At 65.2% G+C, this 57,344-nt stretch carries 51 protein-coding genes and 1 pseudogene (1 of these 52 only partly in view); 30 read left to right on the top strand and 22 right to left on the bottom strand.

Annotated features, from left to right (window positions below; genetic code table 11):
* Positions 1-91: 91 nt before the first annotated feature.
* A complete protein-coding gene (locus JN280_RS39980; protein ID WP_274609075.1) occupies positions 92-2,389 on the bottom strand; it encodes a methyl-accepting chemotaxis protein in 2,298 nt (765 codons plus the stop codon).
* 362 nt (positions 2,390-2,751) lie between these two features.
* Here JN280_RS39980 and JN280_RS10615 point away from each other — a divergent pair, with 362 nt between their 5' ends.
* The 3 genes from JN280_RS10615 (at position 2,752) to JN280_RS10605 (ending at position 8,371) form a co-directional block, all read left to right on the top strand.
* Positions 2,752-4,866 carry a mechanosensitive ion channel family protein gene (locus JN280_RS10615; RefSeq protein WP_202312005.1) on the top strand — a complete coding sequence of 705 codons (2,115 nt, stop codon included), beginning with the start codon at positions 2,752-2,754 and terminating at the stop codon, positions 4,864-4,866.
* A gap of 110 nt (positions 4,867-4,976) precedes the next feature.
* Positions 4,977-6,095 carry a 2Fe-2S iron-sulfur cluster-binding protein gene (locus tag JN280_RS10610; protein WP_202312004.1) on the top strand — a complete coding sequence of 373 codons (1,119 nt, stop codon included), beginning with the start codon at positions 4,977-4,979 and terminating at the stop codon, positions 6,093-6,095.
* Complete coding sequence (locus tag JN280_RS10605; protein ID WP_202312003.1) at positions 6,092-8,371, top strand: mechanosensitive ion channel family protein; 2,280 nt, start codon at positions 6,092-6,094, stop codon at positions 8,369-8,371. Before JN280_RS10610 ends, JN280_RS10605 begins: the two co-directional genes overlap by 4 nt.
* A gap of 24 nt (positions 8,372-8,395) precedes the next feature.
* Here JN280_RS10605 and JN280_RS10600 read toward each other — a convergent pair whose 3' ends face one another.
* Positions 8,396-8,665, bottom strand: coding sequence for a hypothetical protein (locus JN280_RS10600; RefSeq protein ID WP_244743188.1), 270 nt, complete (start codon positions 8,663-8,665; stop codon positions 8,396-8,398).
* A gap of 103 nt (positions 8,666-8,768) precedes the next feature.
* Positions 8,769-12,554: a methionine synthase gene (metH, locus tag JN280_RS10595; RefSeq protein WP_202312002.1), complete on the bottom strand. Its 3,786-nt coding sequence runs from the start codon at positions 12,552-12,554 to the stop codon at positions 8,769-8,771.
* Positions 12,555-12,686: 132 nt separating this feature from the next.
* Here metH and JN280_RS10590 point away from each other — a divergent pair, with 132 nt between their 5' ends.
* The 5 genes from JN280_RS10590 to JN280_RS10570 all read left to right on the top strand — a co-directional run bounded on the left by JN280_RS10590 (position 12,687) and on the right by JN280_RS10570 (position 18,881).
* Positions 12,687-12,914 (top strand): hypothetical protein, encoded by a 228-nt coding sequence (locus JN280_RS10590; RefSeq protein WP_202312001.1) that lies wholly within the window; start codon positions 12,687-12,689, stop codon positions 12,912-12,914.
* A gap of 149 nt (positions 12,915-13,063) precedes the next feature.
* Positions 13,064-14,320 carry a DUF763 domain-containing protein gene (locus JN280_RS10585; RefSeq protein WP_202311999.1) on the top strand — a complete coding sequence of 419 codons (1,257 nt, stop codon included), beginning with the start codon at positions 13,064-13,066 and terminating at the stop codon, positions 14,318-14,320.
* An 82-nt stretch (positions 14,321-14,402) separates the two neighbouring features.
* Complete coding sequence (ligD, locus tag JN280_RS10580) at positions 14,403-16,913, top strand: DNA ligase D (protein ID WP_202311997.1); 2,511 nt, start codon at positions 14,403-14,405, stop codon at positions 16,911-16,913.
* Between the two features lie 22 nt (positions 16,914-16,935).
* Entirely contained in the window at positions 16,936-17,796 is an 861-nt protein-coding gene (ku, locus tag JN280_RS10575; protein ID WP_202311996.1) for a non-homologous end joining protein Ku, read from the top strand.
* Entirely contained in the window at positions 17,796-18,881 is a 1,086-nt protein-coding gene (locus JN280_RS10570) for a tetratricopeptide repeat protein (protein WP_202311995.1), read from the top strand. The genes ku and JN280_RS10570 overlap by 1 nt, the downstream gene beginning before the upstream one ends.
* A gap of 18 nt (positions 18,882-18,899) precedes the next feature.
* On the opposite strand, the gene JN280_RS10565 is transcribed toward JN280_RS10570, so the two are convergent.
* Both JN280_RS10565 and JN280_RS10560 read right to left on the bottom strand, forming a co-directional pair.
* A complete protein-coding gene (locus JN280_RS10565; RefSeq protein WP_202311994.1) occupies positions 18,900-19,322 on the bottom strand; it encodes a hypothetical protein in 423 nt (140 codons plus the stop codon).
* Entirely contained in the window at positions 19,315-19,581 is a 267-nt protein-coding gene (locus JN280_RS10560; protein WP_202311993.1) for a type II toxin-antitoxin system Phd/YefM family antitoxin, read from the bottom strand. Before JN280_RS10560 ends, JN280_RS10565 begins: the two co-directional genes overlap by 8 nt.
* Positions 19,582-19,690: 109 nt before the next feature.
* On the opposite strand from JN280_RS10560, the gene JN280_RS10555 reads away from it, so the two are divergent.
* Positions 19,691-20,329 (top strand): alpha/beta hydrolase family protein, encoded by a 639-nt coding sequence (locus tag JN280_RS10555; protein ID WP_202311992.1) that lies wholly within the window; start codon positions 19,691-19,693, stop codon positions 20,327-20,329.
* A 10-nt stretch (positions 20,330-20,339) separates the two neighbouring features.
* Entirely contained in the window at positions 20,340-21,110 is a 771-nt protein-coding gene (xth, locus tag JN280_RS10550) for an exodeoxyribonuclease III (RefSeq protein WP_202311991.1), read from the top strand.
* A gap of 527 nt (positions 21,111-21,637) precedes the next feature.
* Here the strand turns inward: xth and pepT are convergent.
* Entirely contained in the window at positions 21,638-22,870 is a 1,233-nt protein-coding gene (gene pepT, locus JN280_RS10545; RefSeq protein WP_202311990.1) for a peptidase T, read from the bottom strand.
* 102 nt (positions 22,871-22,972) lie between these two features.
* Entirely contained in the window at positions 22,973-24,040 is a 1,068-nt protein-coding gene (locus JN280_RS10540; protein ID WP_446720821.1) for a LacI family DNA-binding transcriptional regulator, read from the bottom strand.
* Positions 24,041-24,158: 118 nt separating this feature from the next.
* Between JN280_RS10540 and bglB the strand changes: the two genes are divergently transcribed.
* From bglB to JN280_RS10495, 9 genes are all read left to right on the top strand, one after another.
* Entirely contained in the window at positions 24,159-25,259 is a 1,101-nt protein-coding gene (gene bglB / locus JN280_RS10535) for a beta-galactosidase BglB (protein ID WP_202311987.1), read from the top strand.
* Positions 25,256-26,092 (top strand): 5-dehydro-4-deoxy-D-glucuronate isomerase, encoded by an 837-nt coding sequence (gene kduI / locus JN280_RS10530; protein WP_202311986.1) that lies wholly within the window; start codon positions 25,256-25,258, stop codon positions 26,090-26,092. Before bglB ends, kduI begins: the two co-directional genes overlap by 4 nt.
* Positions 26,089-28,572 carry a hypothetical protein gene (locus JN280_RS10525; protein WP_202311985.1) on the top strand — a complete coding sequence of 828 codons (2,484 nt, stop codon included), beginning with the start codon at positions 26,089-26,091 and terminating at the stop codon, positions 28,570-28,572. Before kduI ends, JN280_RS10525 begins: the two co-directional genes overlap by 4 nt.
* A gap of 80 nt (positions 28,573-28,652) precedes the next feature.
* Positions 28,653-29,921 carry an ABC transporter substrate-binding protein gene (locus JN280_RS10520; RefSeq protein WP_202311984.1) on the top strand — a complete coding sequence of 423 codons (1,269 nt, stop codon included), beginning with the start codon at positions 28,653-28,655 and terminating at the stop codon, positions 29,919-29,921.
* Between the two features lie 204 nt (positions 29,922-30,125).
* Complete coding sequence (locus JN280_RS10515; protein ID WP_244743185.1) at positions 30,126-31,142, top strand: carbohydrate ABC transporter permease; 1,017 nt, start codon at positions 30,126-30,128, stop codon at positions 31,140-31,142.
* The gene (locus JN280_RS10510; protein ID WP_202311983.1) at positions 31,139-32,191 is read left to right on the top strand and encodes a carbohydrate ABC transporter permease; all 1,053 of its coding nucleotides are present in this window, start codon (positions 31,139-31,141) and stop codon (positions 32,189-32,191) included. Before JN280_RS10515 ends, JN280_RS10510 begins: the two co-directional genes overlap by 4 nt.
* A 10-nt stretch (positions 32,192-32,201) precedes the next feature.
* Positions 32,202-33,287 carry an ABC transporter ATP-binding protein gene (locus JN280_RS10505; protein ID WP_202311982.1) on the top strand — a complete coding sequence of 362 codons (1,086 nt, stop codon included), beginning with the start codon at positions 32,202-32,204 and terminating at the stop codon, positions 33,285-33,287.
* Complete coding sequence (kduD, locus tag JN280_RS10500) at positions 33,271-34,029, top strand: 2-dehydro-3-deoxy-D-gluconate 5-dehydrogenase KduD (protein WP_202311981.1); 759 nt, start codon at positions 33,271-33,273, stop codon at positions 34,027-34,029. Before JN280_RS10505 ends, kduD begins: the two co-directional genes overlap by 17 nt.
* A gap of 3 nt (positions 34,030-34,032) precedes the next feature.
* A complete protein-coding gene (locus tag JN280_RS10495; protein WP_202311979.1) occupies positions 34,033-34,923 on the top strand; it encodes an alpha/beta hydrolase family protein in 891 nt (296 codons plus the stop codon).
* A gap of 395 nt (positions 34,924-35,318) precedes the next feature.
* Here the strand turns inward: JN280_RS10495 and JN280_RS10490 are convergent, their stop codons facing one another.
* Positions 35,319-35,555, bottom strand: coding sequence for a hypothetical protein (locus tag JN280_RS10490; RefSeq protein WP_202311977.1), 237 nt, complete (start codon positions 35,553-35,555; stop codon positions 35,319-35,321).
* Between the two features lie 293 nt (positions 35,556-35,848).
* Between JN280_RS10490 and JN280_RS10485 the strand changes: the two genes are divergently transcribed.
* From JN280_RS10485 to JN280_RS10455, 7 genes are all read left to right on the top strand, one after another.
* A complete protein-coding gene (locus JN280_RS10485) occupies positions 35,849-36,262 on the top strand; it encodes a hypothetical protein (RefSeq protein ID WP_202311976.1) in 414 nt (137 codons plus the stop codon).
* A gap of 84 nt (positions 36,263-36,346) precedes the next feature.
* A complete protein-coding gene (locus tag JN280_RS10480) occupies positions 36,347-36,580 on the top strand; it encodes a hypothetical protein (protein WP_202311975.1) in 234 nt (77 codons plus the stop codon).
* The gene (locus JN280_RS10475) at positions 36,577-38,040 is read left to right on the top strand and encodes a TolC family protein (RefSeq protein ID WP_202311974.1); all 1,464 of its coding nucleotides are present in this window, start codon (positions 36,577-36,579) and stop codon (positions 38,038-38,040) included. The genes JN280_RS10480 and JN280_RS10475 overlap by 4 nt, the downstream gene beginning before the upstream one ends.
* A 33-nt stretch (positions 38,041-38,073) precedes the next feature.
* Positions 38,074-39,420: a multicopper oxidase family protein gene (locus JN280_RS10470; protein WP_202311973.1), complete on the top strand. Its 1,347-nt coding sequence runs from the start codon at positions 38,074-38,076 to the stop codon at positions 39,418-39,420.
* A gap of 46 nt (positions 39,421-39,466) precedes the next feature.
* On the top strand, positions 39,467-39,946 hold the full coding sequence (locus tag JN280_RS10465) for a cupredoxin domain-containing protein (protein WP_202311972.1): 480 nt from the start codon (positions 39,467-39,469) through the stop codon (positions 39,944-39,946).
* Positions 39,947-40,110: 164 nt separating this feature from the next.
* Positions 40,111-40,392: a copper-binding protein gene (locus JN280_RS10460; protein ID WP_202311971.1), complete on the top strand. Its 282-nt coding sequence runs from the start codon at positions 40,111-40,113 to the stop codon at positions 40,390-40,392.
* A gap of 60 nt (positions 40,393-40,452) precedes the next feature.
* Positions 40,453-40,893, top strand: a complete 441-nt coding sequence (locus JN280_RS10455; protein WP_202311970.1) for a DUF411 domain-containing protein — start codon at positions 40,453-40,455, stop codon at positions 40,891-40,893.
* A gap of 37 nt (positions 40,894-40,930) precedes the next feature.
* Here the strand turns inward: JN280_RS10455 and JN280_RS10450 are convergent, their stop codons facing one another.
* Together JN280_RS10450 and JN280_RS39975 are read right to left on the bottom strand one after the other, a co-directional pair.
* Positions 40,931-41,572, bottom strand: a complete 642-nt coding sequence (locus JN280_RS10450) for a YceH family protein (RefSeq protein ID WP_202314676.1) — start codon at positions 41,570-41,572, stop codon at positions 40,931-40,933.
* 58 nt (positions 41,573-41,630) lie between these two features.
* Complete coding sequence (locus JN280_RS39975) at positions 41,631-41,753, bottom strand: hypothetical protein (protein ID WP_274609073.1); 123 nt, start codon at positions 41,751-41,753, stop codon at positions 41,631-41,633.
* A gap of 229 nt (positions 41,754-41,982) precedes the next feature.
* Between JN280_RS39975 and JN280_RS10445 the strand changes: the two genes are divergently transcribed.
* Entirely contained in the window at positions 41,983-42,936 is a 954-nt protein-coding gene (locus JN280_RS10445) for a nucleoside hydrolase (protein ID WP_202311968.1), read from the top strand.
* 37 nt (positions 42,937-42,973) lie between these two features.
* Here the strand turns inward: JN280_RS10445 and JN280_RS10440 are convergent, their stop codons facing one another.
* The 9 genes from JN280_RS10440 to JN280_RS10400 form a co-directional block, all read right to left on the bottom strand.
* Positions 42,974-43,399, bottom strand: coding sequence for an acyl-CoA thioesterase (locus JN280_RS10440; RefSeq protein ID WP_202311966.1), 426 nt, complete (start codon positions 43,397-43,399; stop codon positions 42,974-42,976).
* A 149-nt stretch (positions 43,400-43,548) separates the two neighbouring features.
* Positions 43,549-44,295 carry an ATP-binding cassette domain-containing protein gene (locus tag JN280_RS10435; RefSeq protein ID WP_244743182.1) on the bottom strand — a complete coding sequence of 249 codons (747 nt, stop codon included), beginning with the start codon at positions 44,293-44,295 and terminating at the stop codon, positions 43,549-43,551.
* Positions 44,296-44,300: 5 nt separating this feature from the next.
* Positions 44,301-45,500: an alanine racemase gene (locus JN280_RS10430; RefSeq protein ID WP_202311962.1), complete on the bottom strand. Its 1,200-nt coding sequence runs from the start codon at positions 45,498-45,500 to the stop codon at positions 44,301-44,303.
* Between the two features lie 16 nt (positions 45,501-45,516).
* Positions 45,517-46,485, bottom strand: coding sequence for an ABC transporter permease (locus tag JN280_RS10425; protein WP_202311960.1), 969 nt, complete (start codon positions 46,483-46,485; stop codon positions 45,517-45,519).
* The gene (locus JN280_RS10420) at positions 46,485-47,534 is read right to left on the bottom strand and encodes a substrate-binding domain-containing protein (RefSeq protein ID WP_202311958.1); all 1,050 of its coding nucleotides are present in this window, start codon (positions 47,532-47,534) and stop codon (positions 46,485-46,487) included. Before JN280_RS10420 ends, JN280_RS10425 begins: the two co-directional genes overlap by 1 nt.
* 49 nt (positions 47,535-47,583) lie before the next feature.
* Positions 47,584-48,651 (bottom strand): substrate-binding domain-containing protein, encoded by a 1,068-nt coding sequence (locus JN280_RS10415; protein ID WP_202311956.1) that lies wholly within the window; start codon positions 48,649-48,651, stop codon positions 47,584-47,586.
* Between the two features lie 32 nt (positions 48,652-48,683).
* Positions 48,684-49,946 (bottom strand): M20 family metallopeptidase, encoded by a 1,263-nt coding sequence (locus tag JN280_RS10410; protein WP_202311955.1) that lies wholly within the window; start codon positions 49,944-49,946, stop codon positions 48,684-48,686.
* Positions 49,943-51,148, bottom strand: a complete 1,206-nt coding sequence (locus JN280_RS10405; protein ID WP_244743179.1) for an ROK family transcriptional regulator — start codon at positions 51,146-51,148, stop codon at positions 49,943-49,945. Before JN280_RS10405 ends, JN280_RS10410 begins: the two co-directional genes overlap by 4 nt.
* 138 nt (positions 51,149-51,286) lie before the next feature.
* Complete coding sequence (locus JN280_RS10400; protein WP_202311954.1) at positions 51,287-52,174, bottom strand: sigma-70 family RNA polymerase sigma factor; 888 nt, start codon at positions 52,172-52,174, stop codon at positions 51,287-51,289.
* Positions 52,175-52,323: 149 nt separating this feature from the next.
* Here JN280_RS10400 and JN280_RS10395 point away from each other — a divergent pair, with 149 nt between their 5' ends.
* Positions 52,324-52,782, top strand: coding sequence for a carboxymuconolactone decarboxylase family protein (locus JN280_RS10395; RefSeq protein WP_202311953.1), 459 nt, complete (start codon positions 52,324-52,326; stop codon positions 52,780-52,782).
* 75 nt (positions 52,783-52,857) lie between these two features.
* Positions 52,858-54,084, top strand: a pseudogene (locus JN280_RS10390) (MFS transporter).
* Positions 54,085-54,143: 59 nt separating this feature from the next.
* Here the strand turns inward: JN280_RS10390 and JN280_RS10385 are convergent.
* A complete protein-coding gene (locus JN280_RS10385; protein WP_202311952.1) occupies positions 54,144-54,854 on the bottom strand; it encodes a glutamine amidotransferase in 711 nt (236 codons plus the stop codon).
* 249 nt (positions 54,855-55,103) lie between these two features.
* Positions 55,104-56,003, bottom strand: a complete 900-nt coding sequence (locus JN280_RS10380; protein WP_202311951.1) for a LysR family transcriptional regulator — start codon at positions 56,001-56,003, stop codon at positions 55,104-55,106.
* A 101-nt stretch (positions 56,004-56,104) separates the two neighbouring features.
* On the opposite strand from JN280_RS10380, the gene JN280_RS10375 reads away from it, so the two are divergent.
* Complete coding sequence (locus tag JN280_RS10375; protein ID WP_202311950.1) at positions 56,105-57,094, top strand: zinc-dependent alcohol dehydrogenase family protein; 990 nt, start codon at positions 56,105-56,107, stop codon at positions 57,092-57,094.
* Between the two features lie 33 nt (positions 57,095-57,127).
* On the opposite strand, the gene JN280_RS10370 is transcribed toward JN280_RS10375, so the two are convergent.
* Positions 57,128-57,344, bottom strand: partial view of a tellurite resistance TerB family protein gene (locus tag JN280_RS10370; RefSeq protein WP_202311949.1) — the final stretch only. Its footprint extends 251 nt past the window's final position; 217 of the gene's 468 nt are visible here — the last part of the coding sequence; its start codon lies beyond the right edge, outside the window; the stop codon is at positions 57,128-57,130.

The following is a 57,344-nucleotide window of genomic DNA, read 5'->3' as shown; positions in this document are numbered from 1 at the left end:
CCGGATTGGGATGGCATCCACGCCGATCGGCCGCAGCACAGGATGGAGGAGCCGGCGCCTCAGACGATCAGCCTGGCAAGGTCCACCTGCCTCAAAACTCCTCCCAGCCGTCGGCCTCGGCGACGGGCTTCAGCGCCAGATTGCCGCGAACCGCGGCAGGGCGCGGCGCGGGCTGCCGCGGTGCCGGTGCATGCGATGCGGCGGCCGCCTCGGAACCGACCTTGAACTGCCCGACCAGCCGGACCAGTGCCGCCGCTTCGCCCGAAAGCGTGTGGCTGGCGGCCGTGGTTTCCTCGACCATCGCGGCGTTCTGCTGCGTGACCTGGTCCATCTGGTTGACCGCGACATTGACCTCGCGCAGGCTCGTCGCCTGCTCGGCGGTCTTGGCGGCGATGTCGACGACCGCGTCGTTGATCTCGTTCACCTGCGTCATGATTTTTTTCAGCGCATCACCGGTGCTAACGACCAGCCTGACGCCGGCATCGACCTGCGACGATGAGTTGGCGATCAGCGACTTGATCTCCTTGGCCGCCTCCGCCGAGCGCTGGGCGAGCGAACGCACCTCCGATGCGACCACGGCGAAGCCACGCCCTGCCTCGCCGGCGCGCGCCGCCTCGACGCCCGCATTGAGGGCGAGCAGATTCGTCTGGAACGCGATCTCGTCGATCACGCCGATGATGCTGCCGATCTCATGCGACGACTTCTCGATCTGGCCCATGGCTTCGATCGCCTGGCGCACCACCTCGGCGCTCGTCACCGCATCGGAGCGCGTGCTGGCGACGACCCGGCGGGCATGATTCGCTCCATCGGCCGTCTGCCGCACGGTTTCAGTGATCTGGTTGAGCGAAGCCGCGGTTTCTTCAAGGCTCGCGGCCTGCTGGCTGCTGCGATGCGAAAGGTCGTCCGCGGCGGCCGAGATCTCGCTGAGCCCGGTGCGGATGGCGCCGGCGACCCTGTGGATGCCGAGCATGGTCTGCTGCAGCTTCTCGACGGAGAGGTTGAAGTCGACGCGCAGCTCGTCCGCCCCCTTGCCGAGTTGGGTCTGGATGCGCTGGACAAGGTCGCCGTCGGCGAGACGGTGCAGGCCATCGCCCAGTACATCGACGGCATGTTTGGCCGCACGCTGGCTTTCCGCCGTCTCGGCCTCGCGCACCGAACGTTCGCCGTCGATCGTCCGGCGCGCCTCGTCTGCCTCCATCTCCAGACGCTGCTTCTCGATACCGGCCGAGCGGAAGATGCCGAGGGCCTTTGCCATGTCGCCGATCTCGTCGCGCCGGTCTCCATAGGGCACCTCGGCCGCATAGTCGTTCTCGGCGATGCGGCGCATCGCCGTCGTCATGCGGCTGACCGGCTTGGCGATCGAGGCTCCGAGCCAGGTGAAAGCGACCAGTCCCAGGGCAAGGACGAGAGCGCCGCCGAGCAGCAGGATGTTGCGCTGTCCGACGGCATCGGCCAGCAGCGTTTCCTCCGGCACCCCGACCAGAACGGTCCAGGCCGCGCCGAACTCCGGCAAGTCGAGCTCGGTCGACGTGACGCGCCAGTCGACGTCGTTGACCGGAATGGTTTCATGGAAGCTGCCCGTGCGGGCACCCGCGACCGCGGCCCTTGCCGTCGCGTCCTCCGCGGGCTTGCCGATCAATGCAGCCTCCGGCGGCACAACCCAGTTTTTGTCCTGGTTGATGATGCCGACCCAGCCGGTGCCGAGCGGCCGGTGCGTGCCGATCAGGGAAGCGAACACGCCGCCGTTGAAGTCGACGCCGGCCAGCCCGACCGGCTTGCCTGCCCGGTCACGCACGATCGCTATCGTCGAGGTGTAGAGCAGGTCGTTGTAGAGATAGGGGCCCATCAGCGTGGGCTTGCCCTTGGCCAGCGGATCGAGAAACCAGTCCTTGAAGCCGTTCTCCATCGACAGGTCGAGATCCGAGAACCGGATCTCGCCGGTCTGAACGTCGCGCACGATGTTCGGTCCGAAATAGCCGTCGCCTCGGGCAAAGCTGGACGCCATAAGGTCGGGGTTCGCCGCCGAAGGCGCATCCTTGTTCAGCAGCACCCAGATGCCGACAGCGTCGGGCACGATGGTCATCTGTCGCGCGAGCAACTCGCGATAGGCGTCGGGGCCGATCATCGGATCCGAAACCAGCGTTGTCACCGTCTGCGAGATCGATTCCGCGACAGCCCAATGCCGTTTCAGCAGCATGTCGACATTATTCGCTTCCGCGCGCGCAATGCTTCCCAGCAACTGGTCGGCGGCGGCGAGGTCGGATTTCGCGGTCGACCGGACCACATAGAACAGCATGTTGGCGAGAGCGATGGTGAAGACCGCCGCTGCGGCAAGCACGATCGTGCCCCGCAACTTCAGTTGCGGCAGTTTGACGGATTTGGCGTGCATGTCCGGAAGCCCCCTTCGAAGTCGCGCGACGCCCATCGGCGCGACTGCGACCAAGAAAACACGAAGAAGGTTAAGGGCTGGTCAAATGCAGCAATCGGGCACTGGACCTTGTTCAGGCCGGGGCGGGTCTGTCGCCCCTCACAGCCGGTCCATTCCGAGTGTTCCCTTGTTCCCTTTCAATCTGACGCTTTACGACTTCCTTTCATTGCGTATTGTTCGGCAAACGGTCGGCGCTTGAGGGGGAAGCCATGTCGTTTCGTTGTGCCGCTTTTTTGGTTCTTGCCGTGCTCGCTTTCATCGGGGCGGGTCCGTCAGCGGCACAGCCGGCGCAAGACACCGCGAAAACGCAAGTCACGAACACGATGACGTCGGAAGACGTCCGCGCCCTCGCCAACCGCATGAGCGAGACCGAGTTTCGCCAGTTCGTCCTCGAACGGCTGGGTGTCGCTCAGGCCAGCCCGACGACGCCCCCGCCAGCCGAAACGGATGACCTTGCGTCGGAAGGGCAACGGCTCATCGCCGGTCTGGGCGATCGGCTCCTGACGGCAGTGGTCGGCCTGCCGGTGATGTGGGATAGAACGAGTCTGGCTGTCTCGACCTTCGTCGGCAAGCTCGGGTGGAACGGGCTGGGCCGGTTCCTTCTGGGCGTCGCTGGAGCGTTCGGCGCCGGCATCGCCGCCGAACTTCTGGTCGACCGCCTGGCATCACGGCTGCGCCGTCACGCGTCGCGCTCGACGAGCACGGGCACGCTCGGTGAGACCCTGTCGATCCTGGGGGCACGGCTGGCGCTCGACATGTTCGGCCTGATTGCCTTTCTGGTGGTTACGCGAGCGGTGGGACGTGCGCTGATTGCGGAAGATCTGCGGCCGATCGCAGCGCAATTTCTGTTCTACGGCGTGATCACGCCCCGCTTCACCGCCGCCTTCTTGCGCTTCCTGTTCGCTCCGACCAGGCCAGCGCTGAGACTGGTCAGCATCGACGACCGCAATGCCAAATTCCTCTACCGCAACCTCGTCGGCATCATCGTGTTCCTCGGCGCGGCCATCTTCCTCATCAATTTCATCATCGCCAACGGTATCTCCATCGAAGGCACGGCGCTTGGTTTCTGGCCAAACCTTCTGGTCTTTGCCTGGCTGGGCTGGACGATCTTCCATGCCCGTTCAGGCGTCGCCATGATGTCCAGGGGCTGGGAAGCCAACGTCACGCCCATGGAGGACCGTGTCGCACGGGCATATCCGTGGTTTGACCTGGCCTTGATCGCCGCGAGCTGGCTGATTTTCGAGCTCATGATAGTGGGAGGCAACAGCGCCATGCTGGAGAGCGGCAAGCAATATCTCACGCTCGGTATCCTGCTGCTCGCGCCCACAATGGATACGATGATCCGCGGGCTGGTGCGTCACCTGATTCCCCCGATGCAGGGTCAGGGAGCGGTTGCGGAGAAGGCCTATCTATCGACCAGGCGAAGCTATATCCGCATCGGCCGGGTGATGGTGTTCGGGCTCATCGTCCTGGTCATCGCCGTGATGTGGGACCTCAGCATCTCCAGCTTCACCTCCAACCAGGTCGGCCTGCGGCTCGCCGCGCGGCTGTTCACCTTCCTGATGATCCTTGCAGCGGGTTACCTCGTCTGGGAGATATCGACGCTGCTCTTCAATCGTCGGATCGCGGGCGAGACGGCTCCTCAGGGCATCGACCTGCAGAACGAAGACGTCGGCGAGATCACCGGGACGGCGGGTTCTCGAATGACGACGGTGTTGCCGTTGCTGCGCATGGGAACCCAGGCGGCAATCATCGTGCTCACCATACTGGTGGCGCTGAGCAATCTCGGCATCGACATCACCCCGCTCGTCGCGGGCGCCGGCATTGTCGGTCTCGCCGTCGGCTTCGGTGCCCAGACGCTGGTCAAGGATATCGTGTCGGGCGTTTTCTTCCTGATCGACGATGCGTTCCGCGTCGGCGAATACATCGTTGTCGGCTCCACGGCCGGCACCGTGGAGAAGATCTCCGTGCGTTCGCTGCAATTGCGACATCCCCAGGGCGCGGTGCACACGATTCCCTATGGCGAGATCGGTCAGGTGACCAACAACTCGCGCGACTGGGTCGTCGTGAAGATGAAGTTCACCGTTCCGTTCGATACCGACGTGAACAAGATCCGCAAGATCTTCAAGCAGATCGGCAACGAGATCATGGACGCTCCATATGCCGACGACATCATCCAGACCTTCAAGTCGCAAGGGGTAAGCAGCGTCGACGACGTCGGCCTCCTGGTGCGCGGCAAATTCATGTCGAAGCCGGGCAAGCAATGGTCGATCCGCAAGGACATCTATTCGCGTGTCCAGACGGCCTTTGCCGCCGCCGGCATCGAATTCGCGCGCCGTGAAGTCCGCGTCAGCATGCCCAGATATCAGGATCTCACCGACAGCGAGCGGCAGGCGATCGCAACCTCTGCGGCCCAGGCGGCGCTCGCCAAGGGATAGACCTATGTTGAACACAGCTTTGCGCAAAGCCGGTGCGCGCGCTGTCGTCTCTTGCTATTGTCCGGCTGCGATCGGCGACGGTTGTCCGTCCCGGCAGGCAAGGAAACGCGATGGCCAAGCGTATTAGGATCGTCTCGGGTCTGGTCCTCTTCGCCTTCGTCACCATGCATCTTCTGAATGTTGCGTTCGGCCTCCATTCGATCGCGTCGATGGACCGCGCGCGACCATTCCTGATGGGCATGTGGACCAACCCGGTCGGCAGCATCGTGCTGGGCCTTTGCCTTGCCGCGCATTTCGTGCTTGGCCTCGGCGCGATCTACCACCGCAACACGCTGCGGCTTTCGCCCACAGACGCAGTTCAGCTCACGGCCGCCCTCGCCATCGTTCCGCTGCTCACCCCACATGTGGTCGGCACCGTCATCGCGGCCCGGTTCGGCATCGTGAACAACTTCTCGACCCTGATCCCCTATTTCTGGATCGACAAGCCGGCGGAGGGCCTGCGTCAGGTCCTGCTCCTCGCCATATTGTGGATCCATGGCTGCGTGGGAGTTTTCACCTGGATGCGCATCCAGCGCTGGTGGCCGCGCCTCGGAACCTTGCTCCATCCGCTCGCGGTCGCCGTTCCGGTGCTCGGCCTGCTCGGTTTCGTGCAGGCGGGCAACGAGGCCATCGCGCGCTTCGAGGACCCGACCTCGGTCGCCCCGCCCGCCGCGATCCCGCCAATGGTTCTGACACGCCCCTTCGACGAGATCCTGGCGATCCTGGGCAGGATCAACTGGACGGTGTTCATCCTCTATCTTGCTGCGCTCGCGGTCGTTCTGGCAGCCCGCTGGTGGCGACTGCGCGGCGAGCGGCGGCATGTTCAGGTCTCCTTCGTCGGCGGGCCGCTGATCGACACAGGCACAGGCCTCAACATCCTGGAGATCGCCCGTCTCCACCATGTCCCCGTCGCCCATCTCTGCCGCGGGCGGGGGCGTTGCGGGACCTGCCGCATCCGCATCCTGGAAGCGTCCGGCAAGCTCGATCCGCCAAGCACGGCCGAAGCCGCGACCCTGGCGCGGCTCGGCGCAGGGCCCGATGTGCGGCTCGCCTGCCAGATGGAGCCGCCACCCGGCATGATCCGCGTCGAGCGCCTGCTCTCGCCCTTCATGCGTCCGCGGGAACTGCACGAGGAAGCGGTCCAGCCTGATGACGCGATGCCGGCTTCCGTGACGGCGGATGCGGCATGAGCCGGATCCGCCCCTTCCTCCTGGCGATCGTCTGCCTGCTCGCTCTCACCGGCGCGGGCGCCGCTCAGATACCGCCCGCTCCGGCGCAACCGTCCGCTGCCGCCGCCCCGTCGCAGGCCGACAGGCAGGAACTGCTGCGGTTGCTCGGCGACCCCGGGATGGTGGATTGGCTGCGGCGCAGCGCCGAGGCGGGGATGCCCGATTCCGCCGGCCCCGCGAGCCATTCCCTGCGCGCCGAGATCACCGCCCGCATAGCCGCCGCCCGCGCGCGCATTGCCGAACTGATGAGCGCCTGGTCCAACTTCCCGCTGATCCCCGATGTTATCGCCAATGCCTGGCAAGCCGAACTGAGCGCCGGCGAGGCCCTGCGCAGCCTGACCTATGTCATCGTCTTCCTGTTTGTCGGCGGGGGCCTGGAATGGCTGTTCTGGCAGTACTTCCACCCGCTCATGATGCGGATCGTGTACAGCAACCCCACCTCGCTCGGGCGACGTCTGGCCGCGGCCGGCGGCAGGCTTCTCCTGCAGACCATGGGACTGGCGATCTTTGCAATCGGCAGTGTCGGTACATTCGTCGCCTTTGTCTGGCCGCCCTTCCTGGAGCGGATCGTGGTCGACCTCCTGCTGGGCGTGATCGCGGTGCGCGCTTTGGCGCTGGTGTCGCGCTTCGTGCTCGCGCCGCGCCATCCGGATCTCCGACTGGTGCCACTGCAGGATTCACTGGCGCTCAGCGTGCATCGCTGGCACATCGTCGTCGGATCGGTGATCGTCGGCGCGCTGGTCGTCTCGGACGCGCTTTCGGCGCTCGCCCGGTCGGATTCGGGTTCCTTGGACGCCGCCAATGCCGCACTGGCCGTATCGGTGACGCTTGGCGCCGTTGCCGTGGCCACCATCATCGCAATGATCTGGTCGCACTGGCGGGCTTTCGCCCGGCTGCGGCCGGGGTCGAACGGGGCGCGCGGCCGCTTCGATCCTGTTGTCTTCAAGGTCCTGCCGATTTCGCAGACCGTCGTCCTCGTCACTGCATATCTGCTCTGGGTGTTCGATGCCGTCGAACTGATGTGGACCGTGCTGGTCGTCGGCACCTTCCTGCCCGCCTCCAGGCTCGTGCGCATCATCGTCGACCACGCATTCGACCAGGTACCGCTCACTGTTCCCGGCCCCTCGGAAACGGCAACGGACGAGATATCATCGCCTTCGGATGAGGCGCGGACCGCGGCGGAACAGGCTGAGCGTCTCGCCATCTACCGTCCGGTCGCCCGGCGGCTCGCCCGTTTCGCCCTGGCGGCGATCGCCCTGGTGATCCTCGCCACCACCTGGGGCACCAGCATCGCCGCCATGTCGACGTCCTCCAGCCTCGCCGGCCGCGCCGTCAAGGTCGCCATCGATATCGTTGCAGTCCTGCTGATCGCCGATCTGGTCTGGACCTGGGCCAAGACCGCCATCGACCTTCGCCTGGCCCGCTACGTGGCGCCGCCGCCGGGCGAACCACCCGGCCCGGAGGCGCGCATCGCGACGCTGTTGCCGCTGTTGCGCAACATGCTGCTGGTCGCCGTGCTGATGCTCGTCGCGCTGACGGTGCTGTCCTCCCTGGGCGTCAACATCGCCCCGCTGATCGCCGGTGCGGGCGTCGTCGGCGTCGCCATCGGCTTCGGTGCCCAGTCGCTGGTCCGCGATATCGTGTCGGGCATCTTCTATCTCATCGACGATGCCTTCCGCGTCGGCGAATATATCGAGATCGGGGATCTGCGCGGCACTGTGGAATCGATGTCGCTGCGCTCGATGCGCGTGCGTCACCATCGCGGCGCCGTCCACACCATCCCCTTCGGCGAGTTGAAGTCGCTCACCAACTACAGCCGCGACTGGGCGATCCTGAAGCTCGAGTTCCGCGTGCCCTTCGATACCGATCTCAAGCTGGTGAAGAAGATCGTCAAGCAGATCGGCGCCGAGCTCCAGGCGGATCCCAATTACGGCAGCCAGATCCTCGAACCGTTGAAATCCCAAGGCGTCCGCCGCATGGAGGAGTTCAACATGGTGATCGGCATGAAGTTCATGGCGCGGCCGGGCGCGCAATGGGTGATCCGCCGCGACGCATACCAGAAGCTGCGCGACGCCTTCGAGCGTCACGGCATCAGCCTCGCCCAGCGCAGCGTCAAGGTCGAGGTGCTGAGCGACAAGCCGCTGCCTGAGGACGTGATGAGGGCCGTCACCGGCGCCGCGCAGGAGGCGGTCGAAGAGCAGCGCAGGGCGCCACAGCCGGCAACCGGGAACCCTTGAGCCCCTGGCGGCTGTCTGCCCGGCCTACATCTTCTTGATCGACCTGACCTTGTTGTCGCCGCCCACGACCAGTTCATACTGGGCGAAATGCCTGATGTCGTAACAGGTCACGAGCACGACGCGCCGCTCCGGCGTCGATTTGCGCTTGTCGAGCTGGAGATCGCTCACCCGGTCGCACCAGTGGCCGGCATTGCGGATGATCCTGGCGGTCCGCCTTTCCATCATGTCCGCATAGGCGGTCGCGGGAAACAGCGCCAGGGCAACCACGGTCGCGACAACCCTCATCCTGTCCATTTTTTTCTGCCGTCTTGCGCCGCCTCGCGGGTGGCGCCCCGGCGCCATGATCGGGATGATGGTACAGGTGATCGCGACAAAGATGTAGTCCCCGAGACCGGTGCTACTCGGCCGCCTCCGCGTAGGATGCAGGAACATAGTTCAGGATCGGACCGAGCCAGCGCTCGACCTCGCCGACCGGCATGCGCTTGCGCGCCGCATAATCCTCGACCTGGTCGCGTTCGACCTTGGCCACGCCGAAATAGTAGCTCTCGGGATGGGCCAGGTAGAGCCCGGATACGGACGAGCCCGGCCACATGGCGAAGCTCTCGGTCAGGCTTACGCCGGCGTTCTCTTCAGCATCCAGGAGGCGGAACAAGGTCGCCTTCTCCGTATGGTCCGGCTGCGCCGGATAGCCGGGCGCCGGACGGATGCCGCGATAGGGCTCCCCGATGAGGTCGTCAGGGGCAAAAGCCTCATCGCCGGCATAACCCCAGAACTCCTTGCGGACCTTCTCATGCATGCGCTCGGCGAAAGCTTCGGCGAAACGGTCGGCCAGCGCCTTGACGAGAATCGAGGAATAGTCGTCGTTCGCGCGCTCGAAACGCTCGGCGATCGCCACCTCCTCTATACCTGCGGTCACAACGAAGCCGCCGAGATAGTCGGGCAGGCCGCTCTCCTGCGGCGCGACGAAATCGGACAATGCGACGTTCGCCTTGCCATCCCGTTTGGTCAGCTGCTGACGCAGCGTAAAGAAGGTGGCGAGATCGCGCGAGCGGGCCTCGTCGGTGAAGAGGCGGATGTCGTCACCGACCGCATTGGCCGGCCAGAAACCAATCACCCCCTTTGGAGCGAACCACTTCTCCGCAATTATCTTCGAGAGCATCGCCTGTGCGTCGTCGAAGAGCTGGCGTGCCGCCGGCCCCTGCTTCTCGTCGTCGAGGATCTTCGGGTAGCGACCCTTCAGTTCCCAGGTCTGGAAGAAGGGCGTCCAGTCGATGTAGCGGGCGAGTTCGGCCAGGTCCCAGTCGGCGAAGACCTTCGTGCCCAGGAAGGACGGCCTCGGCGGGACATAGGACGACCAGTCCACCCGATGCGCGTTGGTGCGGGCCCTTGCCAGCGGCAGGCGCTGCTTTTCCGCCTCCGAGCGGGCATGGGCCTCGGCGACCTTGCGATACTCCGCCTGCAGTCCCTCGACATAACCGGGTTTCTGCTCGGACGAGAGCAGGCTCGACACCACGCCCACGGCACGGCTGGCGTCGGTGACGTAGACCGCCTGGCCGCGTTCGTAGCGAGGATGGATCTTCACCGCCGTATGGACGCGGCTGGTGGTCGCGCCGCCGATCAACAGCGGGATGTCGAAACCCTCGCGCTCCATCTCGGCCGCCACATGCGCCATTTCGTCGAGCGACGGCGTGATGAGGCCGGACAGGCCGACGATGTCGACCTTTTCGTCGCGCGCCGTCTGCAGGATCTTCGTCGCGGGCACCATGACCCCGAGGTCGATGATCTCGTAATTGTTGCAAGCCAGCACGACGCCGACGATGTTCTTGCCGATGTCGTGGACGTCCCCTTTGACCGTCGCCATCAGGATCTTTCCGGCGCTTTCGCGGGCGCCCCCGCCGTTGGCGAGCTTCTCGGCCTCCATATGGGGCAGCAGCACGGCCACCGCCTGCTTCATGACGCGGGCCGACTTGACCACCTGCGGCAGGAACATCTTGCCCGCGCCGAACAGATCGCCCACCACGTTCATGCCGGCCATCAGCGGCCCTTCGATGACGTGCAGCGGTCGCTCGGCGCCACGCCTCGCCTCCTCGGTGTCGGCCTCGATGAATTCGGTGATGCCGTTGACCAGCGCATGTTCCAGCCGCTTCTCGACCGGCCAGTCGCGCCAGGCGAGGTCCTTCTCCTTCGCTTCCTTCGCGCCGGCGCCCCTGAAGCGCTCGGCGATGACAAGCATCCGCTCCGTCGCCGTGCCGCCCGCCTTCGGCGCCCGGTTGAGCACGACGTCCTCGCAGGCCTCACGCAGGTCGGGATCGATCGATTCATAGACCGCCAGCTGGCCGGCATTGACGATGCCCATGTCCATTCCGGCCTGGATGGCGTGATAGAGGAAGACGGCGTGCATGGCTTCCCGCACCGGCTCGTTGCCGCGGAACGAGAAGGAAAGGTTCGAAACGCCGCCCGACACATGCACATGCGGTAGGGTGCGCGTGATCTCGCGCGTCGCGTCGATGAAGTCGACGCCGTAATTATCGTGCTCCTCGATGCCGGTCGCCACCGCGAAGATGTTCGGATCGAAGATGATGTCCTCCGGCGCGAAGCCGGCCTGCTCCGTCAAGAGCCGATAGGCCCTGGTGCAGATCTCAACCTTGCGCGCCCTGGTGTCGGCCTGACCGACCTCGTCGAAGGCCATGACCACGACCGCCGCACCATAGGCCCGACAGAGCCTGGCCTGGTTGAGGAAAGCCTCCTCGCCCTCCTTCATCGAGATCGAGTTGACGATCGCCTTGCCCTGGACGCATTTCAGGCCGGCCTCGATCACTTCCCATTTGGAGCTGTCGATCATGACCGGCACCCGGGCGATGTCGGGCTCGGCGGCAATCAGGTTGAGATACTCGACCATCGCCCTTTTCGAATCGATCAGGCCCTCGTCCATGTTGACGTCGATGACCTGGGCGCCGTTCGCGACCTGGTCCCGGGCGACGTCGAGCGCGGCCGCATAGTCGCCCGCCGTGATCAGCTTGCGGAACTTGGCCGAGCCGGTGACGTTGGTGCGCTCGCCGACATTGACGAACGGGATGTTCTCGGCGAGCGTGAAGGGCTCGAGGCCGGAAAGCCGCATCTGCGGCACCGATGTCGGCCGCTCGCGCGGCTGGTGTTTCCGCACCGCCTCGGCAATGGCGGCAATATGCTCCGGTGTCGATCCGCAGCAGCCGCCGACGACGTTGACCAGCCCCTCGCGCGCGAACTCCTCGACCTGCGCGGCCATGAACTCCGGGCTCTCGTCATATTGGCCGAAGGCGTTCGGCAGACCGGCATTGGGATAGGCGCAGACGAAGGTCTCGGCGGCATCGGAGAGTTCGGCCAGATGCGGACGCATCGCGGCCGCGCCGAGGGCGCAGTTGAGGCCGATGGTGAAGGGCCTCGAATGGCGCACCGAATGCCAGAAGGCAGTCGGAGTCTGGCCGGACAGGGTGCGGCCGGAAAGGTCGGTGATGGTGCCGGAGATCATGACCGGCAGGCGCACGCCCTTCTCCAGGAAGATCTCCTCGGCGGCGAAGATCGCCGCCTTGGCATTGAGCGTGTCGAAGATGGTCTCGATCAGGATGATGTCGGCGCCGCCGTCGATCAGCCCACGCAATTGCTCTGCGTAGGCGAGCCTGAGATCGTCGAAGGTGACGGCGCGATAGCCGGGATTGTTGACGTCGGGCGAGATCGACGCCGTGCGGTTGGTCGGCCCGAGCGCGCCCGCCACGAAACGTCGCTTGCCGTCTTCCTGCTGGGCCCGGATCGCCGCGCGACGGACAAGCCGCGCGCCGTCGCGATTGAGTTCGTAGATCAGGTCCTCCATGCCGTAGTCGGCCTGGGCGATTGAGGTCGAGGAGAAAGTGTTCGTCTCGATGATGTCGGCGCCCGCGATGGCATATCGGTAGTGGATTTCCTCGATCGCGGCGGGCTGGCTAAGGATCAGCAGGTCGTTGTTGCCTTGCTGGTGGCAGGCACAGCCGCCGAACCGGTCGCCACGGAAATGATCCTCGCCGAAGCCGAGGCCCTGGATCTGGGTGCCCATCGCTCCGTCGAGGATCAGGATGCGTTCGCGCGCGGCGGCTTCGAGCGCGGCCCGCACTTCCGAACCATCGGGCTTGGGCGCTGTCGCACCGAAGAGGCGATCGAGCGATGACGACATTTGCGACAGTTTCCATCCTTGGAGCGACAAAGATCGAAAAATCACATAAAGACATCTTTATGTCAACATGCGCATGAACGCACAATGCTCCTCAGCGCCTTGCGATCTCGGTCGGGAAGGAACACGGAGCCGATGGGCGCACCGACCGGGCGCGGGCCATCTATCTCAGGGCGGCTCGAATCCTGTCAGGATTCGGCCCGCATCCATCAATCCCTCATCGCCGATAGCCTCGCGCGGCAGGATACCGCCGGCGCTATCGAAGACTATGCCCGCTATCAGCGGGCACTGAATGGCCGGACCCCATTTTTGTCGCCGGCCCTGATGGCGCTGATCCGCCCGCTTCCGGGCGCCCAAGGATAGCGCGTGAACGATCGTCACCTACTTTCTTCGAGTCGGCGCGCAGAGCGGCCTGCCCGGTTGACATTCAATCGCTTGCGTCTTTTGGGCCGTGGCAGGCTGACCCCGAATGGCCTATCTTTCGACCATGCATCTGAACCATCGGGTGAGACGTGGCGCGTAAGGCGGGAAGCGCGGACCTGCCGCTGCACGGCGGCAGGGTACCGCCCTGGCTGGCCGATCGGATGACGCGGCTCGGCGCGGTCATCTGCGAGACGATCGTCCACCACTACGGGCGCGAGGAGCTGCTGCGCCGGCTTGCCCATCCCTTCTGGTTCCAATCCTTCGGCGCCGTGATGGGCATGGACTGGCACTCCTCCGGCATCACGACCAGCGTGATCGGCGCCCTCAAGCGTGGTCTCGGCCCGCATTCCGGGGAGTTGGGCATCCATGTCTGCGGCGGTCGCGGCAAGCACTCCAGGCAGACCCCGCACGAGCTGGTGGCGATCGGCGACAAGGTCGGCTTCGACGGGACGGCGCTGGCCAAAGCGAGCCGTCTCGTCGCCAAGGTCGACAGCGCCGCCGTGCAGGACGGCTTCGACCTCTACCTCCACGGCTTCATTGTTGCCGACGACGGCCGCTGGGTCGTGGTCCAGCAGGGCATGAACGACGGGAGCCGCACGGCGCGACGCTACCATTGGCTCTCCGAAGGGCTGAAGAGCTTCATCGACGAGCCGCATTCAGCGATCGACGGCGAGAGCCAGGGCGAAATCGTCAATTTGACCGACCATAGGGCGGAAGCCTCGCGCCAGGGCCAGCTCGATCTGCTCTCCGCTCTCGGCCCCGACGGCATCACCCGTGAACTCGCCGCGCTTGCCGGCGGCGCCCGACCGGCCGAGCCCGTACAGCTCGCTTTGCCACATCTCGTCATGCCGGCCCATCACGACGTCCGCGCCAAGGACGTGCAGGTGCGGCGCCTGCACGCCGCCCTCGCTGCAGCCGCCGATCGCGGGCCCGAGGATTTCGCCGAACTGCTGCTTGTGCCCGGCGTCGGCGCCCGCACGGTTCAGTCGCTCGCCATGGTGGCAGAAGTCGTCCATGGCGCGCCCTGCCGTTTCAGCGATCCCGCACGCTTCTCCTTCGCCCATGGCGGCAAGGACCGGCATCCCTTCCCCGTGCCGATCCATGTCTACGACCAGACAATCGGCGTGCTGAAATCGGCCGTGCAGAAGGCACGCCTCGGACGTGAGGAGGAGCTTTCCGCGCTGAAGCGTCTCGACGACCAGTCACGGCTGCTCGAGCGCCGTGTCTCCGGCCCTTCGGTCGAAGCCCTCATCGCCGAGGAAAGGTTCCAGTCGCATGCGCTGGGCGGCCGCAGCGTTTTCGGTTGGGAAGAGCCGCTGCGGAACAGCAAGGACGGCGCGGCATAGCCGCGTTCAGGCACATATCGCTTCGTCGCGATTCCAGGCAGAACGCTTCCCACCAATCGCGGCTTGTTCTAGCTTCCCGCCCATGCCGCAGCGGAAACTCAAGGCCTATCGCGACAAGCGGGACTTCTCGAAGACGAGCGAGCCGGTCGGCGGCGTGCTCGCCGGCTCCGACAACCGTTTCGTGGTGCACAAGCACTCCGCCACCTCGGATCACTACGATCTCAGGCTCCAGGTCGGCGACGTCCTGAAGAGCTGGGCCGTGCCCCGGGGCCCTTCGCTCAATCCGGCCGACAAGCGCCTGGCCGTCCAGACCGAGGACCATCCGCTCGAATATCTCGATTTCGAGGGCCTGATCCCCGAAGGGGAGTATGGCGGCGGCCCGATGATCGTCTGGGATACCGGCACCTGGGCGCCGATGGACGATGTCGACAGGAGCCTGACGTCGGGCGCCTTCAAGTTCCGCCTCGCCGGCGACAAATTGAAGGGCGGCTGGATGCTGGCGCGGCTGAAGCGCCGCTCCGATGAAGACGAAGACAAGCAGAACTGGCTGCTGTTCAAGGAGAAGGACCTCGCCGCCGATGAGACGCTCGACATATTGGCGGCACGGCCCGAAAGCGTGAAGAGCGGACGGCGGATCGAGGAACTGGTCGAGCAACCAAAGCCGACGCCTGTCCAGGTCGAGCTGAGACCGGGCAAGCTGAAAGGTGCGAAACGCGGGCCGATGCCCGACAGGCTGAGCCCTCAGCTCGCGACGGCCGCGACCGTTCCACCCAAGGACGAGGCGAAGGGGAAGGACAGGGCCGGAGGCAAGACCTGGCTCCACGAGATCAAGTTCGACGGCTACCGCACCATGGTTCGCCTCTCGGAAGGTGAGGCGAGGCTGATCACGCGCAGCGGCCTGGACTGGACAAGGCGTTACGGCGATCTCGGCCGCGCCTTCTCGGTTCTGCGATGCCGCGAGGCGCTGATCGATGGCGAGGTCGTCGCACTCGACGAGCAAGGCGTCAGCCGCTTTGCCGCACTGCAGGACGCGCTCTCACAAGGCTCCGCCGGCAAGCTGCTCTTCTACGCCTTCGACCTGCTCTACCTCGATGGATGGGACCTCAGGGCTGTGCCGCTGCTGAAACGCAAGGAACTGCTCACCCAATTGCTCGCCGGCCAAACGACGTCGCGTTCGGCGATCCAGCTCAGCGACCATGTGCTGGGTGACGGCGAGGCGCTCTTCGAGCAGGCCTCCGATATGGGCCTGGAAGGCATCGTGTCGAAGGACATCTCAGCCCCCTATCAGGAAGGGCGCACGCAGAGCTGGATCAAGGCCAAGGCTCCTAGGCCGGGCAATTTCGTGATCGTCGGCTATACGATTTCTCCGGCGACGGACGGATTGGGAGCACTCGCGCTCGGCGAATGGGAGAATGACGAGCTCCACTACCGCGGCAAGGTCGGTTCGGGCTTCGATGCCGGCGCTTTGCGCGACCTCGAAAAGCGATTGGCGCCCCTGACCGAAGGCGCAGTTCCTCTGCAAGGGGCGCCGAAGGAGACGATCTTCGTGCGTCCGGTGCTGACGGCGCGCATCCGCTACGCCAACAGAACCAACGACGGAATGCTGCGTCACGCCGTCTATATGGGACTGAGGGAGGCCGAACTGTCGCGCGAGGAGCCGACGGACCGGATACGGCTCGTTACCGATGCAGACCTCGCTTCGATCTGGGTCACCAACCCCACCCGCCGCCTCTTCGGAAAGTCCGGACCGACCAAGCTGGACATCGCGGTCTATTACGCGCTGGTCGGCGACTTCATGCTGCCGCACATCATCGGGCGGCCGGTCTCGCTTTTCCGCTGCCCGACCGGCAGGCCGCAGGACTGCTTCTTCCAGCGCCACGCCTTCAACGGCATGCCGCCGACGGTGGCCACCATCCGCACCACCAATTCCGACGACGAGGAGAAGACCTATATTTCCGTCGAGGACGCCAAGGGTTATCTCGCTCTGGCGCAGTTCGGCGTCGTCGAGTTCCACGCCTGGGGCGCCTTGCGGCAGCAGCTCGAAAAGCCTGATCGAATCGTCTTCGACCTCGATCCCGGCGACGGCGTCGCCTGGCGCGAGGTGGTGGAGGCCGCAATCCACATACGCGGCGAACTGGAAACGCTCGGTCTCGTCCCCTTCGTCAAGACGTCAGGCGGCAAGGGCATCCATGTGGTCGTGCCGATCCTGCCGAAGCGCGGCTGGAAGGAAGTGCACCGGGCAACCAGCGACATTGCCGGCAGGATCGCCGCATCGGCGCCTGAAACCTTCACCGCGATCATGGGCAAGGACAACCGCAAGCGTCGGATCTTCATAGACTTCCACCGCAATGCGCGCAGCGCCACCGCGGCGGCGCCCTATTCGCTGCGCGCCCGCGCCAACATGCCCGCCTCGGCTCCGTTGTCATGGAACGATTTGGAGTCCATCGACGCCCCTGAGGATTTGAACTATTCTTCCCTTCCGGGCTTGTTAACCATGTCGGGCGATCCCTGGGCCAGGATTAACGAATTCGCCCGTGAATTGCCGGCAGCATCGCAGGCGAAGACGTCGAGCAGAAAGCAATCGAACAACTAGTGCCGTCGCGTAGGAGACATCCATGGCACCGAGAGCCAGCTGGAAAGGATATCTGAAGCTCAGTCTGGTGAGCTGCCCGGTGCGGCTATACCCCGCCACCAGCTCGAGCGAGCGCATCTCCTTCAACCAGCTTCACAAGAAGACGCACAACCGCATCAACATGAAGCCGGTCGATCCCGAGCTGGGCCTCGTCGAACGTTCCGACCTGGTCAAGGGCTATGAATATGAAGACAAGCAATATGTCATCATCGACGAATCCGACCTCGAAAGCGTCAGGATCGAATCCAACCACACGATGAACATCGAGGCCTTCGTCGAGGAGGGTTCCGTCGATGTCATCTATCAGGACGCGCCCTATTATCTGGCGCCTGACGGCGCCATGGCGGAGGAGACTTTCGTCGTGCTTCGCGAGGCGCTGCGCAGGACAGGCAAGCTGGCGATCGCACGGCTGGTCCTGTCGAGCCGCGAACGTGTCGTCACCATCGGCGCGCGGGAGACGGGCATGTTCGTCTCGACGCTCCGAAACCCCAATGAGGTGCGGGGCACCGCCGAGTATTTCGGCAATATCCCCGTCGGCGATCCCGATCCGGAAATGCTGCAGCTCGCCGAGGCGCTGATCCAGCAGAAGCTGACGACCTTCGACCCGAAGAAATACGAGGACCGCTACGAGATCGCGCTGATGGCGATGATCCGCGAGAAGCTCAAGGGCCACAAGCCGATCATCGCGGCCGCCCCCGAGCGCGGCAACGTCATCAACCTCATGGACGCGCTCAAGGCCAGCCTGTCGCAAGCCAAGCCGCCGGCGCAAAGCAAGAGCAAGGCGGCGGCCGAGCCCGCAGCCAAGCCTGCGACCAAGGCCAGGCCCGCCAAGAAGAAAGCTTGATGCCGCTCGCCGCCAAGACCTTCGGTATCGTCGGCGCGCTCGCCGCCTTTCCCCGAAGGTTGGCCGCACGCGAGGTCGAGAAGCAGAACGGCCAGTTGCGCCATGCCGTGACCCGACGTACGTCGCATGCCGTCTTCGGCAGAACGCTGCTCGGCCGGATGTCCGAAGCTGACATCGAAACGCGCTTCGCGACGGAACTCGCCGCCGGCCGCGCTGTGCTCAGCGAGAACGGCTTTTTGCGCATGCTGGGGCTGACGGCGTCACCTGAACCCTCGGCGCTGACGCGCCAGTCGCTGCTCGACCAGTCGCGGCTGCCGCCCCGCGCATTCGACCTGCTCGCTCTGTTCGACGCCTTCGAGCACGATGCGGAGCCCTTCTCCTTCCGCGACCTGATCCTAGCCCGAAAATATGCCGGGCTGATCGCTGGTGGTGCCACATGGACCGCAATCGCACGCTCCGTACACCGCTCCGGCCCGGTCGCGTCACTCACAGCCCTGTCGCTCCACGCGCAGGGCCGGGAGGCGATCTATGCCCTGAGCGGTGACCGCCTGAGCGAGCTCGACGGTCAGATGCTTCTGCCGCTCGACACGGCAGACGACGCTGAGGCCGAAGAACTCTTCGCGCTGGCCGAGACACTGGAAGCGGAAGGCCGCTCCGCAGAGGCCGCTGCCCAGTACGAACGATGCCTGGCGATCGACCCACGTGATTCCGTCGCCGCCTTCAACCGCGGCAACTGCCTGCGCGCCGCCGGGCTGCCTGATGAGGCCGCCCATGCCTACGCCCAGGCCATCAAGCTCGACCCCGGCTTTGTCGAGGCCTGGTTCAATCTCGCAGGCCTTCACGCCGATCGCGGCGAAACCAATACGGCGCGCCGGCACCTCGAAAAGGCGATCGGCATCGACCCCGCCTATGGCGATGCCGTCTTCAATCTGGCCAAGCTCGAATATGACGACGGCAGGCTGGCCGAGGCGCGCCGCTGGTGGACCCGGTATCTGGAGCTCGACCGGGATTCCGAATGGGCGCGGACGGCCGCCCGCGGCATCCAGTTTGCCGACCTCCAGCTTGCCCGGAAATCGGCGGGCTGAGTTCGCTGTCGACGTGAATCAAAGGGTGCGGTCGACCCGCCCACGACCCGCAGCGAGAATAGGGCGAATGGCTCGGCGAATCTCCTCCATGAAGCTTGGCCCGAACATGCCTCGCGGTTTCTGGTTTGGCTCGAAATAATAGGACCGCTCGGCAATATCGTAGTTGAATTCATCGACGGTAACCCAACCGCGTTTGAACATCGATAGGCCTGCGCGTCTGAGCTCCAGCGCCGGTATTTCGAGCGCTAATTGTCCGAGAAGGGGCGAGGTGCCCGAGATTGGCAGGATCACGAGATGGGTGATCGAACGCGCCGGATCCCGCAAAGCGATGGCGAGACAGACCGGGCGGTCCTTTTCAGCGTTCTCCCGTCCTTGGTTCCTCTGCCAGCGCCAGAGATAGGGATACCTGATGATCGATCCGCTCGGGAAGCGGTCAGTCATGCTTCCCGCTCTCATACTCCGCGGATTGACGATCGAGCTCGGTCAACAGGATGTCGGCAAGTTCATCCGGCACCTCGTCAGCCGCGTAGGCACGACGAGGGTCGTCGCGAGCAGTCAAGCTTTCAAACGCCTCCGCTGACAGAACCACCACCGACGCACGACCATGCTTCGTCAGGGTGAGTGGCTCACGCAGAGCCTCGTCGTGATAGCGGCCGAAGTGCCGGATAAACTCGGCGGTCGAAACGGTCTTGGTTCTCATTGGGCCTCGCACGAATTTTCTGAATTATACAGAAAACTTGTACAAATACAATGGCTGCCCCAGGCGTCGCAAACATGCATAATAGCGGGTCCCATACCGACAAGCAGGCATGACCGACAACTTCCTCACAGACGGCCCGGACGACGCGCACGCCACCATTCTCCTCGCTCACGGGGCCGGCGCGCCTATGGATTCGGCCTCGATGACGGCAACAGCCAGGGCGCTGGCCGCAGCGGGTTTCCGCGTCGCCCGCTTCGAGTTCGGCTACATGGCGGCGCGGCGCGACGGCGCCCGCAAGCCCCCGCCGCGTGCCGAGACGCTCAATCCCGAATACAAGGCGGCGGTGACCGAGTTGAGCGCGGCGGGCCCGCTGATCATCGGCGGCAAGTCGATGGGGGGCCGCGTCGCCAGCATGGTCGCCGACGAGCTTTGCGCAGAGGGCCGGATCGCCGGGCTCCTGTGCCTCGGCTATCCGTTCCATCCGCCCGCCAAGCCGGAGCAGTTGCGCACAAAGCACCTCGCGGATCTCCGCACGCCGACCTTGATCTGCCAGGGCACCCGCGACGAATTCGGCACCCGCGACGAAGTCGCCGGCTACACGCTCTCCGACAGCATCGAGATACTCTGGCTCGAAGATGGCGACCACGATCTGAAGCCGCGCAAGGCCGTGTCAGGGTTCTCAGCCGCCGATCACCTGAAGACGCTGGCCGAGGGTGTCACGGGCTGGTTTGCCCGGATCACCCACTGATCCCGCAGCGATGAGGATCGCGACCTTCAACATCAACAACGTCAACCGCCGGCTGGACAACCTGCTCCGCTGGCTGGAGGTCGCGAAACCTGATGTCGTCTGCCTGCAGGAACTCAAGGCCACGGATGGTCAGTTCCCGCGCGCGGCCATCGAGAAGGCAGGCTATGGGGCGGTATGGCGGGGCCAGTCGGCATGGAACGGCGTGGCGATCCTCGCCCGTGACGCCGACCCCGTGCTCACCCGCGACGCCCTGCCCGGCGAACCCGCCGACAGCCAGGCCCGCTATATCGAGGCCGCTGTGAAAGGCATAGTCATCGCCTCGCTTTATGCGCCGAACGGCAATCCCCAGCCGGGCCCGAAGTTCGATTACAAGCTCGCCTGGTCGGAACGCCTGATCGCCCACGCCGGCGAGCTCTTCGCGACCGGCCTGCCAGTGGTTCTGGCAGGCGACTTCAACATCGTGCCGGAACCGCGCGACATCTATCCCACCAAGTCCTACGAAAAGAACGCGCTGGTGCAGCCGCAGAGCCGCGCCGTGTTCAAGCGTCTCCTCGACCAGGGCTGGGTCGATGCGATCCGCAAGGTCCATCCCGACGAGACGGTCTACACCTTCTGGGACTATATGCGGAACCGCTGGGCCCGGAACGCCGGCCTGCGGCTCGACCATCTCCTGCTCAGCCGCAAGGTCGCGCGGCGGCTGAAGGACGCCGGCGTCGATATGGATGTGCGTGGGCTCGAAGGCGCCAGCGACCATGCGCCTGCATGGATTGAGCTGAGGTAGCTTTTCGTCTTAAGCGTCGACGCCACCCTATCGTGTGCAGACGTCGCGAAAATACCCCTCATCCGACCTCGCTTCGCGAGGCCACCTTCTCCCACACGGGGAGAAGGGAAGGCTCCCGCGACGTCGCGGCCAATCGCATAGGTCGACGATTTGCCGAGCCGGCGAAACGGGGCTCCGGCCTTCTCCCCTTGTGGGAGAAGGTGGCCTCGCCCGACAGGGCGAGGTCGGATGAGGGGCATTTTCGCGGGCGCACCCCATAGTCATTGCGGGGAGGCCGGCAGGCAGATGAGGGGCGGCGCCAAGGCCTCCCAAAAGGGCGCGGTCCTGTAAAATACTGGGGGTTTACAGGACGGGCCTGTTTTTCGACCTCGCACTTTTCAGCGTCGCAGAATCATTCAGGTCGCAAAACTCCGACAGTGAAACGACAGGTCAAGAAATCGTCGATTCCGGCGTCGTCGTCAATTGGCGACGCCGGGGGGGGGTCAGTGAGAATTGATCGAGGGACGCGCCGGTCGCTCATGAGCGGTTCAGATCCGCTCCTCCCAGACCTTGGCCAGTTCCACGATCGTTGCGACGGCCTTCTCCATGTCCTGGCGGCTCACCCATTCGAGCGGGGAGTGGAAGGCATGCCCGCCGGCGAAGAGGTTCGGACATGGCAGCCCCATGAAGGAAAGCCGAGAGCCGTCCGTGCCGCCCCTTATGCTGCCGCGCACGGGCGTTATGCCGGCGCGACGGATGGCTTCGATCGCGTTCTCGACGATTTCGGGATGGCGGTCGAGGACGACCTTCATGTTGCGGTACTGCTCCTTGACCTCGAAGCTGTAACTCGAGCCTGGATAGGCCTTCATCACATCCTTGATCAGCTCTTCGAGCAGGACCTCCTTGACCTTCAGCCCCTCCTCGCGGAAGTCACGGACGATGAAGCCGAGCGTCGCCTTCTCCATGGCTCCGCTGATCGCGATCGGATGAATGAAGCCTTCCCGGTCCGACGTCGTTTCCGGGGCGATCTCGCGGGGCAGCCGATCAACGATCGCGCCGGCGATCTTGATCGCGTTCTCCATTCTGCCCTTGGCGAAGCCCGGATGGATGGCCACGCCCTGGATGGTGACCTCCACCCCGTCGGCCGAAAAGGTCTCGTCCTCGATATGCCCCGCCGTCTCGCCGTCGAGCGTGTAGGCGAATTGTGCGCCGAGCTTGTCGAGATCCACCTTGTCGACGCCGCGCCCGATCTCCTCGTCGGGCGTGAACAGGATCTTGATCGTGCCGTGCCTGATGTCGGGATTGTCGATCAGGAACTGTGCCGCCGTCATGATCTCGGCGATGCCCGCCTTGTCGTCGGCGCCGAGCAGCGTCGTGCCGTCGGTGGTGACGATGTCGTTGCCGATCTGATCGCGCAGCGCCGGATTCTCGGCGACGCGTATCACCTGGAGCGGATCGCCCGGCAGGGTGATGTCGCCGCCGGGGTAGCCGCGCACGACCTGCGGCTTGACGTTTTTCCCGGTGAAGTCCGGGGCCGTGTCCATATGCGAGCAGAAGCAGATGACGGGCACCTGCTTGTCCACATTCGAGGCGAGGGTGGCATAGACGTAGCCGTGCTCGTCCAGATGCGCATCCGTGAGCCCCATCGCGAGAAGCTCGTCCACCAGCAGACGTCCGAGGTTCTTCTGTTTCTCCGTCGAGGGCTGCGTCGATGACGCGGCATCGGACTGAGTGTCGATCACGACATAGCGAAGGAAGCGGTCGAGGACGGTATCGGTCATGTGGCTGATCCAGAGATTTCGAAAGAGGGTGACAGCTTTACAGCATCGGTCCCGAAAAATGGATCGCGCTTTTCGGACGCCTACCGGCCACTCCGCAAGCACTCAGCCTGTCGCCGTCGCTACCCTCTCGCGCACCTTGGCCGTCGATGCCCGTTCGACGAGGTGGCAGGCGAGTTCCACGCGGCGCGAGGGCACGGGCAGGCCTGAGAGATCGTCACGCAACAGGTCGAGCGCGACCGAGCCGATCTCCCGCATCGGAATATGCATCGACGTCATCGGCGGATTGAGGAAAGCCGCCTGGGGAAGGTCATCCATGCCCATGACGGACACGTCACCAGGCACCGAGAAGCCCATCTGCTGGACGCCGACCATCGCGCCGACCGCAAGGCTGTCGCCGGCGGCGAGCAAAGCGGTGAAATCGAGCCCGTTCGCGGCGATCCGCCTGGCGATCACCTGCGTGGCCAGTTCCGGCAGCCAGTCGTCCACGGGCACGACGAGGTCGTCGGTGACGGGCAGCCCGTGCGCCAGCATGGCATCGCGCCAGCCCTCGTAGCGCCGCTCGATCGTCCGGCGTCCCGGCCGCATCAGGAAGAGGATGCGCCGATGTCCGAGACGGATGAGATAGTCGGTCGCCAGATGCGCACTAGAGCGGTTGCAAGGCGTCACGCTGGAAAGCCGCATGAAGGGGTCGTCGCTGTTGAGCAGGACGACAGGCTTGTCGAAGCCTCGGGTGGCCGCGAGCATGCCTTCGTCATCGATCGTGAGGAAGAGCAACCCGGCGACGCCATTGTCCTCCTGGGCTTCCTTCAGAACCGCCAGTTCCTCGGCCTGGTTGGCGATCGGTCGGGTGACGATCTCAAGCCCCAGCGTCTGCGCGCGCTCCTTCAGCCCTTCGAGCACGTAGAGCGTGAACTGGTTGCGCACATAGTCGATCATCGCCGCGCTCGAGGCGGCGAGGATGACCTTCTGGCCGGCGACCGCCGTCGGGATGACGTAATTGGCGTTCTTGGCCGCTTCCAGCACCTGCCGGCGGATCTCGGGACGAACGCCCTTTTCGCCTGCCAAAGCACGCGAAGCGGTGCTCAACGAGACACCACATGCCTGAGCGATATCCTCGAGCCGCACTCGCCTGCTTTTCTTGCCACGTTTGCCTGGGAGAGGCTTCGCCATCGTCATGCTCGTTTCCTTCTCATCAGCATGAAAGAAATTTTCAGATTGCGCAAGTGAAACTCCCATGTCTCAATCTGGATCGAGGAGCCGCCGAGGCGGTCATACATGGAGGAGCGCGATGGGCCCGAACGCCCACGACATTCGCATTGGACTCGATCGTCTCGTCGCCGGCATGACCGGCCTTCGTCATGACGGTCGTTTCCATGAGCCGAATCTCGACGGGACTGCCGGCGACTACATCAGCTTCGATAGTTGGGAATGGCCTCAGGGCGTCGGCCTCTACGGGCTGATCAGGCTATGGCTCTTCACCGGCCGGGACGACCTGAGATCGCTGGTCGAAGTCTGGTACCAGGCGCGGCTCGAAGCCGGCCTGCCCGAGCTCAATGTGAACACCACCGCGCCGATGCTCGGCCTCTCGGTGCTGTGGTCGAAAACGCGCGACCCTCGCTGGAAAGGACCTCTCGATGACTGGGCGAACCGCGTGATCCGTGAGCTCGGACGCACCCCCGAAGGCGGCTTCGAGCACCACGTGTCCGACAAGGTCAATGACAACGAATTGTGGGACGATACTCTCTATATGGTCGCCCTGTTTCTCGCCTCCTACGGCCAGGCTGCCGACCGGTCCGAGCTCATCCACGAGGCCTCCCGGCAATTCCTCGTCCACACCCGCTATCTCGCCGACACCCATACGGGCCTCTGGTTCCATGGCTGGACATTCCAAGGCCGGCACAATTTCGCTCGGGCCCGCTGGGCGCGCGGCAATGCCTGGATCACCGCGGGCATCCTCGACCTCTTCGACCTCGCTGAGCTTGCACCACCGGTCAGGGTCTTTCTCGAAGGCGTTCTCGTGTCGCAGGTCGAGGCGCTCCTGCCGCTGCAGACCTCTTCGGGCGCCTGGCGGACCCTGCTCGACGACGCCACGTCCTATGAGGAGATCTCGGCCACGGCCGGCATCGGCTACGGCCTACTCAAGGGCCACCGCCTCGGCCTGGGCAACGCCGCCTGGCGGACGGCCGGCCTGCGCGCCCTCGAGGCCGTCATGAACAATATCGCGGAAGACGGCACCGTGCTCAACGTCTCCTACGGCACCCGCATGGGCCACGACCTCCAGTTCTACAGGGACATTCCAATCCAGCCGACCGGCTACGGACAGGCGCTCGCGATCCTGTGTCTCTCCGAAGCCCTGCAGCATGTCGGTGCAGAAGGACGAGCAGCATGACGATGAAGGTTTTGTACGGAGCCGGCCCCGAAGACATCAAGGGCTACGACACGGACCGCCTCCGGGACGAGTTCCTGATCACCGGTCTCTTTACGCCGGATGCCCTGCGCTTCACCTATACCCATGTCGACCGCATGCTGATCGGCGGCGCAATGCCGGTCAGCGAAGGACTATCCTTCGGATCGGGCGCCGAGATCGGCACGCCCTATCTTCTGTCGGCCCGCGAAATGGGCATCGCCAATCTCGGCGGTTCCGGCACCATCGAGGTCGACGGCAGGCGGTTCGCGCTCGAAAATCGCGACGTTCTCTATGTTGGCCGGGGCGCCAGGGAGATCAAGCTCGCCAGTCGTTCCCCGGAAACGCCGGCCCGTTTCTACATGAATTCGGTACCTGCCGGCGCCGACCTACCGCATCGGCTGATCACCAAGGCCGAAGCGAAGCCGCTGGAACTCGGCGAAGCCAGGCGCTCCAACAAGCGGCGGCTGGCGATGTACATCCATCCCGAAGTCTCGCATTCCTGCCTGCTCCTGATGGGCATCACGGATCTCGCCGAGGGCAGCGCCTGGAACACCATGCCGCCGCACCTGCACGAACGCCGCATGGAGGCCTATTGCTACTTCGACCTGGCGCCGGAGGATCGTATCGTCCACCTCATGGGGCGCCCCGACGCCACGCGGCATCTGATCGTCGCCGACGGTGACGTCGTGCTGTCGCCCGCCTGGTCCATCCATATGGGTGCGGGCACCGGACCCTATGCCTTCGTCTGGGGCATGACCGGCGAGAACCAGGAATATAACGACGTCAATCCCGTTGCTGTGGCGGACCTGAAATGAGCGACCGGCAGGAGCACCTCAGGCGGCCGCTGCAGGCAGGCGACGCGATCCGCTACTGGCAGCTCGGCGCAATCGCCGAGGAACGTTTCGACGTTCCGGACCAGCCGATGAAGGGCGAGATGGACCCCTTCTTCTTCCTGACCAAGCACAAGAATTTCATCCCGCACGAATATCCCTGCCGCACGATCTTTGCCGGCCGCTATCGCGGCAATCGGCCTGAAGTCCGCGGCGCCTTCGAAGCTTCGCGCTGGTGGCTGCCCTTCGGCTCGCCCCGGCTCGACCTCTCGGGCTTCTGGTTCCGCCCGACCAGGCTCGCCACATGGGCGAGGACCTTCATCGAGGCCGATGCCAAGGGAACGGCGAGGGTCCGTCTCGGCACCTGCGGCGGCGCGGTCCTGTGGCTGAACGGCGCCGAAGTCGGCTGGATGGCGCCTTACAGCCGAAATCTCGAGGCCAAGTCCGAGTTCGAGCTTTCGCTCGAGGCGGGGCTGAACGAAATCGTCCTGTTCTTCGACGATCTGGCGGAGCGCGACGCGCGCTATTTCATCCAGCTCGACTATCTGTCGGGCCCCAAGGCGAATGTGGCGGTGCCGGTTCCTTGCCCGGGCGAGGATGCGGCGGCGATCGAAGCCCTGCTCGACGGCATGCATTTCGATCGCCCGGCCTATTTGGAGGGCGACATAAGTCTGCTGTTCCCGACGCCGCTGGCGATAGAAGTCGACGCTAATGTCGCCGTCGAAGGCGATTTCATGTCGACCGAGCGCTTCGATCACGACTTCGCACTGGGGAGCGGCGAGAGCCGGCTCGTCATCGGCCCATCCGAGAAGGCGCCGGCGGACTTTCGCCACTTCCGCATCACGATCGACGCCGGAGGCTTCGTCGCCTCGCGGTCGATCGGCGTCGAGATCTGTCACGCAGCCCGCCAGGGCGAGGCGCCGGTTTCGCTTGCCGCGCGCATCGCCGAAACGCTTGATGAAATTTCGGAGTTCTCCGAGCGCGACACGGTGCGGGCCTTTGCGCGCCTCGCCAGCGGACGCTCCGGGGCCGACACCGATGCGATGATCGAGGAGATCCTGCCATCGATCGAGGACTGCCACGACTGCGCCGATTTTTCGCTCGTCCCGCTGATCTGGTCCCGCACGAGTTGGGGCGCTGACATCGGCGAAAAGACGCGCGCCCGCATCGACGCAGCCATCCTGAATTTCCGCTACTGGATGGACGAGCCGGGCAACGACGTGCAGTGGTACTTCTCCGAGAACCACGCCTTGCTGTTCCACACCGCGGCCTATCTCGCGGGCCACCTCCTGCCGGAGGCCACTTTCGTGCGCTCAGGCCGGAAGGGCGAGGAGCAGAGCGCGGTCGGGGCTTCCCGCGTGCGCGCCTGGCTCGATCATTTCGAAGCCTGGGAGATGGCCGAGTTCAACTCGGCCCCCTATTTCCCGATCGACCTCAAGGGCCTGACGGCGCTCGCCGCCCTTTCTCCTGACGCCGACATCGCCGAGCGCGCGCGCAAGGGCATCGTCCGCCTCTGCGAGATCATCGCCCGCTCGGCCCATCACGGCATGGTCACTGCCGCCCAAGGGCGCTCTTATGAACACACACTCTGCGCCGGCCGTTCGCTCGAGCTCTCGGGAGCAGCGCGGCTGCTCTGGGGGCGGGGCTGGTATGGCCGCCGGGTGCACGCCTTGCCCCAACTCGCCATCTGCCTGCGCGACTACGGCCTGGTCGTGCCGGAAAGCCTGGCCGCGGTAGCGCGCCATCAGGCGGATGCGCATCAGGAATGGCGCTTCGCCCAGGGCGAGAACCGCTTTGCCGCGCTCTATCACTACAAGGGGCGCAACTTTGCCATGGGGTCGGCCGTCCACTATCGCTGGGGCGAATGGGGTTACCAGGAAACGATCCTGCATCTGAGGATCGGCGACCGACCGGAAGCAGCGGTATGGATCAACCACCCCGGCGAAACGATACAGCTCGGCTACGGCCGGCCCTCGTTCTGGGGCGGGTGCGGCACCCTTCCGCGCGCCCATCAATATCGGGGACTGGCCGTCGTCGATTTCTCGACCTTCGAGGAACAGCCTGATTTCACCCACGCCTGGTTCCCGGTCGCCGAGTTCGAAGAGAGCGCGATCGAGGGCAATCTCGCAGTTGGACGCAGCGGACGAGGCGCCGTCGTCCTCATCGGCAGCGGCGGTCTTCATCTCGTCGGAGACGGTCCCTCGGCCGGGACGGAACTGCGTCAAATGGGGCACAAGACCCGCTGGCTCGTCAGGGTCTGCGAAGCCTCCGATATCGACGCCGCCAGCTCCCGATACGGCTCGCTTTCGATCGTTGAGGCCGAAGACGGCGGATTGGCGGTGGAGGATCCCGACTATGGCCGCGTGCTGTTCCGCAGCGACGGGTCGGTCGAAGCCGAGGGGCGCAGTATCGCGCCGGCGGATTTTTCCGTCGCCGGCGAAATCACCATGCTCTCCGGATCATGACGATATCGCGCCGGTCGGGAGTAGCCGGCGCGGATACCAACGGCGAGCGGCAAGCTCGCCTTCGAAGAGGAGGAAAGGCAATGACCAAGACCAGCAGCATGCTCGCGGCCCTGGCCGTCGGGCTCATGACGTCCACGGCTGCCCTGGCCGGCGACGTGCGCATCATGTGGTACTCGGACGGCGTCGAAGGCGAGGTCCTGAAGGATCTGCTCGACCGCTTCATGAAGGAAAATCCTGATATCAACGTCGTTCTCGACAACGTCTCCTACAGCGTCGTGCGCGAGCAGCTTCCCGTGCAGCTCGAGGCAGGCCACGGCCCCGACATCGCGCGCGTCACCAATCTCAAGGCGCAGAGCCAGCATTGGCTCGATCTTCGCCCGCTCGTCGCCGACCCGGCCTATTGGGACGAGAATTTCGGTGCTCAGGCCGACTGGATGCGGCCCGACGGCTCCAACCAGATATCCGGCTTCATGACGCAGGTCACGATCGCCGGCGGCTTCGCCAACAAGACGCTGTTCGAACAGGCCGGCGTCGCGATCCCGGGCGATGACGCGACATGGGACGACTGGGCGAAAGCGGCCAAACAGGTGGCCGATAGCCAGCAGGTGCCCTTCCCCATGGCGCTCGACCGCTCGGGTCACCGTCTGAGCGGGCCCAACCTCGCTTACGGTGGCAACTATATCGGTGCGGACGGCAAGCCGGCACCGCTCGACGAAGGAACGAAGAGCTTCCTCGCCAAGTTCGTCGGCTGGATCGAGGACGGCACCATGGCCAAGGACGTCTGGGTCTCGGCTGCGGGCTCGACCTATCGCGCCGCCGCCGACGACTTCATCAACGGTCAACTCGTCTACTATTATTCCGGATCGTGGCAGATCCCGAACTTCTCCACCAAGATCGGCACGAATTTCGACTGGGTGGCGACCGGCAGCCCCTGCGGGCCTGCCAACTGCACCGGCATGACCGGCGGCGCCGGGCTCGTCGCGGTCAAATACACCAAGAACCCGGCCGAGGTCGCCAAGGTCATGGACTACCTGGCCCGCGAAGACATCGTGAAGGAGTTTTCCGAACGCACGCTTTTCCTGCCCGCCCATAAGGGCGTGCTGGCGAAGGGCCTCGACTTCAAGACGGACGACGCCCAGGCCAAGGCCGCGCTCAACGAGTTCGTCACGGCCAGCGGTGCGCTTTCCGAAATCGCCCGAAAGCTGCCGGGCTGGCATTGGTCCGATACGTTCTACGGCGCGCTCGTCACCCGTGTGAGCCAGGCCTCGGCCGGCGAGATGCCGATCGACGAGGCGTTCAAGCGCATCGATGCGGATATCGCCGCCAAGGTGAAGGAAGCCGGGCAGTAAGGCTGTCGGCGGGCTCCGACGGCCGGGCCCGAAGCAAATTGCAGCCAGTCGCTCCGTGCCGCACAGTGCGGCCGGAGCGGATGCCATGGTCGAAAAACGATCATCGGTCGGCGCAAAGGCCAAAAAGTCAGGATCGAGGTCCGCCGGCACAGCGAGCGGCCACGCGGCGATCATGCCGCTCTTGTCGGGAGGAGGAAGCCCGAGATGAACAAACAGATGGGTTCCGGTCTCGGCGGGGTCGTCATGGCGCCCGTTCGCGTCGCCATGGGCCTTCTCGACGCCCCGCTGCGCTGGGTCCAGCGCCGCTTCGGCGTCGGCGGCATGGCGGCGTTCTTCCTGCTGCCCAACATGGCCATCTTCGGCATCTTCGTGCTTCTGCCGTTCTTCATCAATTTCGCCTATTCCATGACGGGCGGGACGGCTCTGTTCCTGGCGGACCGCTCCTTCGTCGGCGCCGGCCAGTATGCGCGGCTGTTCGACTGCCGGAACTATCTCGACCCCAACAGCTGCGCCGAGGACACGTTCTGGACGGCGGTAAGCAACACGGCCTGGTTCGTACTCCTCCAGGTAACGCTGATGATCCTGTTCTCGCTGGTGACCGCCCTGATCCTCAATCGTGAGCTGAGGGCGCGCAGCTTCTGGCGGGCCGTGTTCTTCTTCCCCGTCCTGCTCTCGCCTGTTGTCGTCGGCCTGATCTGGAAGTGGATCCTGCAGCGCCAGGGCCTGCTGAACTTCGCGCTCTTTGGCTTCGGCTTCGAGCCCTACACCTGGCTCAACGACCGCAACTGGTCCTTCGCGGCCGCCGTCGGCGTTTCGATCTGGGCGCATATGGGCTTCTACACCCTGATCCTGCTCGCCGGCCTGCAGGCCATTCCCAAGGATCTCTACGAGGCGGCAGAGATGGACGGCACGCGCCCGGCGCGCGCCTTCTGGCGCATCACCTTGCCGCTGCTGATGCCCAATCTGCTGGTCGTCCTCGTGCTCGTGCTCATTCGTGCGGTGCAGATCTTCGACGAGGTCTATGTGCTGACGGGCGGCGGTCCGGGCACGAGCACGCTCTACCTCACCCAATATATCTACGAGACGGGCTTCGCCACGCAGTTGCGCAACCCCGGCCTTGCCGCCGCCGCATCGATCCTGATGGGCGCTGTATTGATCGTGCTCACCTTGTTCCAGCTCGGCCTCAGCCGTTCCAGCGAGAAGAAGGGGAGCCGCAAATGAGCCGGGTCGCTGCATTCGTCTTCCGGCGCAAGGGCCGTGACCGCTGGCACTGGACCGACATCGTCACCTGGCTGTGGCTGGTCGGGGGGCTCTTCCTGATGTTCGGCCCCGCCGTCTGGCTGGTCGGTTCCTCCTTCAAGTCGCCGGCCGCACTGGCCGAATTCCCGCCGACGATCCTGCCCTATGTCACGCAGAAGGCGACCGTCGAGGGTTACGACAAGCCGCTTGATCTCTACGAGGTCACCCTGCCCGACGGCAACAACGCTGTGCTGGCGGAGGTACGCCGTATCGGCGTCGTCGCGCAGATGGTGGATCCGAAGGCTCCCGGAGAGATCGTCAAGGTCAACATCGCCCAGCGCAGCCCGGTGCGGACCATGTCCTTCGCCGCGACGAACTACACCGAACCCTTCACGCATTTCGACTTCGTACGTTATCTCTGGAACTCGGTCTTCGTCACCGTGACCGCCACGCTAATCACCTTGGTCGTCAACTCGATGGCCGCCTTCGCGCTCAGCAAATACGAATTCCGCGGGCGGACCTTCGCGATACTGCTGATCCTGGCGACGCTGATGGTGCCGCTTTCGGTCATCATGGTGCCGCTCTATTCGATCGTCTCGGCGCTCGGGCTCTTCAACAATCTCTGGGGCGTCATCCTGCCGACCGTGGCCACGCCGACCGGCGTCTTCATCCTGCGCCAATATATGCTGACGATACCCGACGAGCTGATCGACGCAGCGCGCATGGACAAGGCGTCGGAGTGGCAGATCTACTGGCGCATCGTCCTGCCGCTGACGGCCCCGGCCCTGGCCGTGCTTGCGATCTTCTCCGTTGTCTGGCGCTGGAACGACTTCCTGTGGCCGCTGATCGTGCTGTCGCGCAAGGAGCTCTATACGCTGCAGGTGGGGCTCAGCATCTATTCGGGCGAGTTGAACGTGCAATGGCATTTCATCCTCGCCATGACCGTCGTGACCATGATCCCCGTCGTCCTGGTCTTCATCTTCCTGCAGCGTTTCATCACCACCGGCATCGCCGGAACCGGCTTGAAGTAAGGAGCGCGCCATGGGCCACATCAAGCTCACCAACGTGACCAAGTCGTTCGGCAGCGTCGACGTACTTCACGACATCAATCTCGAGATCGAGGACGGCGAGTTCGTCGTCTTCGTCGGCCCGTCCGGCTGCGGCAAGTCGACCTTGCTGCGCGTCATCGCCGGGCTCGAAAAACCGACGGGCGGGGAGTTGGCGATCGACGGCAAGGTGGTCAACACCGTGCCTGCAGCCGATCGCGGCCTCGCCATGGTGTTCCAGTCCTATGCGCTCTATCCGCATATGAGCGTGCGCCAGAATCTCGCCTTCGGTCTCGAAAACACCCGGATGCCGAAGCCAGAGATCGCGGAACGCATCGCCGAGGCGGCGCGCATGCTCGAGATCGACCCCTATCTCGACCGCCGGCCCGGGCAGCTTTCGGGCGGCCAGCGCCAGCGCGTCGCCATCGGCCGCGCCATCGTGCGGCGCCCGGTCGCCTTCCTGCTCGACGAGCCGCTCTCCAATCTGGATGCTGAGCTGCGCGGCTCGACCCGCGCCGAGCTCGCGGCACTTCACGCGCGCCTGTCGGCCACCATGATCTATGTGACCCACGACCAGGTGGAAGCCATGACGCTCGCCGACCGGATCGTCGTGCTGCGCGCCGGCCGCATCGAGCAGGTCGGCACGCCGCTGGAACTCTACAACCGCCCGGCCAACCGTTTCGTCGCCGGCTTCATCGGCTCCCCGCATATGAACTTCCTCGAAGGGACGATGGATACGGCGGGTCCGCGAAAGGCGACGGCAACTCTCGCCGGCGGACACAGGGTGAGCCTGCCGGTCAATGGCGCCGCGGTCGAAACGGGGTCGCGCGTCACTTTCGGTGTCAGGCCCCAGCACATTACGCTCGGCGCCGGCGAATACAGCATTCCGGCCAGGATCAGGCTCGTGGAAGCGCTCGGGTCCGAAACAGTCTTGCACACAGATGTCGCCGGCCAGAAAGTGCTGGTGGTCGCGCCGGGCCAACACGATCTGGAGCCGGGCTCCGATGTCGCACTGTCGCTCGACACCGCACCGATACATCTCTTCGACGAGAAAGGGCTACGCCTTGAACACGCTGTTTGACCTCACCGGCAAAACCGCTCTCGTCACCGGTGCCCGCACCGGTCTCGGCCAGGGAATGGCCCTGGCGCTCGCGCGGGCCGGCGCCGACATCGCCGCGCTCGGCTCCTCGCCCATGCCTGAGACGGCGAAGCTGGTCGGCGAGGCGGGCCGCCGGTTTCATGCCCTGACGGTCGACCTGTCGAAACCCTTCGACGCCGCCGCCGTCGTCGAGGAGGTGACTGGGGTTCTTGGCGGCATCGATACCCTCGTCAACAATGCCGGCATCATCCGCCGCGCCGACATTCTCGACTATTCCGAAGAGGATTGGGACGCCGTCATCGACGTCAATCTGAAGGGCGCCTTTCTCCTTTCGCAGGCCGTCGCGCGCCACATGGCAGTCACCGGACGCGCGGGCCGCATCATCAACGTCGCCTCGGTCCTGACCTTCCAGGGCGGCATACGCGTGCCTGCCTATGCCGCCTCGAAGCATGGCATAGCCGGCCTCACCAAGGCGATGGCCAACGAGCTCGCGCCCCGGGGGATAACGGTCAACGCGATTGCGCCGGGCTACATGATCACCGACAATACCGAGGCGCTTCGTAACGATGCCGAGCGCAATGCACAGATCTCGGCGCGCATCCCGATGGGACGCTGGGGAACACCTGACGACCTTGCCACCGCTCTCCTCTTCTTCGCCGCGCCGGCATCCGGTTATGTCACCGGTACCGTCCTGCCGGTCGACGGCGGCTGGCTCGTGCGATAGGCCGTGTCCATTTCGGTCGAACGCCTTCGAAAACTCCTCGGCATCCGGAAAGCCGGCCTGACGCTGGAGACATGCGAACTCGACAATCACGGTACCCATGTCGTCGAGCGGCTGCATTTCCGATCGGGCGACGGCGCGCCCATACGTGGAATCCTGACACGACCGGCCGCTACAAGCCGGCCGTTGCCGGCGATCCTCTATGCTCACGCCCATGGCGACCGATACGATATCGGCGCCCGCGAACTGGTCGACGGGCGGCCGGCGTTGCTCGATCCGCCCGGCCCCGCCTATGCCCGTGAGGGGTTCGTGGCACTGTCGATCGACATGCCTGTTTTCGGCGAGCGTGCAGGGACGAGCGAAAGCGCGGCGAGCAAGGCGGCCCTTTGGCAAGGCCGAACCCTGTTCGGTCAGATGCTGGATGAGCAGTCGGCCGCTTTGACGTGGCTTGCTCAGCGCAGCGACGTCGATCCCAGGCGCATCGGGATGACGGGCATCTCGATGGGCGCCACGCTGACCTATTTCCTTGCCGCGATCGACAAGCGCATCGCCGCGATCGCGCATCTGTGCTGCTACGCCGATTTCGCGACGCTCGTCGAAACGGGCGCTCACGACCGCCACGGGCACTATCTCACCATCCCCGGTTTCCTGAAGGAATCCTCCACCGGCGAGATCGCCGGCATGGTCGCGCCGCGACCGCAGCTGATCTGCGTCGGCACGGAGGATCCGCTGACGCCGCCCGTCGCCGTCCGCCGTGCCTTCGCCGTGACCGCCGCTGCCTATGACAGGCTGGCGGCCGCATCAGCCCTGTCGCTGGTCACGGAGCACGGCATCGGTCACAGCGAGACGCCGTCGATGCGCCGCGCTGTCCTTGATTTCTTCAGGGAAAAGCTCTGAGCCGGCGGCTCATGTCGTCGGTCCTGGTTCTTGACCGTCGCGAAATGCCACGTTCATGAATCTGCTGCTGAAAGCCGTTTACTTCAGTGGGATCGGGACAACGGTTTCGGCGAGGCCGAGCCAAGGCCCCTCATCCGGCTGCCGCCACCTTCTCCCTGCATTGCGGGGAGAAGACCGCTGGCCGCGATGACGGCGCTTGCCCTGCAACGCTGACGATTGGCGAACCGGTGGCGACATCGGTCTTCTCCCCGCGATGCGGGGAGAAGGTGGCGGCAGCCGGATGAGGGGCACTTGGCGGTGTCGCCACATCTCTTATCCTATTGAAGCAAAACGGTTTTCGGCGCTACTCTCATGACAGGGCCCAGCTCCAGCGTCGCCGAATCCCCTGATTGGCATCACTCCTCGGCCACCGGCTCCAGACCGAGGTCCGCCTTGGGGTCCCTTCCCGCCTGCAGCAGGGCCAGTTCCCCGGCGTCGACGTCGTAATATTCTCCATCGATCAGAACGCGCGCCCACATGCGGCCTTGCGAATAGCGCCGGCTGGCCACGTGTACGCTGTGCCTTTCCAGCACCCGCCGGACGGCGGCGCGGGCCTTGACCTGACTTTCGACGGCTTTGCGTCTTTCGTTCATTGTGGAAATCTAGCACGAGGCGGCGGGGCCGTGAACCGCGGCGGCAAAGGCGTGACGGCCACGACGACAAAAGCACTTGAGCTTCCAGCGGGTGGAACCCCTATCGCTGCCATCGCAAACCGGGAAACGCTTCGATGATCACCTGCGGCGCAGTGTCAGCACCTTGCGTGGACTTGTCCTCTGCTTTGCTGCGTCCGCAAGAGAGCGAAAATCGCAATCACAAATCGGCGCGAGGCCTGAAATATGCCGCTTCGGCAATTGACTCGAACGGCCAAATCAGATCGTTGAACGGCATGGGCAGGATTTTGGCATATTCGACGACGGGAAAGTTGCTGTTCGCAGCGCTGTTCCTTGTGCTGTCGTCGCTCCAGCCCGGCCTGTTCGCTGCCGCCAACGCGACCGGCTTCCATGCCGACGGCGGCATCAGGATGTCGGTAGAACAGCCGCACACCCATGCCGGTGACGTCGACCACGCGGAGCACGGGACTGTCGCGGCAGATCATGACCAGCAGGCGCAGAAGCATCACCATTCCGAAGGCGCCAAGAACAAGAGCTGCGAGACCCACTGCGCGCCGGTGCTCGCCGTTCCTGTCGATTGCCCCGTGCTGGGCGAACCGTCCGCGCGCTGCTTCGCGCCCGCAATGGCGTCGCCCCTTCCGCTCGGCGAGTATGCCGAGTTCATCCAGCCCCCTCGAAGGCTGATCTGACCGAAGCCCGCAAGGGCGGATCGCGCGCGACGTCCGGAATGCCACCGGCGTGGCCGAATGCACAGATCAAGATTCAGGTAGGACATGAAAATCGCAAGCCTTGCGATGCTTTTCGCATCGCTGACGGTTGCCGGCTGCGCGGCAACCACCCCTCCGGATGTGCTGCCGGCATACAATCCGGCGGACCCCGCCATGGGTATACGGGACACGCATTATCACCCTGTCGTCGATTATGTCAGGCGCGAGCCTGTCGATCCGCAGGACTGGCGAAGACAGAACGAACAACTCTCCCCCGCCAATCCGGGAGCTGACTCATGAGCCGCCGGTTGCCGACCATCGCTGCCATCGCCGCGATTTCGCTGACCGCGGTCGGATGCACTACCACCGACGCCCTCAACGGGATTTCCGATCCCATGGCCGGCTTTACGACCGTGTCCATGCGCAGCGAAGCCGTTACCGGCAGCAGACCCGTCTGGATTCAATCGAGCGAGGAGGCCCGGGCCGTGACCGAACAGGTCAAGAGCCTCGTCCGGAAAAAGACGATTGGCCCCGACATCGCAGTCCAGGTCGCTCTGCTCAACAACAAGGGGCTGCAAGCAGCCTATGCCGAGGTCGGCCTGTCGTCCGCCGATGTCTGGCAGGAAACGCTGCTGGTCAATCCGCGCATGTCGATCGGCGCGACCGGCATCGGCGGCTTCACCCGCACGGTCGAGACAGCCATCGTGAGCAACATATTGGCGCTGGCCACCCGGGAGCGCCGCGTGGCGATCGCCGACGCACGCTTCCGGCAAGCGCAGCTTCGTGCAGCAGAGGAAACGCTGCGGCTCGCCGCCGACACACGGCGCGCCTGGATCAAGGCGGTGGCTGCCTGGGAGACCGTTTCCTACCTGAACCGGGCCCAGGCCGCCGCCGACGCGGCATCCGAACTCGCAAAGAAGCTCGGCGAGACCGGCGCCTTCACCAAGGCGGGCCAGGCGCGCGAGCACGTCTTCTACGCCGAGCTCTCGGGACAGACGGCGAAGGCCAGGATGGCGGCGCGGATGGCGAAGGAAGAGCTGACGCGCCTCATGGGCCTGTGGGGTTCCGACATCGACTACCAGGTGCCGAACGCGTTGCCGAACTTGCCGAAGGGAGCGAAGGCGAAACGGGCGATCGAGGCCGAAGCGTTGAAGAACCGCGTCGATCTCGACGTCGCAAAGCTCGAGCTCGAAGCGCTCGCCAGGTCCTACGGGCTGACGGAAGCGACGCGCTACGTGACGGATCTCGAGCTGCTTTCGGGCGTCGAAGTCGAGCAGGAGAAGGAGGATGACGGGACGACGAGAACCTCCGCCGCCGGCAATGTCGATCTGGAGTTCGTCATCCCGATCTTCGACACCGGCAAGGCGCGCATGCGCAAGGCCGAGCTGGCCTATATGCAGGCGGCCAATCTGCTGGCGGAAAAGGCCGTGAACATCCGCTCCGAGGCGCGCTCGGCCTATGATGGCTACCGTTCGACCTACGACATCGCCCGGCACTATCGGAACAATGTCGTTCCCTTGCGCACCAAGATCGAGGAGGAATCGCTCCTCACCTACAACGGCATGATCACCAACACCTTCGAGCTTCTTGCCGACACGCGCGCGAAGATCGATTCGATCATGCTTTCCCTCGACGCCAAGCGTGAATTCTGGCTGGCCGACGTCAATCTCGCCACAGCCATCCATGGCGGCGGTGGCGTTTCGTCGGGCGGCGGCGAACCGGTCGCGGCCGCAGCCGACGAAGGCGCCGGCGAGCACTGAACCCCAGAGAGCACTGAACCAAGGAGAAACAAGATGATCACAAGACGTCAGATTCTCGGCGGCGGCGCGCTCCTCGCCGGAACGGTCGCCTGGACGAAGACATCGGCGATGGGCTTGCCGGATGCTCCGACGATGGAGTCGCCGGACATGCAGCCGCCGATCTTCCCGACCAGCGGCCCGGACTACCAGCCGGTCGTCACGCTCAACGGCTGGACACTGCCGCATCGGGTCAACAGCGGGGTCAAGGAGTTCCACCTCGTCGCCGAGCCGGTAGAGCGCGAGCTGGCTCCCGGCACGACCGCCTATCTCTGGGGTTACAACGGCCAGTCGCCGGGCCCGACCATCGAGGCGGTCGAGGGCGACCGGGTGCGCATCTTCGTCACCAACAGGCTGCCGGAGCATACCACCATTCATTGGCACGGCATGATCCTGCCCAACGGCATGGATGGCGTGACCGGCTTGACCCAGCCCGGTATCCCGCCCGGCAAGACCTTCGTCTACGAGTTCGACCTCGTGAAGAGCGGCACCTTCATGTACCACCCGCATGCCGACGAGATGGTGCAGATGGCGATGGGCATGATGGGCTTCTTCGTCATCCATCCCAAGGATCCGAAGTTCATGCGGGTCGACCGCGACTTCGTCTTCCTGCTCAACGCCTACGATATCGACCCCGGCTCCTACGTCCCGAGAGTCATGGAGATGACCGACTTCAACCTGTGGTGCTGGAACAGCCGGATTTTCCCGGCGATCAGCCCGCTCGTCGTGTCGAAGAATGATCACGTGCGCGTGCGCGTCGGCAACCTCACCATGACCAACCATCCGATCCACATGCATGGCTACGACTTCGAAGTGACCTGCACGGATGGCGGCTGGGTGCGGCCCGAGGCGCGCTGGCCGGAAGTCTCCATCGACATCCCGGTCGGCGCGATGCGGGCCTATGAGTTCGACGCCAGATATGAGGGCGACTGGGCGATCCATTGCCACAAGTCGCACCACACGATGAACGCCATGGGCCACGACGTGCCGACCTTCATCGGCGTCGACAAAACCGAGGTCACAGCCAAGGTCCGCAAGGTGCAGCCCGACTACATGCCGATGGGCAACCGCGGCATGGCCGACATGGGCGAGATGGAGATGCCACTGCCCGACAACACCGTGCCGATGATGACTGGTTGGGGCCAGTTCGGCGCGATCGAGATGGGCGGCATGTTCTCGCTGGTGAAGGTCCGCGAGGGCCTGTCCTCCTCCGACTATGCCGACCCCGGATGGTACAAGCATCCGGAAGGAACCGTCGCCTGGGAATGGACGGGCGACGTACCCGCTCCCGTCAAGTCAGGCGACGCGAAGACGGTGGCCCCCAGACATGGCGGCCACGGCTGAAAATAACGTCAGAAGCACTTTCAGATATCAACCGAGGAGAAATGGAATGAAGACGACGATTGCCCTGGCCGCGCTGGCCATGCTTTTTCCCGCTGCGGCCTTCGCCACTGGCAACCACAGCGGCGGCCATGGCGAGATGATGGCCATCGGCAAGCCCGGCGAAAAGGGCGAGGCCAAGCGCACGGTGAAGATCACCATGGCCGAGAAGGACGACGGCAGCATGGTGTTCGAACCGGCAGTGCTGAAGGTCAAGGCCGGCGAGACGGTCCGCCTGAAGTTCACCAACAAGGGTGAGACCGACCACGAATTCGTCATGGACACCAACGCGGCGGTGATGGAGCACAAGGTCCAGATGGAGAAGTTTCCGGAGATGGAGCATGCCGACGCCAACTCGCTGCGGCTGGCGCCAGGTAAGTCCGGCGAGATCATCTGGACCTTCGCCAACACCGGCGACTTCACCTTCGCCTGCCTGATCCCCGGCCATTTCGAGGCCGGGATGAAGGGCGGCATCACCGTCGCCCCGTGATCGGAGTCGACGACTCGGTACGTGTGCCGCCTGTCGTCGACGAGATTGGCGAAAGCCGAACTGACAAGGCTCACTCTCCCCGCCTGCGGGGAGAGATCTCAGGCAGGACAGTGGGGGGCAGGCTCCCGCGCAGGCAACCTCAAACTCAACCACAGGAGATCGACATGAAATCCATCTTCAGACTCTCAGCCGCGGCCTTGATCGCGCTCGCCACCACCGCCGCCTTCGCGGCCGAATACACGAAAGGCGTGGTGACCAAGATCGATACGAAGCAGAACAAGCTCACCATCAAGCATGAGGAACTGAAGGACCTCGGCATGTCGGCCATGACCATGGTGTTCGTCGCCGGCGACCCGGAGATGATCGGTAAGGTCAAGGAAGGCCAGGCGATCGAATTCGTCGCCGACCGCGTGAACGGCCGCCTCACCGTCACCGAAATCAAGTAGCAGGAAAGTACCGGCCGGGCCGGCAGTCCCGCCGGTCCGGCAAGCATAGGAGAGACGACCATGCGCAGACTGGGCCTGATGATCGCCTTTCAGCTCGCCGTGGCGGGCGGCGCGATCGCCGGTGAGCTGGTGACCGTCTACAAGAGCCCGTTTTGCGGCTGCTGCGAGAGCTGGTCGGAAGCGCTGCAGGGAGCCGGCTACACGGTCGAGCGGCATGACATGGAAGATCTGTCTGATATCAAGAAGACGGCAGGCGTGCCCGCCGATCTCGAAGCCTGCCATACGGCCAGGATCGGCGACTACTTCGTCGAGGGTCATGTTCCGCTGGAGGCAATCGCCAAACTGATGAGCGAACGCCCCGACATCGCCGGCATCGCCGTCCCGGGCATGCCGCAAGGTTCGCTCGGCATGGGTGACGACCCGGCAGCGCGCTATGAAGTCTACGCGATCTCCAAGACCCCTGGCGAGAAGCCGCAGCTCTTTTATCGCGTCGGCGACTGAAGCGGTATGGGCGACCGTGGCCGTCAAGCCGGCAACGTTACGCTCCCACCGCATCGAGCCGCGCTTTGAGCGCGGCGACTTCCTCTTCCAGGATACGCATGCGCTCTTCCAGTTCGGCGACAGCCGAGATGGCCGGCGCGGCCGCCCGTGGTGCCGGCACCGGCAGCGATGAGACGTCGACATCGCCGCAGAGCAGGTGCGCGAAACGATCCTCGCGTTGGCCCGGTGTGCGGCCGATTTCCTTTACCAGCGGCGGATGTTTGCCGATGAGCATATCGAGTTCTTCGCGCACGGCGTCGGCGGAACCAAAATTCGCCATACGGTCGGTGCGCGTCTGAAGCTCGTTCAGCGTCTGCGGCCCGCGCAAGAGAAGCATCCCCAACAACGCCGATTGCGGCTTGGTCAGGCTGAAATGCCGGCTGGCGAGTTGTTCGTAGCGTTCAACGCGAGAAGCCATCTGGCGCCGCGCCAGCCCCTTTTCCTCGAGCGATTTGAGCGTGCGGTGTATGTCCGCCGGTTCCAGCGCCATGACTGGTTCGCGCGACGTTTTCTGGTTGGCTGCCGCCTGAAGCGCGTTGAGCGTCAGCGGGTAGACATCCGGCGTCAGCAACTGCTTCTCGATAAGGCAACCGAGAATGCGGGCTTCGATGGCGTTGAGGTAGGGTAGCTCTTGGGGCATGGTTTTCTTGCTTGCTGTGTTCCGGCCGCCCGAGGCTGCAGCGCAGCGGGTCGATCCGTCAGACATACAGGGCCTGCCGCTCCTCTTTCAAGACGACCGACCGAACCGGGACGACGAGTTGTTCCTTCTCCGCTTCGACCTGCTCGCCGGTCAGAAAGGCGGCAATCGTTTCGAGAAGCATGCAAACTCTCTCCTTGCATCTTTGGTCAGCGCACCGCCATCGGGCCATTCCGGAATTGCGCTACGCGGGGAACTTGCGACGTCCGATTCATAAAGGCTTCGGCAAGCTGCCTGCGAGGCACTTCGACTTTGTTGCGCGAGCAAGAAGCAGAAATGCGCTGAAAAATGCCTTCCCCATCGTCATCTTCCAGCCCTTGCCGCGCGGTCGGCCCGGCGATAGCAAGACGTCCATGCGAAAGAAGATCCTCTTCGACACCGACCCGGGCGTTGATGACGCCGCAGCCTTGCTTTTCCTGCAAAAGCATCCCGACATCGAACTGGTGGGTATCACCACCGTGTTCGGCAACAGCGATATCGACCGCGTCACGCGCAACGCCCTCTATCTGAAGGAGCGTTTCGGCGTGACTGCGCCCGTGGCCAGGGGTGCTGCGGCGCCACTCGTGCGCCAGCCGGGACCCGCGCCGGTGATGGTGCATGGTGAGAACGGGCTCGGCGACGTCTCCGTGCCGGACATGGAAGCGATCGCGACCGACCCGCGGCCGGCCTGGCAGTTCATCATCGACATGTTACGGCAGAATCCCGGCGAGATCACCATCGTCGCGGTCGGCCGGATGACCAATCTGGCGCTGGCGCTCGCGGAAGCGCCAGATATCGTCGATCTCGTCCGCGAAGTGGTCATCATGGGCGGCGCCTTCGCCGTGTCGGGCCACAACGGCAATGTCACCCCTGTCGCCGAGGCCAACATCATCGGCGACCCGCATGCCGCGGACATCGTGTTCAGCGCCCGCTGGCCGGTCGTGGCGGTGGGGCTCGATGTCACGCGCCAAGTGCTCGTCACGACGCAGGACCTGGAACTGCTCGCGCGCAAGGGCGGCGAGACGGGGCGCCTGCTCGCCGACATATCGGAGGGCTACATGCGCTTCTACGACCGCTTCGGCGCCGGCGGCTTCTATCTGCACGACGCTTCCGCGGCGGCGCTCGCTATCGACCGGTCGCTTTTCGGCATGCGCGCCGGCCCTGTTCGAGTGGTCACGAACGGCATCGCGGCGGGCCAGACCATCCAGCGCGACAACAGCCTGCCCTACCCGCCGAACGCATGGGACGGCGCGCCCGACCAGGAGGTCTGCGTGGCGATCGATGCGGCCAGGGTGAAGGCGCTCGTCATGGATACGCTGCTCGGTTGAGCGGCCGGCTGCCTGGAAAGCCCAGGCCCGGCCGGTATCAGGCCTTGCCCGTCTCGACGAGCAGCGTTTCGGCGCGGGCCCGCATGCTTTCGGTGAAGGGCCTTGCCTTCCTCAGGGAGAGGTCGAAGAACACGGTCTTGGCGACCATGACGGCACAGAGCGACTTTCCGTTCATCCTGCGCATCTCGAGGCGGATCTCGATCGAGCTCGAACCGATGCGCTTCACGCCGCCTGTGATCTCGACGATCGTGCCGGCGGAAAGCTCGTCCTTGTAGTCGATCTCCTGGTGCACGTCGGCCCAGCCGAGCCCCGCCCATTCCGGGTCGTTCGGGCTCCAGCCCGTCGCCTCCGACAGGAGCACGTAGCTCGCATCGTCGAACATCGCCATGTAGTGGCGCGTCGTCAGGTGCCCCATCATGTCGCACAGCCAGGGATGCACGATCGATCTCGACAACAGGATCATGTCTTCCTCCGAGGATCCGGCAGGCGCGGCCCGCCGTCGCCGCGAATAATCGCCATCAGCACGAACACTACGATCGAGGCAAGCACGATCTCGCGCATGCCGGCCGTTCCCGACACGCGTGACTTTGTTTTCGCATTCCTGGAAGCCGCTCAGGCCTCGCCGGCGGCCTTGAGGCCGGTGATCATCGAGACGATCTCGTTCTTGTCGGTCTCGGCGGTTTTGCGCACGCCGATCTGGCGGCCGCGCCGCAGGACGCAGATGCGGTCCGAAAGCCGGAACACCTGGTCGAGGCTGTGGCTGATGATGAGGATCGGCAGGTTGCGCGCCTTGAGGCCGTGGATGATGTCCTCGACCTTGGCGGTCTCCGCCACGCCGAGGGCGGCCGTCGGCTCGTCCATCAGCACCAGATTGGTCGCCCAGTGGGTGGCGCGCGCGATCGCCACGCCCTGGCGCTGGCCGCCCGACAGGTCGCGGATGATCGACTTCGCCGAGGGGATGCGCACGTCGAGTTCTCGCACGAGCGTCTCCGTCTCAGCGATCATCGCGGCGCGATCGAGCTTGCCGAACGGCCCCTTCGTCTTCTCGCGGCCGAGAAAGAGGTTCATGTAGACCGTCTGGCTGTCGGCAAGCGCCAAGTCCTGATAGACGACCTGCACGCCCTTGGCCTGTGACTGGCTGGCATCGGTGAAATGCACCGGCTCGCCGCCGAGGCGGATCTCGCCCGATGTCGGCTGGTACATGCCGGAGATGATCTTGACCAGCGTCGACTTGCCGGCGCCGTTGTCGCCGACCAGCGCGACCACCTCGCCGCGTTCGATCTCGAGGCTGAAGTCCTCGATGGCGACGATGCCGTCGAAGGATTTGTGGACGTTGCGCAGGCTGAGAGCCGGGGTCATGGCGCTCACCATTCCGGCCAGTCGATCGGCCGGCCATAGGCGTCGTGGATCGTCTGCACTTGCGGAGAACCCGAAGCGAGACCGGAAATACCGACGACATAGGCCCGGGTGACGAATGCCTGCGCCCGAAAGCCGAACACCACGCTGTCGCCGACCCGCGGCGCGGCCGGGCCCGAAGCGTCGATCATCCCGTAATAGTCGATCGCCGCAGGCGGCGGGATCTCGACGCTGCGTTGCGCCGTTTGCGCCGTTGTCGGCTCGCGGGAGACGACCGCCTTCACGTCGTAGTCCGGGAAGACCGGGTCGATATAGAGCCCGCCGCCGAAACAATAGGCGCGGCCGCCGTGAAGATGCGACACCTCGCTCAGATAGACCACGGCGGGCGCCTCCGGCAGGTCCTCCAGCGCATGCAGCGGCGTCGTGCCGGTCAGGCCGTGGCCGGGCTCGCATTGCGTGGCGCCGACATCGGCGAGCGCCGGGATCATTACCGACGAGGTGGTGCCGGGCGCGTTGATCTCGATGTCCTTGCGGCCGGCGGCGGCCAGCGCGTCGGCCGCGCGACGAAGGGTCTCGGTATTGTGGGTCGGTCTGATGCTGCGCGTCGCGGGATCGAAGAGCTGTGCCGGGAACGTCGTGATGCCGGCGAAGCGCCCCTTTCCGAGTCGTTCGATGCGCTCCGCCACCGCGACGATGTCGGCCGCCGGGAAGCCGCCTTCGTGCCCCCGGTAGAAGGTGTCGCCTTCTGCCTGGATGCGGGCGAGAAGCTGCCCGTCATGGTCCGCTGCCCGTAGAGCCTCCACAGCCTCCCCGGCCTTCTCGTCGTTGAACACGGTCCAGTAGCGCGGCTTCATCCGCGCGGCGGCTGCCGCCTCGGCGCGCGGCACCTGCACGAGATGGCCGAGATGGCCGAGCGTGAGGCCGGCCCGGTGGGTGGCGCGCGCGCATTCCATGTCGACGGCGACGGATTCGGTGATCCCGCCGCGCCTGACGGCCGCGCAGAAATCGCCGTTGCGGCCCATCTGCTTGGTCATGGCGAAGATCTTCAACCCGTGCCGGTCGGCGGTCTCGCGGAGGGTGCCGGCGTTGCGCTCGACCGTGTCGGTGTCGATCACGTAGCTGTTGGCCGGCAGCTTCTTCTCCTGGTGGAGGTGGATCGCCGCCTCGATCAGGCCGGAATTGCGGCGGCGGAGAACGTCCAGAAACATATTGATCCTCCAGAGGTCAGCGCTGCGGTTCCCGCAGCGTCAGCGCGACGGCGGCCAGGATGATCAGGCCCCGTACGATCATCTGTTCGGAGACGGCAAGGCCCATCAGGATGAGCCCGTTGTTGAGCATGCCCATCAGCAGCGAGCCCACCAGCGCACCGACCACGGTTCCGGTTCCGCCGGTGAGACGGGTGCCGCCGACGATGACGGCGGCGATCACGGTCAGCAGATCGGTTTCACCCAGCGTATAGCGCGCGCCCTGGATGCGGCCGAGATAGAGCAGACCGGCAAGGGCAGCGCACATCGAGCCCAGCACCAGCACCTTGAGCCGCAGCCGGTCGACCTTGATGCCCGCGGCCCGCGCCGCGCGCGGATTGTCGCCGGTCGCCAGCACATGTGCCCCGAAGCGGGTCTCGCGATAGACATAGTGGCCGATCGCGACCGCCACCGCCGTCCAGATGACCAGCGACGGGATGCCGAATAGCGAGCCGGAGCCGAACAGGCCGGTGAAAGTGGCGTCGGTCACCGGCACGGATTGCAGATTGGTCATCCAGCGGGCGACGCCGGCCAGAAGTCCCATGGTGGCGAGCGTGACCAGGAAGGACGGCAGCCTGACATAGGCGACGAGCGTGCCGTTCACGAGCCCGATGACGGCGCCCGCCCCCAGCCCGGCGACGACGCCGAGCACCCAATGGTGCTCGCGCATCACCACCGCAGCCGTGAGGGCCGAGATCGCCACAACGGAGCCGACGGAGAGGTCGATTTCGCCTGCCGTCAGCACATAGACCATGCCGATCGCCATGATGGTGACCGGCGCCGTCTGCTGGACGATGTTGAGCAGGTTGGACGTGGTCAGGAAGCCGTCGTCCCTCAGCACCACCGCGAAGACGGCGAAGATCAGCAGGAAGCCGACATAGACGACATAGGCGCTGGGATCGAGCCGACCGAGCAGCGGAAAACGGCGGAGGGACGACTGGACCGACATCAATTGCCTCCGAGCGAAGCAGGCGGATCGCGATGCAACGATTTGTTCCAGCCTTCCTTCACGCTGTCGCCGGTGACGGCGATGGCATCGACCGCGAGGAAGGGAGGCACAGTCTCGCCGATGAGACCGAGAGCAGCGGCGCGCGCCGCCGTCGTGCCGATCGCATAGGCCTCGTCGGCGACGATCGCGGCTACGTTGCCGCCGCGCACCATGTCGAGCGCCAGCGGTTCCGAGAGGTCGAGCGTCACGATGCTGGTGTGCTTGTTGCCGGCGTTGCGCAAGGCCGCGAGAACCAGTTCCGCCGGCTCCGCCCAGGTCACGTAGATCGCGTCGAGATCGGGGTTCTGCGCCACGAAGGCATTGCCGATATCATCGGCGCGCGCCGGGTCGGCGAGCCCCTGCTCGGCGACGATCTTCATGTCGGGGAAGCTCTCGATCGTGGCCTTGAAGGCACGGTCGCGCTGGTTGGTGACGTAGAAGTCGGCATCGTGGAAGATGTAGCCGACCGTGCCCTTCCCGGAGAGCTTCCCGGCCAGGGCCTCGCCCGCCTTGGTCCCCATCTGGACCAGGTCAGCGGAGGAGATGGCGATGTAGTCCTCACCGTGGACGAAGCCCTTCGGCGCATTGTCCACGAACATCAGCTTGGCGCCGGCCGCAAGCGCGGGCCGGTAGGCCTCTGGAGCGGTCTCGGGATCGACCGGCAGCGAAACGATCACGCTGGGTTTCTTGGCGAGGATGGTCTCGATGTCGCTTTTCTGCCTGGCTGCGTCGAAGCCGGCGTCGGTTTCGGCGACGACCTCGATGCCGAGCCGCGCGAATTCATCCTTGGCGCCGTTGCCTACCGCCGCCGACCAGTCGGATGTCGTGTGCCAGGACAGGGCTGCCGTGAACTTGCCGTCCTTGACCTTCGCTTCCTGATCCGGCGTCAGCGTGACGCTCGCGGCCGGCGTCGCCGCCTCGCCATGCGGCCCCTTGGTCGTCGCGGCCGCGATGGCGGGCGTCGCCAGCAGAAGCAAGGCGGCGATCGAGTTCTTCGTGAGATGAGCCATGATACTCCTCCGTGACGGCGGGGCGGCCACCGGCGGCCCCGCCGATTGATCACTTCGCTGCGTCGAGCACGGACTGCGGGGCGTCGCGGTTGAGCGATTCCTTGTAGCCCTCGGCGACATTCTCCTTCGTCACGGTGATGGCCGGTGCCACGACGAAGGCGGGCGCTTCCTTGCCGAGCAGGCCGTAGCCGGCGGCGGTGGCCATGGCGCGGCCGAGCTCGTAGGCCTTGTCGGCGACGATGCCGACGACATTGCCGCCGCGGGCCATGTCGAGCGCGACCGGCTCCGAAAGGTCGAGCGTCGTGACCTTGGTCTTGCTGTTTCCGGCCGAACGCAGGGCGGCCAGCACCCCTTCCGCCGGCTCCGCCCAGGTCACATAGATGCCGTCGAGATCGGGCGTCTTGGTGAGCAGCGCCTGCGCGATCTCCTCGGCGCGCGCCGGGTCGGCGATGCCCTGGCTGTCGACGATGGACATGTCCTTGTAATCCTTCTCGATCGTCGTCTTGAAGGCGTTGTCGCGCTGGTTGGTCACGTAGTACTGCGCGTCATGGAATATCCAGGCGACCTTGCCCTTGCTGTCCAGCGACTTGGCCAGAACGTCGGCTGCCTGCTTGCCCATCTGGAACAGGTCGTCTGTGACGATCGCCACATAGTCCGAGCCCTGCTTGTAGCCATCAGGCACATTGGACAGGAACACCAGCTTGACGCCCTTGTCCCTGGCCCCCTGGAAGGCCTTGGCCGAGCCGACAGGGTCGAGCGGCAGCGCCAGGATCGCGCTTGGCGACTTGGCCAAGACGGTCTCGACGTCGGAAAGCTGCTTGGCGGAATCGAAGCCGGCATCGGTTGTGGCCACCACTTCGATGCCCAGCCGCTTGAATTCGTCGGTGGCGCCCGCCGTCACCGCGGTGACGAAGTCGGAGGAGGTGTGCCAAAGAAGGGCTGCCGTGTGCTTGCCCTCCTTGAGCTTCGCCACTTCGGCCTCGCTCAGCGTCAGCGCGCTCGACGGCGTTGCGGCCTCGCCGTTCGGGCCGACAGTCTGGGCGGCGGCATAACCCGCCGCTCCGAGGGCGATCAGGCCGCCCAGCGCGGCCGCCATCAGTCTCTGTTTAGATGCCATCTCTGCTCTCCCATCTTGCCCCTTGCGGGCGGTTACTCGATGACGGACCGATCGAAGGCCGCGAGGAAGGCGGCGAAGGCCACGATGCCGTCGAGATATTCCTGCACGACCACATGCTCTTCCAGCGTGTGGCAGTTGCGGATGTCGCCGGGCGCGCAATAGACCGCCGGAACGCCCAGCCGGTTGATCAGGAAGGGCGCTTCCGACCAATAGGGCGCGCCTTCGATCAGGCCGCGATCCGGGCGCACGGCCTCGACCGCCTGTGTGAGCAGGGCAACCGCAGGCAGTTGCGGCGAGACTTCGGATGGCGTGCCGCCATAGCGGTGGTCGCGGCCGGCCGGATAGGCGAAGGAGACCGTGATGCCTTCCGCCAGCTCCGCGCCGCGCACCGCCCTTTCGAGACCGGCGACCGCGTTGTCGAGGCCTTCGCCCGGCAGCAGCTTCAGGATCAGGCTGATGCGGCATTCGCCGGGAACAGCGATATAGCCGCCGCCTTCGAGCCCTGTGACCAATACGAATGGCCGGCCGACGAGATCGTGCGGCGCGCGCGCCTCGAGCTCGGCCGAATGCGCCCAGATCGCCGAGAGCACTTGATGCGCGGCCTTAAGCGCGTCGATGCCGCGTTCGGGCACGCCGAAATAGGCCGAACGGCCGGTGATGGTGATGTCGCAGATCAGGAAGCCCATCTGGGCCGGATAGATGTTGAGCCGGGTGGGCTCGACATAGATCGCGAAATCGGGCCTCGGCACGACACCTGCCTCGATCTCGGCGACGAAGGCCTTGATGCCGGCACTGACGCCGGTGTCCGGTTCGCCGCTCTCTTCGTCGCCGATGAAGGCGAACTGGAGATCGCCGGCAGGCACGATGCCGGCCGCTGAGAGCAGGCGGACTGCGGCAAGGGTGGTGCAGATGCCTGCCTTCAGGTCGCCCGTGCCGCGTCCCCAGATGGCGCCGTCGACGATCGCCCCGCCGAACGGGTCTTCGCGCTCCGTGCCGGCCCAGCGTTCGGCCCAACCACGCACATGGACCGTGTCGGTATGACCGGCGAGCAGCAGGCATGGCCCCTCGCCCGCCCCGCGCAGCAGGCCGCGCACATTCGGCCGACCCGGCGCGAAGTCGTCGAGGACGATCTCATCGGCACCGAGCGCTTTGAGCTCACCGGCGAGCAGCCGTGCGAAGGCCGCTTCCGTCCCTGTGACGCTCGGCGTGCCGACCGCGCGCCGCAACAGATCGATGGCGGCATCAGTGTCGAGCGCCGCGCGCAGGCGGGAGATCAGTGCGGCGTCGAGCTTCATTCCGCGGCCCTCGCTATGGCAGGCAATGCGAGGTCGCCTGGCAGCCCCGCTATGCCGAACAACGCGTTGTGCAGGCTGTTGACGGCCGATGACAGCGCCCCGACCAGGCCGGCCCGGTTGCCGAGCAGGCTCGGCACCACGACGACCGGCCGGGCGAACGCTGCGGGCAAGGCCGCCTGGACTCGTTCGAGCAATTCGGGGCGCATTCCGATGCTTCCGCCCATCACGATGATCTCGGGATCGAGGATCGAGCAAAGCGCGGCGACCGCCAGGGCCAGGCTGCGCGCGACGTCGTCGAGCACGGATGCCGCAACGGGGTCGCCGGCTTCCAGTCTGGCAAAGACGTCGCGGACGCTCTCGGCGCCGCTTCCCCGCGCGGAGAGATAGCGCCGCACGATCGCATGCGAGCCGACTTCAAGCTCGAAGGCGCCGACGGCAAGCGCCTCGGGCGAATAGAGGTCGGCGCCGATCGGCAGATAGGAGATCTCGCCGGCGGCGCCATTGGCGCCGCGCGCGAGCTTGCCGTTGACGATCAGGCCGAGGCCGGTTCCGGTGCCGAGCGACAGGAAGGCAGCGTTCTCACAGCCCTGGGCGCAGCCCTGCCAGGCTTCGCCCAGCATGGCGAGATTGACGTCGTTCTCGATGGCCACGGCCCGGCCGAACAACTCGGCAAGGATGGCGGGCACGTCGATCTCGGAGAGGCCGGCTATGTTGGGCAGGAGCGTGATGGCGCCGCTCTCCTGGTCGAGCACGCCTGGCGTGCCCACCACGACGCTTCCGATCCGCCCGGCGTCGATGCCCTTGCCAGCGGCGAGCCGGAGCGCAAGCTGGCGGATCTGCATCAGCACATGCCGGCCGCCGCGCGGGTCGGTGGGCTCGGTGGCCTCCGCCACGATCCCGCCGACGAGATCGGCCAGCGCCGCCGAGATCTTCGTTCCGCCGAGATCGACGCCGAGCGAGTAGGCGGCGTCCGCAGCGATCTCGAAGGTGACGGCCGAACGCCCGAGACCGCCGCTCGTGGTGCCCACCGGCCTCACCCAGCCGCCCGCTTCGAGCTCGCCGATCACTTCGGACATCGTCTGCTTGGAAAGGCCGGTCGTCCTGGCGAGATCGGCGCGCGAGATGGGCTCGCCCTTCAGGAGGATCTCCGCGACAAGGCGTCGGGAATATTGCCTGATCAGAGGTGACCGTGCGGCGTTCAAGCGTGCTTGCCTCTCTGCTTGGGTCGGCTTGCCATTTAGTTCGGCAAGTTGACGAACTAATGAATAGCGTCACCCACAACACCTGTCAAGGGCAACTTGGGGCGAAGCGGCAAGCCGATCCGGGTCCCGGCATGATTTCTACGCTCCGGTCTTCCAGTCGAGCACGGCCAGGTCCAGGCGGCCGAGGCTTTCGGGGTCCGCCACCGCATCGATCGCGACGATCTTGCCGTCAGCGATCGTGAGACGCACGACGACGCGCAGTTGCCCGCCGGGGGCCACCAGCAGGCCGACAGCCCCATCGACGAGGGCGACCAGCGCTCCTTGCGCGCGCCCCCTGAAGGTAGCGGCCACTGCGGCCGCGCCGCGGATCTCCGCCGCCGCCCCCAGTTGCGCGGCCGTCCTGTCGGCCCGAAACACGACGTCGGGATCAAGCACGGCCAACAGGGCGTCGAAATCACCGCCGCGCGAAGCGGCGAGGAAAGCCTCGACCACTTCCCGCTGCCGGCTCCGGTCCGGATCGGGCGCCGCCTGCGTGCCACGCACCCTGCGCCGGGCGCGGCTGGCGAGCTGGCGCGCCGCCGTGGCCGAGCGTCCGACCACGGGCGCAATCTCCTCGAACGGCAAGTCGAAGATATCGTGCAGCACGAAGGCGACACGCTCCGCCGGCGCCAGCGTCTGCAACACCACGAGCAAAGCGAGACCTACGGAGTCGGCGAGCAGCGTTTCCTGCTCCGGTTCGTAGCTCCGGCCGGCATCGGCTGCAGGCTCCGACGTTCGCGCTTCCAGCGGCTCCTCGCGCCGCGACTTGCGCGAGCGCAGCATGTCCAGGCACACCCGCGCCGTGACCGTCGTCAGCCATCCGCCGAGATTGTCCACGTCTCCCGTGTCGGTGCGGTTGAGACGCACCCAGGCTTCCTGGACTGCGTCCTCCGCCTCGCTCCGCGAGCCCAGCATGCGATAGGCGACTCCCAGCAAATGGCCGCGATTGGCCTCGAATCGATCCGCCAGAACTTTTTTCTCGTCCATCGGTCACATTTCTCCGTCGGCTTCCGTCAAGCCCATGACGTGCGAGACCCGGCGGATGTGACAGAACGGTTGGAACGACCGGCCGGGTGGCGGAACCGTCAGCAAGGAACCCGGATACCCCTGCCAGATACCTCTCAAGGAGACCACTCATGCAAGCAAGAATGAAACACCCCGCGATGATCCTCCCCGGAGCCATGCACGCCCTGCAGGCGCTGAATGCCGTGACGGAGAACGGTATTGTCCCGGCACGCACCATCCATCTGCTGCATCTGAGGGTCAGCCAGATCAATGGCTGCGGCGTCTGCGTGGATATGCACCCACGGATGGCCAGGAAGGACGGCGAGACGGATCAGCGACTGTTTGCCGTGGCGGCATGGCGGGACACCCCTTACTTCACCGACGCCGAACGCGCCGCTTTGGCGCTCGCCGAGGCGGTCACGCGCCTCAGCGACCGCTCCGACCCGGTGCCGGACGATATCTGGGCGGATGCCGCCCGTCACTATGACGAGCAGGCGCTGGCCGCTCTTCTCGTGTCGATATCGGTGATCAATGTGTGGAACCGCCTCAACGCCGCCACCCGGCAGGTCGCCAGCACAGCCTGGGGCTGAGCGCTCGAAAAAACCCGCGCCCTCCATGGCGATTTGCGCTACACGCGCGGCAATGACATCACCGCATGGGTCGACATGACAGCCGACAGTACCACCGCGGAACGCTTCGCGGCGTTCCGCCATGGCGCCTTCCTCCGCTACTGGTTGGCGCGATTCCTCGCCACTTTCTCCACGCAGGTGGTCTCGGTCGCGGTCGGGTGGCAGATCTATGACCTGACGCGCGATCCGTTCGATCTCGGCTTGGTCGGCGTCATCCAGTTCGCCCCCTCTCTGCTGCTGGTCCTGGTCACCGGGGTCGTCGCCGACCGGTTCGGACGACGGCTGATCATGGCCCTGGCGGCAGCGCTGGAGGCGGTTTGCGCGCTGGCGTTGCTCCTGCTCAGCTGGCATGGCCTCGCAGGGCCCAGCCCCGTCTTTGCCGTGCTCGTCGCCTTCGGCATCGCACGCGCTTTCTTCGCCCCGGCCTCGGCCTCGCTGGTCGCCAATCTGGTGCCGCCGGAGGATTTTGCCAATGCGGTCGCCTGGAATTCGTCGGCCTGGCAGACCGCGAACATCGTCGGCCCGGTCGCGGGCGGGCTGCTCTACGGCCTGTCCGCCGAAGCGGCCTATGCCGTCGCTGCGATGCTGATGCTCGCCGCAGCCGGCCTCGTCCATTCGATACCCAGACCCCGACAGCGCAGCGAAACCGACACACCGACGCTCGAGACGCTCTTCGCCGGTTTCCGCTACATCTGGAGCGAGAAGATCGTGCTCGGAGCCATCTCGCTCGACCTCTTCGCCGTGCTTCTATCAGGCGCGGTGGCGCTGCTGCCCGTCTATGCCCGCGACATTCTCGATCTGGGGCCCTGGGGGTTGGGATTGCTGCGCGCCGCACCCGGCATAGGCGCGCTTGGCGTCGCCGTCTGACTTGCCGGCCACCCGATCCGCGATCATGCCGGCATCGTAATGTTGGCCTTTGTCGCCTTTTTCGGCGCCTTCACCGCCGTGTTCGGTATCTCCGCCATGCCCTGGCTGTCGATCGGCTGTCTCGTGATGCTCGGCGCCACCGACATGGTCAGCGTCTACATACGCGAGACCCTCATCCAGCTATGGACGCCGGATCGGGTGCGCGGCCGCGTCAACGCGGTCAACATGGTGTTTGTCGGCGCCTCGAACGAACTCGGCGAGTTCCGGGCTGGCACCATGGCCGCGCTGATACCCGCCGTGGTGTTCGGCGGCATCGGCGCCGTCGCCGTCGCCGGCCTCTGGGCAGTCATCTTCCCGGAACTGAGAAAGGTGCGCCGCCTCGACGGGCGGACCTGACCCGGATCATTTTGCGCAGTTCCGAATGCAAAACCGCGCGCACTCTTACTGAAGTTGCTTCAGCGCTTGGACTTGCCGCCAAAGATGAGCTGCAGAAATTCGTCCAGCCAGCGCTTCAGATGCATGTCCCAGATCATGCGACCGCCCAGGTGGTCGCGGCCCGGCTGCGCACCCGGAAGCTCGAACCGATGCGCTCCGCGCACGACCCAGCGCTGCATCATCACCCGCGTCAGTTCGGCATGGAACTGGATGCCCCAGGCATTATCACCGTAGCGGAACGCCTGGTTGGGATAGGAATCGGCCGTGGCGAGCAGCTTCGCGCCTGATGGCAGCGAGAACCCTTCGCGATGGAACTGGTAGACCATTTCCGGCCAGTGCATCATCGCCTTGCCTTCTTCGGTCGGCTTCAGCGGATACCACCCGATCTCGACCAGCCCCTCATGATGGCCGGCGACGCGACCGCCGAGATGATTCACCAGCATCTGCGCGCCGAGGCAGATCCCGAGAAACGGCCGGTTCTCCCGCAGCGGCACGGCGAGCCACTCGGTCTCGCGCCGGACGAACTCCTCCTTGTCGTTGGCGCTCATCGGCCCGCCGAAGACGACGGCGCCGGCATGGCCGGCAAGCGTTTCAGGCAGCGGGTCACCGAGTGGCGGGCGGCGAATGTCGAGGTCGAAGCCGTTTTCGATGAGGAGATGCCCCACCCTGCCCGGGCTGGAAGCTTCCTGATGCAGAATGACGAGGATTTGCGGACGTCGCGTGGACGGCATGGCGGCTGTCAGAATCGGATCGGTTTGCATGCTTCTTAGGCGCAGTCGAACACCACGGCACGATTCGCCCCGATCTCGACGCCGGCTCAGTCTAAGCAGGTTTCGCAAAAGTGTCCCACGGTTTTCCGACAAAAGACCTGCGGCAAAAGAAGTGGCCAGGCAGATGAAGCGCGGGCAAAGCCACGCAAGCCTGCCTGGACCGGCATCGCGGTGGTTGGAAATGCCGGAATCGAATGGTCCGACGGCATTTCACGACATCAGTCCGGGCAGCCGCGCCGCGAGGGCATCGACGGCGAGCCGCACCTTCAATGACAGATGCGGGGTCTGCAGCCACAACGCATAGCAATCGTAGAGAAATTCCGGCTGGTCCGGCAGGAGCCGGACAAGCCCGCCTGCCAAAATTCGCTCGCGCACCAGCCAGTAGGGCAGCCAGGCAAGCCCCATACCCGCTTCCGCGGCATCGGCGATCGCCTCGAGATCATCGAGCCGCAGGCGCCCTGACGGCATGAACTCCATGATCGGCTGATCCTTGCCGGGGAAGAGCCAAGGGCGGATTCGTCCCGAACGGCGGTAGATGACGGCCTGATATTCGCCGAGTTCCTCGATCCGCCGTGGCCGGCCATGCGCACCGAGATAGGAAGGAGCAGCGCAGACCACCATGCGCTGACGCGCGACGCGGCGTGCGATGAGCCCTGCCTTGTCTTGCGGATCGCCGGTCCGTATTGCGATGTCGTATCCGTCTTCCGCGAGGTCGACGATCGCGTCGCCGAACGACAGGTCGAGTTCCAGGCCAGGATGTTGCCGCGCCAGGTCGAGCAGGATGGGAGCAACGCAGCGCCGACCGAAATGCACCGACATGGCGACACGCAGCTTTCCACGCGGCACGCCCAACTGGTCGGCCGCGAGCGCATCCGCCGCATCCGCCTCCGCGAGCACGACCCGGCACCGGTCGTAGTAGGCCCGTCCGAACTCGGTCAGGACCTGGCGGCGCGTGGTCCGGTTGATGAGACGCACGCCGAGGCGCTGTTCCAGGAACCGGACATGCTTGCCGACCATGGGTCCCGACATATCGAGGGCCGCAGCGGCCGCCGAGAATGAACCCAGATCGACGGCCTTGACGAATACCGCCATGCTCAAAAGGCGATCCATTTCGAACCTGTGGTTTCCATTGCTCTGCCTATTCGCTCATTTATCGGCCTTTGGCATCCTGTCATAGCTCATTCAGTTCGATTGATTTGGAGTTATGACCGATGACGCGTGTCGTTCGTTTCCACGAGCTTGGCGGTCCCGAGGTTCTGCGCATCGAAGATGTCACCGTCCCCGCGCCGGGCCGGGGCGAAGTGCGCATTCGCGTCAAGGCGCTGGGTCTCAACAGGGCCGAGGCGCTTCTGCGCTCGGGTTCCTATATCGAAGAGGCGAAGCTGCCCTCCGGCCTCGGCCTCGAAGCATCGGGCATCGTCGAGGCGGTCGGCGACGGAGTGGTCGGCGTCGTACCCGGCGATGCCGTCAGCGTCGTGCCGCCTTTGTCGATGGTCCGCTGGCCCGCTTATGGCGAGATCGCCACATTTCCCGCCGAACTCATGGTCAGGCACCCGTCATCGCTCGGATGGGAAGAGGCCGCGGCGGCCTGGATGCAGTATCTCACCGCCTACGGCGCGCTGGTCGACATAGCGGGCCTGCGGCAGGATGACGTCGTCGTCGTCACTGCGGCATCGAGCAGCGTCGGCATCGCCGCGATCCAACTGGCCAGGACGATCGGCGCCACAGTGGTCGCCGTCACGCGGACCTCGGCCAAGAAGCAGGCGCTGTTCGACGTCGGCGCCACGCATGTCGTCGCCTCGGCCGAGGAGGATCTGGCGGCGAGATTGCGGGATATCGGGGGCGCCGAGGGCGTGCGCGTCGTGTTCGACCCGGTCGGCGGCCCGGCGATCGAGGCGCTGGCGGCGGCCATGTCGCCGGGCGGCATTCTCATCGCCTATGGCGCGCTCAGCCGCGAGCAGACACCCTTCCCGCTCCTCGCGGTCCTGAGCAAGAGCCTGACGCTACGCGGCTATCTCGTACATGAGGTGGTCCGCGACCGCTCCCGGCTGGAAGCCGCCAAGGCCTTCATCCTTGATGGTCTGGGTTCCGGGGCCCTGAAGCCTGTGATCGCCAGGACTTTCGCCTTCGATGAGATCGTCGAGGCGCACCGCTTCCTGGAATCGAACGATCAGTTCGGGAAGATCGTCGTGACGCTCTGATTGGTCGGGCATGAGACCCGACCGGCATCAGCGTCAATTTGCCTTGTCGGGGGCCTGGCGCTGGGCGCGCTGGCGCGCGGCGATGCGCTCGTGCCGGTCGACGCCGATCAGTTCGGCCACGCGCCACACCGTATTGTCCTCGAGCTCATGCAGTTCGCCGTCGGCAAAGACGACCTCCCACATGATGCCGATGAATTCCGCCTTGGCCTCTTCGTCGAGGTGGCGTTTCAGGACGCTGGTGAAGGCATAG

It is taken from the genome of Mesorhizobium sp. L-8-10 (genome assembly GCF_016756635.1).
GTDB lineage: Bacteria > Pseudomonadota > Alphaproteobacteria > Rhizobiales > Rhizobiaceae.
Note: the sequence above shows the minus strand (reverse complement) of the source record. Positions and strands in the feature narration are given on the sequence as shown.

Excerpts from the sequence above, each read along its gene's own strand:
- JN280_RS10455 (WP_202311970.1), top strand. The coding sequence starts at position 40,453 with ATGCGCAGACTGGGCCTGATGATCGCCTTTCAGCTCGCCGTGGCGGGC.
- JN280_RS10540 (WP_446720821.1), bottom strand. The coding sequence starts at position 24,040 with ATGGCGAAGCCTCTCCCAGGCAAACGTGGCAAGAAAAGCAGGCGAGTG.
- JN280_RS10395 (WP_202311953.1), top strand. The coding sequence starts at position 52,324 with ATGCAAGCAAGAATGAAACACCCCGCGATGATCCTCCCCGGAGCCATG.
- JN280_RS10465 (WP_202311972.1), top strand. The coding sequence starts at position 39,467 with ATGAAGACGACGATTGCCCTGGCCGCGCTGGCCATGCTTTTTCCCGCT.
- metH (WP_202312002.1), bottom strand. The coding sequence starts at position 12,554 with ATGTCGTCATCGCTCGATCGCCTCTTCGGTGCGACAGCGCCCAAGCCC.
- JN280_RS10490 (WP_202311977.1), bottom strand. The coding sequence starts at position 35,555 with ATGAACGAAAGACGCAAAGCCGTCGAAAGTCAGGTCAAGGCCCGCGCC.
- JN280_RS10380 (WP_202311951.1), bottom strand. The coding sequence starts at position 56,003 with ATGGATCGCCTTTTGAGCATGGCGGTATTCGTCAAGGCCGTCGATCTG.
- xth (WP_202311991.1), top strand. The coding sequence starts at position 20,340 with ATGAGGATCGCGACCTTCAACATCAACAACGTCAACCGCCGGCTGGAC.
- JN280_RS39980 (WP_274609075.1), bottom strand. The coding sequence starts at position 2,389 with ATGCACGCCAAATCCGTCAAACTGCCGCAACTGAAGTTGCGGGGCACG.
- pepT (WP_202311990.1), bottom strand. The coding sequence starts at position 22,870 with ATGACCGATACCGTCCTCGACCGCTTCCTTCGCTATGTCGTGATCGAC.
- JN280_RS10420 (WP_202311958.1), bottom strand. The coding sequence starts at position 47,534 with ATGGCTCATCTCACGAAGAACTCGATCGCCGCCTTGCTTCTGCTGGCG.
- JN280_RS10475 (WP_202311974.1), top strand. The coding sequence starts at position 36,577 with ATGAGCCGCCGGTTGCCGACCATCGCTGCCATCGCCGCGATTTCGCTG.
- JN280_RS10415 (WP_202311956.1), bottom strand. The coding sequence starts at position 48,651 with ATGGCATCTAAACAGAGACTGATGGCGGCCGCGCTGGGCGGCCTGATC.
- JN280_RS10560 (WP_202311993.1), bottom strand. The coding sequence starts at position 19,581 with ATGAGAACCAAGACCGTTTCGACCGCCGAGTTTATCCGGCACTTCGGC.
- JN280_RS10430 (WP_202311962.1), bottom strand. The coding sequence starts at position 45,500 with ATGTTTCTGGACGTTCTCCGCCGCCGCAATTCCGGCCTGATCGAGGCG.
- JN280_RS10440 (WP_202311966.1), bottom strand. The coding sequence starts at position 43,399 with ATGATCCTGTTGTCGAGATCGATCGTGCATCCCTGGCTGTGCGACATG.
- JN280_RS10565 (WP_202311994.1), bottom strand. The coding sequence starts at position 19,322 with ATGACTGACCGCTTCCCGAGCGGATCGATCATCAGGTATCCCTATCTC.
- JN280_RS10515 (WP_244743185.1), top strand. The coding sequence starts at position 30,126 with ATGAACAAACAGATGGGTTCCGGTCTCGGCGGGGTCGTCATGGCGCCC.
- JN280_RS10385 (WP_202311952.1), bottom strand. The coding sequence starts at position 54,854 with ATGCCGTCCACGCGACGTCCGCAAATCCTCGTCATTCTGCATCAGGAA.
- JN280_RS10445 (WP_202311968.1), top strand. The coding sequence starts at position 41,983 with ATGCGAAAGAAGATCCTCTTCGACACCGACCCGGGCGTTGATGACGCC.
- JN280_RS10425 (WP_202311960.1), bottom strand. The coding sequence starts at position 46,485 with ATGTCGGTCCAGTCGTCCCTCCGCCGTTTTCCGCTGCTCGGTCGGCTC.
- JN280_RS10600 (WP_244743188.1), bottom strand. The coding sequence starts at position 8,665 with ATGGACAGGATGAGGGTTGTCGCGACCGTGGTTGCCCTGGCGCTGTTT.
- JN280_RS10590 (WP_202312001.1), top strand. The coding sequence starts at position 12,687 with ATGGGCGCACCGACCGGGCGCGGGCCATCTATCTCAGGGCGGCTCGAA.
- JN280_RS10460 (WP_202311971.1), top strand. The coding sequence starts at position 40,111 with ATGAAATCCATCTTCAGACTCTCAGCCGCGGCCTTGATCGCGCTCGCC.
- JN280_RS10555 (WP_202311992.1), top strand. The coding sequence starts at position 19,691 with ATGACCGACAACTTCCTCACAGACGGCCCGGACGACGCGCACGCCACC.
- JN280_RS10400 (WP_202311954.1), bottom strand. The coding sequence starts at position 52,174 with ATGGACGAGAAAAAAGTTCTGGCGGATCGATTCGAGGCCAATCGCGGC.
- JN280_RS10525 (WP_202311985.1), top strand. The coding sequence starts at position 26,089 with ATGAGCGACCGGCAGGAGCACCTCAGGCGGCCGCTGCAGGCAGGCGAC.
- bglB (WP_202311987.1), top strand. The coding sequence starts at position 24,159 with ATGGGCCCGAACGCCCACGACATTCGCATTGGACTCGATCGTCTCGTC.
- JN280_RS10605 (WP_202312003.1), top strand. The coding sequence starts at position 6,092 with ATGAGCCGGATCCGCCCCTTCCTCCTGGCGATCGTCTGCCTGCTCGCT.
- JN280_RS10470 (WP_202311973.1), top strand. The coding sequence starts at position 38,074 with ATGATCACAAGACGTCAGATTCTCGGCGGCGGCGCGCTCCTCGCCGGA.
- JN280_RS10615 (WP_202312005.1), top strand. The coding sequence starts at position 2,752 with ATGACGTCGGAAGACGTCCGCGCCCTCGCCAACCGCATGAGCGAGACC.
- kduI (WP_202311986.1), top strand. The coding sequence starts at position 25,256 with ATGACGATGAAGGTTTTGTACGGAGCCGGCCCCGAAGACATCAAGGGC.
- JN280_RS10485 (WP_202311976.1), top strand. The coding sequence starts at position 35,849 with ATGGGCAGGATTTTGGCATATTCGACGACGGGAAAGTTGCTGTTCGCA.
- JN280_RS10520 (WP_202311984.1), top strand. The coding sequence starts at position 28,653 with ATGACCAAGACCAGCAGCATGCTCGCGGCCCTGGCCGTCGGGCTCATG.
- JN280_RS10610 (WP_202312004.1), top strand. The coding sequence starts at position 4,977 with ATGGCCAAGCGTATTAGGATCGTCTCGGGTCTGGTCCTCTTCGCCTTC.
- JN280_RS10570 (WP_202311995.1), top strand. The coding sequence starts at position 17,796 with ATGCCGCTCGCCGCCAAGACCTTCGGTATCGTCGGCGCGCTCGCCGCC.
- JN280_RS10435 (WP_244743182.1), bottom strand. The coding sequence starts at position 44,295 with ATGACCCCGGCTCTCAGCCTGCGCAACGTCCACAAATCCTTCGACGGC.
- JN280_RS10510 (WP_202311983.1), top strand. The coding sequence starts at position 31,139 with ATGAGCCGGGTCGCTGCATTCGTCTTCCGGCGCAAGGGCCGTGACCGC.
- JN280_RS10410 (WP_202311955.1), bottom strand. The coding sequence starts at position 49,946 with ATGAAGCTCGACGCCGCACTGATCTCCCGCCTGCGCGCGGCGCTCGAC.
- JN280_RS10505 (WP_202311982.1), top strand. The coding sequence starts at position 32,202 with ATGGGCCACATCAAGCTCACCAACGTGACCAAGTCGTTCGGCAGCGTC.
- JN280_RS39975 (WP_274609073.1), bottom strand. The coding sequence starts at position 41,753 with ATGCTTCTCGAAACGATTGCCGCCTTTCTGACCGGCGAGCAGGTCGAA.
- ku (WP_202311996.1), top strand. The coding sequence starts at position 16,936 with ATGGCACCGAGAGCCAGCTGGAAAGGATATCTGAAGCTCAGTCTGGTG.
- JN280_RS10375 (WP_202311950.1), top strand. The coding sequence starts at position 56,105 with ATGACGCGTGTCGTTCGTTTCCACGAGCTTGGCGGTCCCGAGGTTCTG.
- JN280_RS10480 (WP_202311975.1), top strand. The coding sequence starts at position 36,347 with ATGAAAATCGCAAGCCTTGCGATGCTTTTCGCATCGCTGACGGTTGCC.
- ligD (WP_202311997.1), top strand. The coding sequence starts at position 14,403 with ATGCCGCAGCGGAAACTCAAGGCCTATCGCGACAAGCGGGACTTCTCG.
- JN280_RS10450 (WP_202314676.1), bottom strand. The coding sequence starts at position 41,572 with ATGCCCCAAGAGCTACCCTACCTCAACGCCATCGAAGCCCGCATTCTC.